Below are 53,651 nucleotides of genomic sequence, written 5' to 3'. Positions count from 1 at the left end.
TCATCACCGTGATGAAACGGTGGTATTTGAGGATCGTCTTGCCACGGGTGACAGAGATCATCACTGTGATGAAACAGCGATATTTGAAGATCGTTGTACCTCTGGTGATTGGCGTTATTACCGTCGGAATTGTTAGCCTATTGGGGGTAACTCGTCCAGATGTCGCATCCCCCACGGTTCTGGAGCAGGTAAAGAACGTGCGCGCCATAACGGCGCGTTATGGTTCAGCCACCCCAACCCTTGTGCTTTATGGAAAGGTCTTCGCCGGACAGCAGGCCGAAATGCGCGCTCATGTATCAGGCGAAATCGTAAAAGCTTGGCCCGCTTTTCAGGAAGGCGCAATCATCAGCAAAGGCGAGCCTTTGTTGCGCATTGACCCATTTGTTTATGAAAGTGCTCTCTCAGAAGCCAAAGCCAATTTTGCTGAGATGCAGGCTAAGGTTAGCGAGGTCCACCATCGCCGTGAGCAAGAAGGCAATGCTCTGACGCAAGTCGAAGAGCAGTTGGAGATTGCAAAGCGGGATTTAGCACGAGCGGTTGAATTATCGCAGCGGGGAACGGTATCAGAAAAATTGGTAGACGAAAGACGTCTCAGAGTCAGCCAACAACAACAAGCGTCTGACAGGCACCGTCACAATTTAGATATTGAAGATGCGCGTATTGAGCAACAAAAAGCCATCGCAGAGCGGCTAGCGGTTAGGGTTCGGCGCGCCGAGCGGGTCCTTGAAAATACTCTTCTTGTGGCACCTTTTAGCGGATTTCTCCAAGACTTAAGGGGGGCCGTGGGCCAACTTGTCAGCATCAATGACCGCCTTGCAATCATAACCGATGCCGACCGGCTGGAGGTGCGCTTCAGCTTATCGGATGCTCAATATGGACGACTTATTGCAGAAGGAAATACGTTGGTAGGAGAAAAAGCAGAGGTCGTCTGGCGAGCAAGCAGTCAACCTCTGCCCTATGAAGCCATTATAGATAGGGTGGCCGCCAGCATTACAGCCTCGACGGGAAGTGTGGATGTTTTTGCCACCCTGCAACAAATGTCTGCACAGACTCCTTTGCGTCCGGGAGCCTTTGTCGAGGTGTATATCAAAGACAAAATATATGAAGACGTGGTGCGCTTGCCGGAGAGCGCACTTTATGAGGGTAATGTGGTTTATGCCATTGTCAATGGTCGCCTTGAGCCGCGCCAAATAGAAATTGCCGGATATGATAATGACAGCATTCTCGTGCGTGGCACCGTTAAAGAAGGCGAGCGTATCTTAACCACTCATCTCACACAGGTGGGTGCAGGCGTTAAGGTTAAGATTTTATGATTTCTTTTTTTGTTCGTCATCACAATGCAGCCAATCTTCTCATGGGGCTTCTGATCGTCATGGGGCTGTATTCTATAACCCAGCTTAACATTCAGTTTTTTCCAACGGTAGACGTTCCCGTTATTACTGTATCCGTTGGATGGTCCGGAGCGGGCGCAGAAGACGTTGAGAGCAATATCGTTGAGGTCATTGAGCCGGAAATCCGTTTTGTTGATGGGATGAAAAGGCTCACGTCTGTCTCCAGAGAGGGTATCGCCAGTATGTCCCTTGAGTTTGAACCGGGCACAGATATGCAAAACGCTCTGTCTTCGGTTGAGTTAGCCCTAGAGAACATCCCCCCCTTGCCACTTGGGGCATCCACGCCAGTTGTTTCGCGTATTCTATTTTATGAGACGGTAGCCTCTCTTGCTATTTCGGGACCCTTTGATGAGTCGGCCCTGCGTAGCTACGCTAAGCAGATACGTGATGAATTGCTGGCCACCGGTGTTGACAAGGTATCCTTTGAGGGCTTGCGCGCTGAAGAGATATGGGTGGAGGTACCACCGGCTGAATTACAGCGCCTTAATTTAACCTTACAGGATATTGCTGGACGCATCGGGGCCGTGAGTCAGGATTTACCGTCTGGAACACTTGAGGGACAAGTAGAGCGTCGGCTACGCTCTCTAGGGCGGGTGGATACAGAAAGAACCATTGGCACCACTGAAATTCGTGCCCTTGATAGTGGCGAAAAAGTTATTTTGCGGGATATAGCCATCATTCGGAGGAACTTTAACAACCAGCAACCCACCAGCCATCAGGGAGACAAACCTGCCATTCGGCTTAATATCCAGCGTGCAGAGTCTTCAGATATTTTGCAGACCGCCGCCCGTGTGGACAGATGGCTGGAGAACTCTCTACCCCAACTGCCTGCCTCCCTTGAGGTGACTAAGTTTGATGTAAGCGCAGATTTAGCCGTGCAACGTATCAATCTTCTACTCACAAATGGCCTTCAAGGATTAGCCCTTGTACTAGTCACACTGTTTTTGTTTCTCAACATCCGTGCTGCAATTTGGGTTTCTGTGGGTATTCCAGTAGCGGCTATATTTTCATTTTTCGTTATGTACGTAACGGGGCAATCCATCAACATGATATCACTGTTTGCTATTATTTTGACCATCGGCATTCTTGTGGATGATGCCATCGTGGTAGGTGAACACGCCGTTACCCTACGAGGGCAAGGTTATGATTCCACCGGTGCTGCCGAGCGCGCTGCTTACCGCATGCTTCCACCAGTTGCCGCCGCCGTCATCACCACTATTGTTGCCTTTGCGCCTATTTTTCTGATTGGCGATGCGTTGGGGCAGATTATATCTGCCATGCCGCAAGTGGTCATTGCTATCTTGGTTGCCAGCATGATTGAATGTTTTCTCATTCTGCCGGGTCATCTCAAACATGGACTATCCCATATGAGCCCCCCCCGCCCGTGGCGACAAAAATTCAACAAGACGTTTGACAACATTTGTGATTGGTTCGCCGACCAGCTGGTGCGGCGTTGTTATGAATGGCGTTATACCGTTCTGGCAGTATCACTTTCGGCGCTGGTTATCACCATAAGTCTACTGTCTGTGGGCCGTGTCAAATTTGAGTTTTTCCCCTCTCCTGAGTCGGAAGTTGTAAACGCCAGTCTCATCATGACCCCAGGCACACCGCGAGCGCAAACCCAAACTGCTCTGGAAATTGCTGAGGCTGCCCTTCACCGCGCTGGGGCCAAATTGCTAGGAGAGAATGGCAAAAAAGGTGATCTTATAACGGTAGTATTCGGCACAGTGGGCATTGGCGAAGGAAAAAAGGGAGATAATTTTGGAAAAATTTTTGTAGAACTTATACCTGGCGAATTTCGCACCATACGTACAGCCACGTTAACTAAAGAATGGCAGAAAGAAATACCGCCCATTGCCGGTCTTGAGCGCTTTACCGTACGTGAGAGAAGTCTTGGCCCTCCAGGTCGTGATATTGATATTCTGCTACAAAATGCCCCACCTCATACCCTTAAACAAGCGGCTAATGATTTGCGGGAGATACTTTTGTCTTTTCCCGGTGTCTCCAATATTGAGGACAGCCTGCCCTACGGTAAGCAGGAAGTCATTATTGAAGTGACCCCTCGAGGGACTGCCCTTGGCTTTACAACTGAAAGCATTGGCCGTCAGTTACGCAATGCCTACCAAGGCACGGTCGCTAAGCGGTTTGTGCGAGGTGATGAAGAGGTTGCCATTCGAGTTCAGTTCCCCCGACAAACCGATGCAACCCGTAACTTGCGCACTCTCTACCTCAGAGCTTCTGATGGTTCGGATGTTCCACTAACAGAAGTTGTTTCTTTACGTGAAAGTACGGGCTTTTCCCGTATCAACCGCATTGATGGGCTAAGAACCGTATCCGTTGCAGGAGAAATTGACAGTAGCGTCATAAGCAGCGGCATATTGGTTGCCAAACTAGCACAACAAATTCTACCGGATCTTGCACGACGCCATGGTGTTGACTACACCTTTTCAGGACGCGCTGAAGAACAGGCAGAAGCCTTTTCTGATCTTCAGATCGGCAGCTTTCTTGCCCTCGCCATGATTTACATTATTTTGGCATGGGTGTTTTCCAGCTATATTCGTCCCATTGTGGTGATGAGTATTATTCCTTTTGGTCTTGTAGGCGCTATTCTCGGTCACCTTGTGATGGGTTTTTCTGTGACCATCCTGAGTCTTATTTCTCTGTTGGGATTGAGCGGTATTTTAATCAATGATTCCATCATTCTGGTCAGTCAGGTCGATCTGCGCATCATAGAAGGGTTAAGCAAAAAAGAAGCCGTTGTTCAAGGGGTTAAAGACCGGTTTAGAGCCGTAACATTAACCTCCTTTACAACGATAGTGGGCCTTCTGCCCCTGTTGTTTGAAACCAGCCTTCAGGCGCAATTCCTCTTGCCGATGGTGATTACCATAGCCGGAGGTCTTACCATCGCCACCGGCCTTGTTTTGATATTGGTTCCTGCCTTGTTTGGTATTCAAGATGATATCGGTGCGAAGCTATCTATCTGGCATCAGCAGTTGTCTGGTTGGTTTCGCCGGATCGTAGCACCCTCAGCACCTTAAGATCGCCATAAGACCGGTGTAAACAACACCAAAACCGTGAACACCTCCAAGCGTCCTACCAACATGGTAAACGCTAACACCCATTTTGCTCCATCAGGCAAATTGGCAAAAGACCCTTCCGGCCCCACCACAGGCCCCAACCCCGGGCCAACATTAGAAATCGCCGTAGCCGAAGATGACACCGCCGTTAGGCCATCCAACCCCATCAGACTCAAAATAACTGCCACTACGGCAAAGCATAAGATATAAAAGAGCAAAAAAATCATGACAGGAGCGATAATAGAATCCCCAAGGGGTTGCCCGTTGTAATGAGCCAGTAGAATCCTATTTGGATTAACGGCGCGTCGCGCATAAAGCCAAACGGATTTGGCAGCAATAGCCACACGAAATATCTTAACACCGCAAGAAGTTGACCCTGCACACCCTCCTATGAACATTAAGAAAAAAAACACCATAAGGCTAAATCCGCTCCACTCGTCATAAGACGTTGTAGCAAAGCCGGTTCCTGTCAGTATGGAAACCCCATTAAAGGCTGCATATTGCAGTGCAGGCCAGAACTCATTAAGTCCAACGGTATATTGATGCATCCACAACACCGCAACAACAAAGAGGACAAGCCCAAAAAACCAACGCACCTGAGTGTCATTTAACAAAGGGTTCCCGTGCCCCCGTAGCAGTTGCAGATAAAGCACAAACGGCAGACTACCTGCTATCATGAAGGTAACAGCAACAACATCAATCATTGGGTTTTTCCAGTAGGCAAAAGACTCATCACTGGTAGAAAACCCGCCTGTAGCAATTGTTGTCATAGCATGGGCGATACTATCAAAAGGTGTCATGCCCACAAGCCAATAGCTAGCAGCGCATAAGGATGTAAGGCCTACGTATAGGCCCGCAATGGAAGCTGCAATTTGGGTGAGGCGAGGTAATATCTTTTCTGACGTATCTGAAGACTCAGTGCGAAAGAGCTGCATACCTCCCACCCGCAACATAGGCAGGATAGCAATGGCCGTCACAATAATGCCTATACCTCCTATCCACTGCAAAAGTGCCCGCCACAATAAAATGCTCGGTGAAGATTCATCCAGATTGGTGAGAACAGTAGAGCCGGTAGTGGTAAGACCCGACATAGCCTCAAAAAACGCATTCGTATAAGAAAGTTGCACACTGGAAAACAAAAACGGAAGAGCGGCAAAAGCAACAAGAACCACCCACGATAGTGTTGTCAGCATAAAGGCATGACGGGCAGTTAGGTTATTCAATGGCCCCCAATGGGCTACAATAAGAACACCGGAAACAAACAGAGTAAACGCTGCACTGGCGATAAACACTCGCCAATCCGGCAGCCCAGATGTAGCCCCTAACAAGGCGGGAATAGTCATAGCCAAGCCCAAGGTGGCCAGCATTACGCCTGTTACCAACAATATTGGCCTGAGATTAGCCACCCCAAACACCCTTTGCCATCATCTCCACGATCCATCCGAGGTTAGAGGCTCAAGATAGCACATTAAGATCTGTTGAGAGCTTGCTCAAGATCGTCTATCAAATCTACCGTATCTTCCAACCCCACACACAAGCGCACAAGGCCTGAATCAATGCCAAGCTCAGCACGGGCTTCTTCAGAAAGGCGTTGATGGGTTGTGGTTTCCGGATGAGTAATCAGGCTTTTTACGTCTCCCAGATTGTTAGAAATACTGATGAGAGAAAGAGCGTTGAGAAACCGAAAAGCACTCTCTTTTCCCCCCTTGATGTAAAAACTGATGATATTGCCGCTCATTGCCATTTGAGTGCAGGCTAAATTATGTTGTGGGTGATGCTCAAGACCGGGATACACCACGCGCTGAATTTTATCACTCCGCTCTAGAAATATGGCTATGTCATGAGAACGACGACATTGCTCCCGCACCCGCACATCAAGAGTTTCAAGACCTTTAAGCATAACCCACGCATTAAAAGGGCTAAGAGAAGGACCTGTCTGACGAAGAAAATTGCCAAGATACTCAGCAATAAACTCTGCCGATGATAATACAATACCGCCCAGACAGCGCCCTTGACCATCAATATGTTTGGTGGCCGAATACACCACAACATCAGCCCCCAGACTCAAAGGATGCTGAAGTATAGGAGTGGCAAAAACATTGTCTACGATTAACCGCACCCCGTTCTCATGGGCGATATCTGCCACAGATTCGATATCAATAATCTCAAGAGTGGGATTCGTCGGTGTTTCCAGAAAAAAAACTTTTGTATTCAAACGAATAGCTTTGCGCCATTCGTCTGCCTGAACACCATCTACAAGTGTTACCCCAATACCAAAACGGGGCAACAATTCTTCTATGACATACCGACACGATCCAAATAAAGCCCGCGCAGAGACTACATGATCTCCAGCAGAGAGTTGACACAAAAGAGATGCTGTCACCGCTGCCATGCCTGTCGCTGTCGCACGGGCATCCTCTGCACCCTCCAACTCAATCATCCGCTCCTCAAACATACGCACAGTGGGGTTGCCAAATCGGCTATAGATAAAACCCTCCTCATCACCGCTAAACCGCCTTTGGGCCGATTCCGCCGTCTCATAGACATACCCCGATGTCAAAAATAGCGCCTCGCTTGTCTCCCCATAATCGCTGCGCACCGTCCCTCCATGCACCAACGTCGTGGCCATCCGCCAGTTCATCTTATTAGATTTCTGGGGGTTTTGATCCCCCTCCTCGCCTGTCTTGCCTTTGCTCCCGTTTATCAAGCCCTTGTCCATCAAGACCTCCATATGAGTTTTGGGTGATTACCTCAGAACGGCAATAAAAAAACCCGGTTTTACTAACCGGGCTCTTTATCCCCGGCCTTTTAGCGTGATATTTTATGTGGTCGCAAGCCAGCCGGCCCAAATCACCACAGGGGTTCACCTTCACACAAAAAAGACCACAGGTCAAGAACACGAAAAAGACAGCCACACTCATGACCACAGAAAACAAAGTCGGATTGCTACCCTCTCAATATATAAAAACGCTTATTGAGACAGGGATTGTCCATTCAGATGAGGCTGTAACACCTGCTCAGGTGCAGCCTGCTTCTCTGGATTTACGACTTGGAGTGCGGGCGTGGCGATTGCGCGCCAGCTTTTTGCCTGGGCCAGATATTCGTGTTGAAGAGCGTCTTAAAACTGTTGCTCTTCACGAGGTTGACTTAACAGGTGGATCGGTTTTAGAAACGGGATGTGTGTATCTAGCAGAGATTGCAGAAACTTTATCTCTTAGCCCTCATCTATCAGCTCTGGCTAACCCTAAAAGTTCAACAGGCCGCCTTGATGTTTTCACCCGTCTCATCACCGATTATGGTGTTCATTTTGACCAAATTAATGCCGGCTATGAAGGTAACCTTTATCTTGAGATAAGTCCGCGTACTTTTTCTATTTTGGTGCGCCCTGGCTCGCGGTTGTCGCAGTTGCGTTTTCGTCAGGGTAATACATCGCACTCTGACACCGCCTTACGCCTTCTTCATGAACATGAAGAGCTAGTTTCTGGCAATGTTGATATTAATGAGGGGGTAGCGTTACGAGTTAATCTAGAAGACCAGACAACCATCGCAGGTTATCGCGCTAAGCGTCATGCGGGCTTGATTGATGTTGACAGCCACGACGCATACGATCTACGGAACTTTTGGGAACCTCTTCATCTCCATGGATGCAATACTCTCATTCTAGACCCCGATGAGTTTTATATTTTATCGTCTCTGGAGACTGTGAACATCCCCCCCACCCATGCAGCTGAGATGATTCCCTACAACCCCCTTGTTGGAGAGTTTCGGGTTCACTATGCCGGGTTTTTTGACCCAGGCTTTGGCCATACCAAAGCAGGCGGTGGAAATAGTCGGGCTGTTTTAGAAGTACGCAGCCATGAAGTGCCGTTCATTTTAGAGCATGGGCAGATTATAGGGCGTTTGGTTTATGAGCCATTAATAGAGATACCCGATGTTCTTTACGGGGTTGATATAAAGTCAAACTATCAAAACCAAGGCTTGAAGTTGTCTCGTCATTTTAGATCCGCTCTCTCTTAATAAGCGGATTAAGCGCTTGCGATGCTCTGCACCCGGGCAGGGCAATAAGGACAAACCCAATCAGCAAGGCAAAAAACAGACTATCTCCCCAGCGTCCATAAAGTGTTGATTTTCTAGCCGGAGGCAAGGGCGCATCAATAATGTCTTGAGTGTTAAGGGGCAGATTTTCCAAAATCCGCCCCTCTGCATCAATAACAACAGAGATACCCGTATTGGCCGCCCGAATAACCGGAACACCTTGCTCTACGGCACGAAAGCGGGCTTGGTCTAGATGTTGCCACGGTCCGGTAGATGTTCCAAACCAACCATCGTTGGTGATATTGAGCAACCAACTGGCGCGGTCGGCTGTTGGGTGAATAGCCTCCGGGAAAATAATCTCGTAGCAAATCAAAGGGCGAAATGTCGGCACATTTGGGACATCTGGTGTAGGGGAAGAAAGGGTCATCAGAACATCCCCCTCGCCAGAGGCAAAATCACCACGTTGTTGGGCAAGAGCCTTCAGGCCGATAGCCTTAAATACATCACGAGCGGGCAAATATTCGCCAAAAGGTACCAGATGCCGTTTGTCATAACGTGCTATAATGCTCCCTCCATGATTTAGAACAAACAAGCTATTGTAATAATAACCCCCCTGACGATAAAGCGAACCAGTTAACAACACGCTTGTTTTTTGCAAACTAGCACCAAGAATGGATTGCAGAGCGGGGCGTTCTGACAGTAATCCGGTAATCGCTACCTCCGGCCAGATGATAACAGAAGGTATGACACCCTCAGGAAGTGCTGAGGACTGTTGGGTCATGGCTAGCAACCGCATCAGAAACTCTTCTTGCCGGTGGGCTTGCCATTTTTCCTCTTGCAGCACATTGGGTTGCACTATTCTCACCGTAAGGGGGTTCACCTCCGCCACTACAGACTGTCCAAGTCGGTCCGCACCCCACACCCCCCAACCAGCAAACAGCGCAAACCAGACCACCGGCCACCAAACTTTGCTACTAGGAGTAGATTCTAATGAATCCTCCTCCAAACGGGGGTCACATAGAGTAGAAGGCGAGGCGGCCAGTCCAAAAACCAGCAAACCTGCTCCATACACACCAACTACAGACAACATTTGCATCAGAACAACCTCACCCCCCAGAGTCTGCCCTGTCAGATTCCACGGGAACCCAAACGGCCCATAGCCACGCAACCACTCAAAAGCAGCCCACACCGCCGCCAAAGCCAATGTGCGACGCGGACCTACCACCCACAGAAAACACCGAGTAAGTGCACTGGCAAGGCCGGTAAAAACCGCCAACCATGACGGCAACAATACAACAGCAAAAGGCATGAGCCAGAAATAACGCTCTGCCTCCACCAAAAAAGAATGACCAACCCAATAAAGTCCCGCTAAAAAAAAACCAAAGCCAAACGCCCAACCTACGCCAAAGGACCGTGCCATCACCTGCCACTTTGATGACACACCCGTTTTACCCAATGTAACCCCATCCAGCATCCACACCAAAACCGGCACGGCAACAATCAACGCAACCCATAAATGAAAGGGAGCCATGGCGCATGATGCAAGAGCACCCACACCAACTGCTAGAACAAAAGACCGCCAGCCTTTAAGGGATGCAACGCACTGCGCCAGAAGAGATAGTGTAAACATATACCCCTGCGGCCTAGTCCGCTTCGCCTGCCAAACTCACTTCGCTAGCTTGTCGCAGGGTTGTCCGTGGGATATCTTTGCGCGGTAGATGAATATACAACCGCTTGACGCGTCGGGCATCTACGTCCGTTACCGCAATCTCAAAGCCCGCCGGATGACATACCAGTTCGCCCCGCTGCGGCACTCGTCCCGCCAGCGACACCACAAGACCACCTAAGGTATCAATATCCTCCTCACGATCTTCGGGAAGCAAAGACAAGCCCATCATAACTTCCAACTCCCCAATAGGAGTTCTAGCATCAGCGTATATCTCCCTACCATAACGCACGAGATGAGGTGGCACTTTATCGTCATGCTCATCTTCAATATCGCCTACAATTTGCTCTACCAAATCCTCAATAGAGACCAAGCCATCTGTGCCACCATATTCATCTACCACCAGCGTCAAATGAATACGCGCCGTTTGCATACGCACTAAAAGTTCCGCCGCTGGCATAGAGGGCGGCGCAAATAAAATACGGCGCACCAGCGTCTTCAAAGAAAAATTAGTAGAAATCGCTCCATCGTCTCCGTTTTCCGGAGCGTCCACCAAAAATTGAATGACGTCTTTTATATGCACCATACCCACCGGATCATCCAGCGTCTCGCTGTAAACCGGTAACCGAGAATGCCCCGCCTCCCAGAATATGGCCATCAAAGCATCAAGATTTGTGTTTTCCTCTACTGCGACAATATCAGCACGAGGAACCATGACATCATCAACACGGCATTCCCAAAAACTGGTGATGTTCATCAACATGTGCCGCTCACCTGCCACAACCGGATAACCCTGTTGCGCCTGTTCACCTAGAATCTGCTCCAAACGATGACGCAAACTAACAGGCTCAACATTAAAACCAAGCCCACGTCGTATGCGATTAACAAACTGTCGCCGCCAAGAGAGATGCTTTCTCATAGGATTGTTTTCCCACTAGGAGACGCCGTGTAGGGATCTGCAATGCCAAGGTGGTGCAAGATATGTTTTTCCATGCTTTCCATATGGGTCGCCGGACCCGCCTCATCATGATGAAAGCCCAGCAAATGCAAAAGCCCATGAACGGCCAGATGCACTACATGATCTTCTGTTTTTTTAGACCATGTTGAAGCTTCCCGCATGATGGTTTCCTGCGCTAGCACAATATCGCCAAGGTAGACACTCTCCTCCGCTCCTTCAGGGAAGCTCATGCCAGCGCCTATACCCGAGGGAAAAGACAACACATTGGTCGGTCCAGATTTGTTTCTATATCGACTGTTCAACTCCACTAACAGAGCATCATCTCCTGCCACTAGCGTTACCTCCGCCGTACCCTCAGAGGCAAGCGCCATGGCAAAGCCCAAACGCACAGAGTCTGATGCCCGCTTCATCCAATCATCCGGCCACCCTTGACAATGTTTTACAAGGTTCACCGTTAAGCTACTCTCAATATGGTCGCCCTTACAGATGTGGTGCTCTACAGTCATCATGTCCTATCTCACCCTATCATGAGATTCGTAAGCGCTGACAATACGGCTCACCAGAGCGTTACGCACCACATCTTGATATGAAAACCGCACAACAGAAATACCCTCTACGTCTTTTAAAATACCGGCAGTCTCTTCAAGGCCCGAACGAGCACCGCCGGGTAAATCAATCTGACTTGGATCGCCGGTTACAACCATAGAACTGCCCTCACCAAGACGCGTTAAAAACATCTTTATTTGTGCTGCTGTGCAATTTTGCGCTTCATCAAGAATAATAAATGCATTACTCAATGTGCGCCCTCGCATGAAAGCCAAGGGAGCCACCTCAATATCTCCAGCTGCCAAAGAGCGTGACACGTGACTGGACGGCAACACATCATGAAGAGCATCGTAAAGAGGCCTCAAATATGGGTCTACTTTCTCACGCATATCACCTGGCAAAAAACCAAGCCGCTCCCCAGCCTCCACCGCCGGACGAGATAATATAATGCGGTCCACCCGCCCCTCTCCCAGCAAAGCTGCCCCATGGGCTACCGCTAAATACGTTTTGCCACACCCCGCAGGCCCCAGCGCAAATACCAAATCATGGCCCCGCAAAGCGCCCACATAACAACCCTGAACTGCTGAGCGTGGTTGAATATGGCGACGCCGGGTGATGATTTTCAAATCCGCACTTTCTCTTCCCACAATCTCCTGCGGTGCGGACGTTTTATCATTATGGCACATAGAAGAAGAATAAGAGTCATTGCTCTCCCCTTCTGCCATCATACGCAAAATATCATCCACATCATAAGCACCAACATCCCGTCCATCTCTCACCCGATCATAGAGCGCCCGCAAGATGTGTTCTGCCTTTCGACAAGCATCTGGTGCGCCGGAGACTACCAACCGGTTACCTCGCAAGGCTGTATGAATGCCAAGGCGTTTTTCAAGATACGCCAAATGACTATCTCGCTCGCCAAACAGAGCGGACAAAAGCCGATTGTCATCAAAGTCGAGAACAAGAGCGCTGTCCCGTGGGGGACTCACGATGGGTTTGGATGTACTCATGGAGCGGGGCGACATCCTCCTACATGATCCGATGAGGTTAGCCTTCCCCGAAGACTATTCTCATAGGCCTCCTCAATAATCACCTCCGCTATACTGCCAACAAGGGTATCAGAGGCTGTGACGTGAACGGTCTGCAACCAAGGACTGCGTCCAGCAATCTGGTTGGTATGTTTACCATTACGGTCAAAAAGAACCGATATTGTCATGCCAAGACATGATTGATTAAACGCCCGTTTCTGGATACTGAGTAACTCTTGCAAGCGAGCTAACCGCTCTGCCTTTTCTGCTTCCGGCACTTGGTCATCTCGTTGAGCGGCAGGTGTACCCGGGCGCGGACTATAACGAAACGAATACGCTTGGGCATAGCCAATATCGCTTACAAGTTTCAAAGTTTCTTCAAAATCAGCAGCCGTTTCCCCTGGAAACCCCACGATAAAATCCGAAGACAACGCCATGTCAGGTCGTACGCGGCGAATATCATCAACCACCCGCCGATAGTCATCTGCACTATGGCGACGGTTCATAGCTGCCAACACTTTATCCGAGCCTGATTGCACCGGCAAATGTAAATAAGGCATAAGCTGCGGCACATCACGGTGCGCCTCAATAAGACTTGCGTTCATATCCTGCGGATGGCTTGTGGTGTACCTCAATCGCTTTAACTCCGGCAACTGAGCCATACACTGAATAAGACGTCCCAAGCCCCATTTCTCACCATCGGGGCCAGCACCCCGCCACGCATTCACATTCTGACCCAACAGCGTAATCTCACATACACCAGTTTCTAAAAGTGCCATAGCTTCCTCTAAAATCGGAGTTACTGCACGAGATTCCTCCGCCCCCCGCGTATAGGGCACCACACAAAAAGAGCAAAATTTGTTGCACCCCTCCTGAATCGTCAAAAAAGTGGAAGAACGGCGAGGCAAAGCTAACCGGCCCTCCCCTGCGCCTCCACGCCCAGACGCTGTCCCCCGGCGCGGCAAATAATTAAACTTACTCTCCTCTGGAAAAGACGTATCAACAAAACCTGCTCCACACCCGTCATCACTCAGCCATACTTTATCTAGCAGTTGCCCCAACCGGTGATACGTTTGAGGCCCAAACACCATATCAACCACCGGTGCACGACGAACAATCTCATGACCCTCTGCCTGAGCCACACATCCGGAGACGCCAATAGCCATACGTCTTCCATCACGGCGTTTTGCTTCTTTTAGACGGCTCAAGCGCCCTAACTCCGAATAAACTTTCTCCGCGGCCTTCTCCCGAATATGACACGTATTCAAAATAACGACGTCAGCCTCTTCAGCGCGACGCACCGACTCATAGCCATGAACACCCAAAACATCCGCCATACGATCACTGTCGTAGACGTTCATCTGGCATCCATAGGTCTTGATAAAAACGGTCCGGGTTATTTCAGGGACAGGCAAGAGCAGTCCTGTGTTGTTAAATAAAAACATCCGCTCCTCAGGCGGACAGCCAGTATAGCCCACCCTAGCTCGCAACGCCAAACAATGACACTTCCGGCTCAGGAGCAGTCACAGAAAGAACAAAAAAGCAACCTCAAAAAAATATCTCCAAATATCTATATCTGCTGAACACTTTTTAGTATTTTATCATACCATCTATAATTTACAGATTACGCTCCACCTCCGCTGGACCCCTTATCCTCATTGCCCGCCTATCTCAGCAAAATAGATACCTACGTGGATTACAATGACACAATAATTAAATGTGGCAATCTTTATGAAACTTCTCGGATTTTTAAGGCATCACCGGTTGAGTCTTGCGCCTATCAGTCGTAACGTATGGAATGCCGCGTTGCCCTTGAGGCTCGCGGTTTCGTTTTGAGCATCACCGAGGGAGAAAGCGAGCATGTCTGGGTCTGATTATCTTTTCACCAGCGAATCCGTATCTGAGGGACACCCTGACAAAATATGTGATCGTATATCTGATGCGGTAGTAGATGCATATCTAGTGCAAGATCCAGAAGCGCGGGTTGCTGTAGAAACTCTCGTAACAAAAAAACTTATTGTTCTAGCGGGTGAGACGCGCAGTCAAGGTAGCATGTCTGCTGAAACTTTGGAAAAGATTGCCCGCGAGGCGGTGCGGGATATTGGATACGAGCAGGATAATTTCCATTGGGACAAAGCCAAGGGTACTGGCGTTCGTGTTTATGTTCATGAGCAATCAGCAGATATTGCCCAAGGGGTGGATGCTTCTGGCAACAAGAGTGAAGGTGCTGGCGACCAAGGCATTATGTTTGGCTATGCTTGTAGGGAGACCAAGGCTCTTATGCCGGCACCCATTTATTATGCTCATCTTATTCTGCGTCTTTTGGCTGAGGCACGTAAGACGGGAGCCATCAAGGGATTGGGACCGGATTCTAAAAGTCAGGTAACTCTACGTTATAAGGATGGTAAGCCGGTAGGAGCCGATAAGATTGTCGTCTCCACCCAACATGATGATGATAATCTGGATGTTCGCGCTCTGGTGAGACCATTTGTAGAGGAAGCCCTGCCTAAGGGCTGGATGTGTGCGGAAGATGATTTCCTTGTGAATCCTACAGGACGGTTTGTCATTGGTGGGCCTGATGGCGATGCCGGACTTACGGGTCGGAAAATCATTGTAGATACGTATGGTGGGGCGGCACCCCATGGTGGTGGAGCTTTTTCTGGCAAAGACCCCACGAAAGTTGACCGATCTGCTACTTATGCCGCTCGCTATCTGGCCAAGAATGTGGTGGCAGCAGGCCTTGCCAATCAATGCACCATTCAGTTGTCTTATGCTATCGGCGTATCGGATCCCTTATCTGTTTATGTCAACCAGCATAATAGTGGTAGCGTTGATGATAGAACTCTGGAAAAAGCATTGCGAGTTGTTATGGACTTAAGTCCGCGTGGTATTCGTGAGCACCTTAAGTTGAATAGGCCTATTTATGCTCGTACGGCTGCTTATGGTCATTTTGGACGCGAAGCCGATATGGAGGGTGGTTTCTCTTGGGAGAAAACCGACCTTGTGGATGAGTTGCGCGCAGCCCTGCCTTCATCAGATCGATAATATAAAAGTGACCTGTTGCGGAAATGAAAGCAGACACGTCTGAGAGTACCCCTTATTCCAGCCGTCGCCTTTACGGACGCAGAAAGGGGCCTAAACTTAGCGCTCGAAAAACTAGCCTTCTTGAGACTCAGTTACCTCTGCTACGTCTGGCTGTGCCTGATGACGGAAGACGCCTTGCTCCCACCTCTTTTTTCAAGAATTCTATCCGAGAAGTATGGTTAGAAATAGGTTTCGGCGCAGGAGAGCACCTAAGTGCCCTAGCGCGAGGATTCCCTCATGTGGGTTTTATCGGCTGCGAGCCTTATATCAGTGGTATGGCCGCCCTTTTAGGGCTTGTTAATAAACAAGGGTTGGACAACATCCGTCTTTCTGATATCCACGGACAAGACATAATAGAGTCTCTGGAGACCGCCAGCATCACCCGAATGTTTGTACTGTTTCCTGATCCATGGCCTAAGACTCGTCATTGGCGGCGGCGATTCGTTAATCCAGCCATGATAAAAGAGGCGACACGCGTTCTGGTTGATGGGGGGTGGCTATACATGGCCAGTGACGAGCCCAGTTACGTGAAATGGGTGATGCAACACATGACAGCCCCTTCTCCGACACTGAGTGCTAACTTTGAATGGCGGGCGGAAAGCCCCGCCGACTGGCGGCAACGCTCTGACGATTGGCCGAAACTGCCTACCGGCATGAGTTATCCCCAGACTCGCTATGAAACCAAAGCCCGTCAAGCCGGACGATGCCCCACCTATCTCACCTTTCGCCGTTTTCCTCGCAATTAAACCGTTTTTTCTGCAAAGGGTTGACGGAGCGGGTTACTCTTCCTACATTTTTACTTCACTCAGCAAAAGGGCTGTAACAACAGGCCACAACAATAGGGGAGGCCGCTTTTATGACCATAACCCACGTAACTGATTCATCTTTTGACCAAGACGTTATAGATTCCGAAACCCCAGTTCTGGTGGATTTCTGGGCGGAATGGTGTGGTCCCTGCAAGCAGATAGCCCCCCATCTAGAGGAAATCGCGGGCGATATGACCACCCGCCTCAATGTTGCTAAAATCAACATTGATGAAAACCCGGGAACGCCCACAAAATATGGCGTCAGAGGGATTCCCACCTTGATGTTGTTTAAGGATGGACAAGTGGCCGCCACCAAAGTTGGTGCTCTGTCCAAAGGTAAAATCGTGGAGTGGATTGAAAGCTCTCTTTAAGCTTCACCCTCTTTACTCATTTTAAGAATATGACCTGCTAGCTTAAGCGACCCGCATATTAAAATACGGCAGGGGTTCTTTTCATTTTGAAAGATCGCGTCAAGCGCGGCCTGAACATTAGCTGCCGGATAGGCCTCAAGGCCTACCCCCCGCGCCATATCTGCTAAGTTTTCTGCCGACCACCCGCTACCGTCAGGCAGGGCAACCGTCTGCACTCCATGTGCAATATCTCCAAACACAGAAAAGAACGTCGCTGCATCTTTATTAGCCATCATGCCGGTGATTAAATAAAGTGGTAAAGGACGTGCTTGCGCCATAGATTTCATAGCATAAGATAACACGAGAGCAGCTCCCGGATTATGCCCTCCATCCAGCCATATTTCAGCATCTGGCCTTATAGGAATAGCAAGAGATAGGTTATTAGCCGTCAATGCTTGCAGACGGCCCGGCCACTCAACAGATCGCACACCTTTTTCTATTGCACTATCTGCAACTGATAAACCGCCAAAGCGCAAGGTAGCAATAGCGGCACCGGCATTATCAATCTGGTGTATACCACTAAGAGCAGGCAGAGATAAATCTAGCAAACCATGGGTGTCCTGATATACCATGCCGCCCCCTTCAGACCATGCTGTGAAATCTTGTCCCTGCTCATAAATCGGCGCGGCCTTATCCGCCGCATGGGCACGTAATACCGCAAGTGCCTCTTCCATCTGACAACCCACAATAACAGGGACACCGGTTTTAATGATGCCTGCCTTTTCTGCGGCAATAGCCGCTATGGTATCACCTAAAAAATCCCGATGGTCCAGCGAGATCGGCGTAATGATACTCGCCAAGGGGCGCGCTACAACATTGGTAGCATCCAGCCGCCCCCCCAAACCGGTCTCCAACAACATCACATCGGCGGGCACTCGTGAGCATGCTAACAAAGCTGCCGCTGTTATCACTTCAAAAACAGTAATAGGCTCTCCTTTGTTGACCTGCTCACATTCTTCCAATAATGCCATTAACTCACGCTCATCAATGACAGATCCCGCTAAGCGAATACGCTCCTCAAACCGCACCAGATGAGGAGAGGTATAAACATGGACCCTCAACCCCGCTTGTTCCAAAAAAGCATGCAAAAAGGCAATGACAGAGCCTTTGCCATTTGTACCGGCTACATGAATAACCGTCGGCAGATGAGTATGAGGGGAACCTAGAGCCTCAAGGAGACGCCCCATGCGGGTTAAGGATAAATCAATCTGCCTTGGATAAAGCGCCGATAAACGCTCCACGATGTGAGAAACCGACTCCGTCAAGATAGAGGAGATACCCTGGATGGTAGCGTCTCATATCCGCTGGGCCGATGGTTATTAGATATCAAAACACGCAACAAACGGCCCAGCGTTGATTTAAGCTCTTCGCGCGATACAACCATGTCAATCATACCATGGTCTTTCAAAAATTCAGATCTTTGAAAACCATCCGGCAATTGCTCCCGAATGGTCTGCTCAATCACCCGTGGCCCTGTAAAACAAATAAGGGCACCCGGCTCAGCAATATGAACATCTCCCAACATGGCATACGAGGCCGTAACCCCCCCACTGGTGGGGTCAGTCAGCACCACAATATAAGGCAACCCCTTGTCACGAAGCATCTGAATGGCTGCTATTGTGCGTGGCATCTGCATCAAAGACAAAATGCCCTCCTGCATTCGCGCACCACCGGAAGCTGTCACAACCACGTACGGAATGCCTAGCTCACATGCATTTTGAGCGCCTGTCAAAACAGCCTCCCCCGCCGCCATACCCAAAGATCCGCCCATAAAGGCAAAATCCTGCACGGCAATCACAACACGTTGTTGTTCAAGGGACCCTACGCCTAGAATAACAGCATCAACCTCACCAGTTTTCTCACGGGCTTGCTTCAAACGATCACTATAGCGTTGAGTATCACGAAAACGAAGAGGATCTTGAGGGGATTCGGCGACTGCCAAACTTTCGTAGCGGCCTTCATCAAACAGAGACTCAAGGCGATTTTTGCCCGGCAATTTCATGTGAAAATAACACTGTGGACAAACGTTAAGATTGGCTTCAAGATCGCGCTGAAAAATCATCTCGCTACACTCAGGACACTTAACCCAAAGCGTATCACTATTATCGCTACCCTTAAAAACACTGCGTATCTTAGGTCGAACGACATTGGTTATCCAGTTCATAGAACTACCCTTGTTCTCTTCATCCTCATTTATGCACCTGATGTATACTGTCAGCCAGCTCGCCGGTAAAGGACAGAACGCTTGAGAGAGTTTTTTCTCCCGCACGTCCTTTGTTATCAAGACTGCTCCGCAAAACCTCCACAATGGCCGAGCCTACCACAACACCATCCGCTACTCGTGCTACGGCGCACGCCTGCTCTGGCGTTTTGACACCAAACCCCACAGCAACCGGTAGATCCGTATGGTGGGTAAGGCTCGTTACAGCGGCCTCTATATCCTCAACAGAAGCCTCCATTGTGCCGGTAACACCAGACACCGCAACATAATAGATAAAACCACCTATCCCCCGAAGCACAACCTTTAAGCGTGCCTCATCGGTGGTGGGTGTCACCAAACGAATTAAATCTATGCCCACCGCTTGAATAATCCCGCGCCATTCTCCATCTTCCTCCGGTGGCAAATCAACAATAATTAATCCATCCACACCGGCATCCGCTGCATCACGAGCAAACCGATCAACCCCATAAGCATGAATGGGGTTGCAATAACCCATTAGTACAATCGGCGTTTTGTTATTACCTTTACGAAATGTGCGCACCATACCCAAAGTGCGCTCCATAGAAGCCCCCGCTGCTAGTGCCCGTTGTGAAGCCGCCTGAATGACAGGGCCGTCAGCCATGGGATCTGTAAAGGGCATACCCAGTTCAATGATATCAACACCAGCCTCCGGCAGGCCTTGAATAAGCGCCAGCGATGTTTCAAGGTCGGGGTCACCCGCCGTTACAAAGGAGATAAACGCTGCGTGGTGAGGTCGCAAGGCCTCAAAACAGGCAGATAACCGAACAGAGGTAGCGCTCACAATTTAACCCCCAGATAATCTGCTACGGAGAATACGTCCTTATCGCCCCGCCCACACATGTTCATCACTATCAGATGGTCTGAGGCGAGTTTTGGTGCAATACGTGCTACGTGAGCCAACGCATGAGAAGGCTCCAGAGCCGGTAATATACCTTCAAGGCGAGCGCAGAGCTGAAACGCCTCTAACGCTTCATTGTCGGTTGCGGTTGCGTAAGAAACACGGTCCAGATCGTGAAGCCAGGCATGTTCAGGGCCGATACCTGGATAATCCAGACCCGCAGAGATAGAATGACCTTCGATTATCTGACCATCGTCATCCTGTAACAAATACGTACGGTTACCATGTAAAATCCCGGGCCTTCCTCCACTTAAAGAGGCTGCATGGTCAGATCCGTCAAGACCATGCCCCCCAGCCTCAACACCAATCATGGCAACACCGACATCATCCAAAAACGGATAAAATAATCCCATAGCGTTAGAGCCGCCACCGATGCAAGCTACAAGGGTATCCGGCAAGCGGTTTTCACGCTCCATAATTTGCGCACGGGTCTCACGACCTATCACCGATTGGAAATCTCGTACCATGGCCGGATAAGGATGAGGTCCGGCCACCGTGCCAATAATGTAAAATGTATCGTGAACGTGAGCGACCCAATCTCTTAAAGCCTCGTTCATGGCATCTTTGAGTGTGCCCGCTCCGGCGGTTACAGGAACCACCTCAGCGCCCAGAAGTTTCATACGAAAAACATTAGGCTTCTGGCGCTCTATGTCTGTAGCACCCATATAAATAACGCACGGCGTATCATAACGCGCGGCAACCGTTGCTACTGCCACGCCATGTTGTCCTGCGCCAGTTTCAGCAATAATGCGCTTCTTGCCCATGCGTCGCGCTAGTTCCATTTGCCCCAGACAATTATTGATTTTATGGGAACCCGTATGATTGAGTTCGTCACGCTTGAAATAAATACGCGCACCGCCCAGATGCTCCGTTAATCGCTCGGCAAAATAAAGCGGACTGGGACGGCCCGCATAATGTGCCAACAGATCATCCAGCCGGTTTTGAAAGTCTTTATCTGCGCGGGCTTCTTCATAGGCTTTCTCAACGGCCAATATAAGAGGCATCAGAGTTTCAGCCACGTACCTCCCCCCATAAGGGCCGAAATGTCCAGCATCATCAGGACCCGCCATCAATGAATTAGCACCTCTCATGGCCATGACCTCTTATCTTACTCTTCCGTATCAGCTGCCCGTGCGGCCCGTATAAAGCGCTGAATAAGCGCGACACTTTTTTGACCGGGCGACTCTTCTACGCCGGAGGCAACATCAACTGCAGATGCCCCGGTAAGGCGTATAGCCTGATCTACATTATCTGGTGTTAAGCCGCCGGACAACACCCACGGAATTTGAGATACAAAGTCTGCGAGCAAGGCCCAGTCAAAAGCAAGGCCGTTACCCCCCGGGAGTGCAGATTCTTGTCTGGGAGGGCGTGCGTCAAATAACAACATATCAGCAATGCCCTCATAACAGGCAACAACCTCTAAGTCCTCGGCTGTTTCAACAGACAAACTCTTGATAACCGGCACAGAAAAACGTTGTTTAATATCCTGGATACGGGCCGGACTTTCACTCCCATGGGCTTGAACATAATCGGGTTTGAGACACTCAATGATTTGAGATAGTGTTTTATCGTTGGCATCCACACACACCGCAACAGTGCGCACAGATTTGGGTAACAGGTGTGCCAATTCTGAAGCCACCCTAGGAACTACATAGCGAGGACTTGATGGATAGAAATTAAACCCCACCATCTCCGCCCTTTCCTCAGCAATCGCTTGAACGGAGTGTGGTGTGGTTAGGCCACATATTTTAACGGCTACCGTCATGGTTCAGCACTTTCTTTACCGCTCTTGCAGCGTATTATGAGGTGCGCACTATAAAGCGCATGAGCAAGAAAAAGAACCCAGCACGCCGCAGAAGACAGAGCTATAAAAACAATAACCGCTAACGGAGATTGTTCTTGTTAAGTTTTTGACGTAGTTCTTTTCCCGTGCGGAAAAACGGTACGCGTTTTTCCATAACATCTACACGTTCACCAGTGCGGGGATTACGACCTACGCGAGAGGCACGCTCTTTTGTTCCAAAAGACCCAAAGCCGCGCAGTTCTACCCTATCACCACGAGCCAATGCTTCAATGATCTCTCCAAAAACCGTGTTGACCACAGATTCAACGTCATTGCGATATAGATGCGGATTAGCCTCTGCAATACGGGAGATAAGTTCGGATTTAATCATGACGCCGTTCTCCAACGTTTATTGTTCGCAATCATTCCTAGTTTCCACCCTGAGCTTGCCAAACATCTGCCACCCCGTCAAGGGAAGCGAAAGAGGCTAACTAACTTTGAACCGGTAATCCATGGATATGCAGTGAGTCTCCATAAGTCAGTAGCATTGTCTCTTGACCACCAATCCCATCAATTAACCTTATATCATCTGGCTATATGATCTAGCATCGGCAAAATACCCGCTACAATTAAGTATCATACCACCACAATCACAACGGCTAAAATATGCCGCAACGAAAGATGATGCTTTAATCAGCGGCATCTGTACTACTATCGGCTCCAAAACTCATGGGCTTTAACTCCCTTATCCGCTTAACGCCAACAGCCTATCAGGATTTCGTCGTATCCTCTTCTGAGGCCTCCTGATCGCCCCCCTCGCCATCACCACCACGCACCCGCTTAAGAGCGGCACCCAGAATACTCCCCAAAGAAGCACCCGAGTCAGATGAACCATATTGCTTCACCGCTTCTTTCTCCTCAACAATCTCAAGAGCCTTAATGGAAAGCCCAAGAGTGCGAGAGCTAGGATCAAACTGCGTGATTTGAGCGTCTATCTTATCACCACGAGCAAATCGCTCAGGGCGTTGTTCGGCTCGCATGCGTGATAAATCGCCACGCCGGATATAGGCTTGCATGCCATCCTCTCCGACTTCCACTTCAATGCCATTGTCTTGAACTTTGACCACCGTACAGGTGACAATGGCACCCTTTTTGAGCTCCCCCATGGGATCATCACTGAGTTGCTTAACCCCCAAAGAAATACGCTCTTTCTCAATATCAACGCCCAGTACAACCGCTTTTACGTTTTGGCTCTTTTCATATTCCGCCAGAGCTTCCTCGCCGGGTTTATTCCAGTCTAGGTCCGACATGTGAATCATACCATCTACATCACCATCCAGACCTATAAACATGCCAAAATCCGTAATGTTCTTGATGGGGCCTTCAACAAGGGTGCCTTTGGGGAACCGTTTGGAGAAATCTTCCCACGGATTAGCGCCGCATTGTTTAAGGCCCAGCGAAACACGCCTCTTGGCTGGATCTACCTCCAACACCATGACTTCCACCTCTTGACTAGTAGAGATAATTTTTCCGGGATGTACGTTCTTTTTCACCCAACTCATTTCGGAGACATGAACCAATCCTTCAATGCCCGGCTCTAGTTCAACAAAAGCTCCATAGTCAGTGATATTTGTGACCCGCCCCATAAACTTGGTATCCACGGGATAACGCTCAACAACGCTTTCCCATGGGTCAGACTCCAGCTGCTTCATACCTAAAGAGATACGCTGGGTTTCCTGATTTATACGGGTTACCTGCACTTTAACCGTCTGCCCTACGCTTAGTACATCTGAGGGATGATGAACCCTCTGCCAAGCAATATCCGTTACGTGCAACAAGCCATCAATACCACCTAAATCAACAAAGGCCCCATAGTCTGTGATATTCTTGACAACACCCTCCAGAACACTGCCCTCGGCGAGGTTTTGTACTAATTCGTTGCGTTGTTCGGCACGGGCCTCTTCCAGCACAGCACGGCGGGAGACAACAATATTGCCACGCCGGCGATCCATTTTAAGAATCTGGAAGTGCTCCTGTGTATTCATATAAGGCGCTATATCCCTCACCGGACGCACATCTACCTGACTGCCGGGCAGAAAAGCCGTAGCGCCCCCAAGGTCTACCGTGAAGCCACCCCGTACGCGACCAAAAATAACGCCATCAACCGGCGTGCCGGCCTCATGTGCCTCTTCCAAAAGCCTCAAAGATTCTTCACGCCGTGCTTTATCACGAGATAAAACTGCCTCGCCCACCGCATTCTCTACACGCTCCAGATAAACCTCCACTTCATCTCCAATGGAGATATCACCCACCACGCCGCCTATGGAAAACTCTTTGAGTGGAACCCGGCCCTCTGTCTTTAACCCTACATCAATGACGGCACAATCTTGTTCTATGGCGACAATTTTACCATGGGTCACGGTACCCTCTTGAGTATTGGTGTGTGTAAAACTGTCTTCAAGCATCGCAGCAAACTCTTCTCGGCTGGGCGCGGCCAGAGATTCAGTCGTGCTCCCGGTTGCGGTATCGGTCAATTCATAGCTCCTGGTGGTTACAAAACGGCACGGGCTACCGATGCGTCTACGGCCCTTGAACTAGGGCTCCTGATGCAAGAAAAAAGTCACCATCATGCTAAAGGACTATTGTCGTTTAAGCCTAGCGTCAATGATGTCAATGGCGGCCTCCCGCACCGCTTCTATACCTAATTTCGAGGTATCTAGCAAGTGTGCGTCTATAGCTGGCTTGAGAGGAGCTATAGAGCGGGTACGATCACGCTCATCGCGTTCTAAAATATCCCCCAAAACGGCCTCTTTTGTAACACCGGAGGTTTTTTCTCCCATTTCTTTCCAACGTCGGAATGCCCGCACTTCGGGGATGGCATTCACAAACAGTTTGACCGTAGCCTCAGGGCAGACCACCGTACCGATATCGCGTCCATCAAGCACCGCACCGGACGCCCCCCCGGGCGGAGAGGCTGCAAACCGCCGTTGTACGCCGAGGATTTCAGTACGCACCATCCGATGAGTTGCAACCAGAGCCGCTGCAGCCGATATATCAGGCGTGCGCAACACCTCATAGGCCACCCGGCCAGGATCCAGCGCTTCAGGGGAAAGTGACTGCACAACCGCCAGCGTCTGTGCTTCATCGGCAGGATCATGCCCCCCCTCCAATACCGCCCGTGCCACAAGACGATACAAAAGCCCCGTATCCATGTGGGCAAAATTATAGTGAGCCGCAATAGCCCGCGCCAACGTGCCTTTGCCCGCCGCCGCCGTACCATCTATAGCAATAACAGTCACGGTGTCTTAAAGCGGGCGCCAAGCGCCGTCATCACGGCAACATAATTGGGAAAGCTCGTAGCGATCATGCGCGTATCCTCAACTGCCACCGGCTGTTTTGCCCCCACCCCTAAAGTCAGTGCAGCCATGGCAATGCGATGATCCATGTGAGTGGCAACCACACCACCCCCTTGAGGTGGCACACCCTGCCCATGAACCGTCAGGTTATCACCCTTGAGGGTGTGTAATACACCATTTGCCTCCAGCAAAGCCGTCATAGCGGTGAGGCGATCTGTCTCTTTCACCCGCAACTCACCTAAGCCCTCCATGACTGTATCTCCTTGAGCATAAGCGGCAGCAACCATAAAGGCCGGATATTCATCAATCATGGAAGGCACACGGGAGGCTGCAACATGAACTCCTTGCAGGGGACCGGAAGCGACTTCAATATCTGCAACATCCTCACCACTTTCCTGGCGTTTATTCACCATCCGGATATGTGCGCCCATCTCCTGCAGCACCTCTATCAAGCCATTGCGTCCGGCGTTGAGCATTATATTCTCAATAACGATTGAGGCCTCGGGAACTATCAAAGCGGCCACCATAGGAAACGCCGCCGCTGACGGGTCACCCGGCACACTGAGAGATGCCGGATGCAATTCCGGTTGCCCTTCAAGACGGATAACAACGCCGCCTTCATCGCGGTTTGTTATAGAAAGTTGTGCGCCAAAGTAATTTAAGAGGCGTTCGGTATGGTCGCGGGTTAGAACAGGTTCTTCTATGGTTGTTACCCCCGGCGCATTGAGACCCGCTAGCAGGAGAGCTGATTTCACCTGAGCGGATGCTACCGTCAAAACATGAGAGATAGGTATGGCCGAGGCCGCCCCACGCACGATAACCGGCAAGAGACACGGCTCGCGTGCCTCAAACTGAGCACCAAAAGATTGCAGAGGAGACATGACCCTATCCATAGGCCGGGCGCTGAGAGAGGGATCTCCCGTTAAGACAGACGTAAATGGATGAGTTGCTAACACACCCATCATGAGGCGTACGCCGGTTCCGGAGTTACCGAAATCAAGAGGTTGGTCCGGTGCCCGTAGACCACCAATGCCTACGCCGGAAAGCATCCATTGTCCGGCTTCATGTTCTAATTTGGCTCCAAGGGCCTGAAGCACTTGGGCTGTGGCCATGACGTCGGCCCCCTCGCTGAGGCCTTCAATGGAGGTCCGGCCTACTGCCAGAGCACCCAGAATGAGCGCCCTGTGAGATATGGATTTATCCCCGGGCACCTGTATCCGTCCGGCTAATCGGGAGACCGGCTCAGATATAAGAGGGACCATTGCAGAGGGAGTCGGGGCTACACTCATCGCTTCCCCCAAAAAACTAGAGAAAAAATACCAAAAAAGAGGCTCGCTCGGCCTTCATCTGGGACATCAGGCACCTGCTCGGTAGATAAAATAGCCCGTAGGGTGCAAATAGTTTTTGACAGAGGCATTTTATCGTGGCAAGTGATTGCGCCAAATCGTGACATAAGATTTATGTTGCGATGTAACACGTTGATATTCGGTGATATTACGGAGTTGCGCAAATGAAGACGCCTGATTTGGGGCATAGACATATATGCCCACAGTGTAGCACAAAATTCTATGACCTAAACCGTGAGCCTGCCGCTTGTCCTAAATGTGGTCAGAAGGTAAAGAGGCCACATGTTGTGGCCTCTCGTTCTGCAGTGGCATCAAAGCCGCCAATGACTGAGGATGATGCTCTTGATAGAGCGTTGGATGATATTGATACGGACGATGACGCCGGTAGCGATGATGATGAGGCTGGCTAGGGTCACGATTTTTGCTTGATTAAGACCCCATGTGACCATAGTTTTGTCAGAAGGTTGTTGCTGTAGGGGCCATAGCTCAGTTGGGAGAGCGCTTGAATGGCATTCAAGAGGTCGGCGGTTCGATTCCGCCTGGCTCCACCATCTTCATTCGGTGGATTGTGTAAATTGACAATTAAAAATACAAAAAAGAATTACGGTTTGATCTCTATTCTGCTTCATTGGATTGTCGCATTTGGTTTTCTCGGTGCTTACGCAGCAGTGTACTACCGTCACTGGTTCAGTACAGGCGGCTTTAGCATGACAGAGCTGAACTCAAATATGATTTCTCTCTATCTGCACCTGTCTTTTGGTATCACGATTGCTGTATTTGTTGTGCTGCGGATTATCTGGAGGTTGATGAATAAAACACCTGATGATGTATCAGGTGGTAATAAATTAGAACATCTCGCCGCACATGGCATGCATTGGACGCTGTATGCGGTGATGATCATCATGCCTGTCACAGGTTATATGGGCACAAAGCTGGATACGAATTTTTTCTTCCTGTTTGATATTCCAAAATTTAATGATACGTGGCTTTACCCGCTGATTGTTGAGCAATGGCTAGAGACAGACTGGAAGAGTTTTGAATCTGTTATGGACGCCATTCACAAAAATGGCGGCGCGTATGTAGTGTGGGTACTCATTGCGCTCCATGCGGGAGCAGCTCTTTATCACCATTTTATTAGAAAAGATGCCGTATTAAAGCGGATGCTGACTGTTGATATTTAGTTTGCCTAGACGCTGAATAACTCTGACGCACTATCTAAAGGGAACTAAATACTAAAATACCCAAAGCCTCATTTACTGATGGCTTTGCTTGAGTTTTTCATCATCCCCTTATGAGTCCATTTTTCACAAAAAAAACGGCAATCCGAGCGTCTTGGATTGCCGTTTCATCGTTATAGCTACCGAGAATTATGAATGAGAAGTTTTAGGGTTTTCCTTCATATAGTCCCACTCCTTTTTGGGGGGAGCCTGCATGGTAGCCCGTGCAACACGCTCCGGCGTGTCCTTAATCGGGGGGATAACCCGTGGGGGTCTCCCTCTGTCTTTGCTTTTTTCGGCCATTACATTCACTCCTCACAAGATTAGGCCGCCACTGTCTCTAGGTTCTTGTTTGGGTAGAATCGATGTTCCCGTTACCGAAAACGGCTTGCTAGGCGACACACCCTTATCACATATCCCCACGAAACAAGACAAGCATAAATGAATACAGGGTTTTTAGAAGCACGGACGTTAATTACGTCAACAGCCCTGATAGTTTTTTCTTATGTACTCTTGTGCCAGAGCTAGTGCTTCTGCTATCTGCTTAGAGGTCATCTGTTGCTCTATACCCTCTCTTGATTTTTTTGCTTCTGTGTTGCCATTTGATGCGGCAATGTTAAACCACATGTAAGCGGGTACGTAGTCCTGCAGAACGCCGTCTCCGTTGGCATACATCAGGCCAAGATTGTTTTGCGCTGCTGCAATCCCCTGCTCTGCAGCAAGGTAATACCATTTCGCTGCATGTTCGTTATCTTGTAGAATACCCCTTCCAGTGCGATACATATTCCCTAGATTGTATTGTGCCTCCGCAAGGCCTTGTTCGGCAGCGCGGTGAAACCATGTTAGCGCCTGTTCGTCATCCTGCGGGATGCCTTCTCCTTTGTTATACATCACTCCCAGATTAAATTGTGCTTTTGTTATTTGCTCTGGGGTCATCATTTTCACAATGTCCTCTATCTCTTCTCTTGCTCTTTCGTGGTCATTTGATACGGCAATGTTAAACCACATGTAAGCGTGTTCGTCATCCTGCGGGATACCACGCCCCTCATTATACATCTCTCCCAGATTATATTGTGCCTTTGCATGGCCTTGTTCGGCGGCAAGGCGAAACCATGTCATCGCCTGTTTGTAATCTTGGGGAACGCCTTTTCCGTTGTAATAAGCTACCCCCAAATTATTTTGTGCACCTGCAATCCCCTGCTCTGCAGCAAGGAGGTACCATTTGACCGCCTGTTTATAATCCTGCGGAACACCATCTCCGCTGGCATACATCATTCCCAAGCTAAATTGAGCCTTTGCATCACCCTGTTCGGCGGCGCGGCGGTACCATGTTGCTGCCTGCTCGTAATCCTGCGGGACGCCGTTTCCCCTAGCATATCTCCGCCCCAAATTATATTGCGCCTTAGCGTTTCCTTGTTGGGCGGCGCGGCGATACCACTGGATTGCCAGAACTTCATCTTGTGACACGCCTTGCCCGGTTGCATACATTACGCCCAGAGCACATTGCGCCCTTGCATGGTCTTGTTCGGCGGCTAGGCGAAACCATTCTATCGCTTGTTTGTAATCTTGGGGAACACCTTCTCCTTTATGATAACTTGTTCCCAGATTGTATTGTCCTTCTGCATGATCTTGCTTAGCAGCAAGGCGATAGTATTTTACCGCCTGCTTGTAATCCTGCGGTACACCTCGTCCGGTTTTATATTTAACGCCCAGATTGATTTGTGCGCTTGCATAGCCTTGCTCGGCAGCAAGGCGATAGCATTTTACCGCCTGCTTGTAATCCTGCGGTACGCCTCTCCCAGCTTGAAACATCACCCCCAAACCATTTTGTGCCTTTGCGTTACCCTGCTCAGCAGCAAGGCGAAACCATGTAACGGCCTTATTGTAATCTTGCGGGGCACCGTCTCCCTCGGCACACCTCTTCCCCACAATAAATTGCGCTTCTGCATCGCCCTGCTCAGCAAGTTCTAGCCACTCTTGAAACGTTCTCATGAGGTTTTAACCTCCGGTGGTTGACATGGGGCACCGGATGAAAGGGGAGAAGGCGGCAAGGGTATCGGCACCGGTCTTGCGCTCCTTATGACGTTCAATGCCCCGCTTCCTACCTTCCGTAGAGACCGTCAGTTTTCTTTGGGGGCTTATATACTTAAGTAACGTTCTCATTTTTCCAATATTTTAGCCAAAAACACAAATTTCTACCTGTACTGCGCCTCGTTGAGCAGCCAGTAGGCTTTGGTGTTTTTGAGATATTCATTCTCCTTGGCGTAGTCAAATGGGGTAAAACCCTGTTTGCCCTGTTTGCATGTCATGCCACTGGCCGTTTCCCTAAGCTCTTCTTCCATCATTCTATTCATTGGAACATCTCCTTTAAGCATGCGGCTTGAGCAAGTCGAATATCATCAAGCGCCGCTTTTTCCTTTCATGTTACCAAGTGAAACAAGACTCTATTAAAAAAGTCACTTATCTCCACAAGAGTGAAATCTTCCACAAGTATAAACATGCCAGAAAAACAGATCGTCACAGCAATGCACATGTTATGCCAGAACGAATTCCAAAACGGCGACTTTATTTCATCAACACGAAGCCATAAATAAAAGAATAAGATTATGATTCCTAGAAACACTATAAGTCCAATCTCCATATTATCCCCTCACAGTATTGCTAGTTTTTTTAAGTTTATATGCCATGGTAACAATCTGTTTTTTCATGTTTTTTCACTCTACCTGTACTGTGCCTCGTTGAGCAGCCAGTAGGCTTTGGTGTCTTTCAGACTTTCATTCTCCTTGGCGAGTTCAAATGCTGTGCGACCGAATTCATCCTGCGCCGTTGCGTCTGCTCCCCCCCTGAGCAGTGTTTCCACGATAGCCGGATTGCTTGTGAGCCGTGCGGCAGTAAGCAAAGGCGTATGACCAAATGCACCGCCACGGATCTCCATATCTGCCCCACGGTTAAGCAAGAGTTCCAGCACTGCAGGACTTTTACTCCGTACCGCCGCCCAGAGCAGAGGTGTTGCGTTTTCAGGGTTATCCCGTACATTTATGTCCATGCCATGATCCAGCAATAACTCAATATTCTTTAAAACTATTGCTTCATCTATAGGAACGGCCATAAGCACATCGTCACGTACGGCGGCCCAGTGCAGAGCCGACCTTCCTTTTCCGTCACGCGCCTCAATGTCGGCGCCGTACTCTATAAGCAGTTTCAACACGTCCGGTCTTCCGTTAAAACCTACTGCCCCGAGAAAGGGCGTCGTTCCGTGCTTGTCACGTGCCTCTATATCAGCCCCTCTCTCCAGCAAGGCTTTTATGACTGCTGATTTATTCTTTTCTACAGCCCCATGTAGGGGCGTACTTCCCCACCTGTTCCGGGCCTCTATGTCGGCCCCGTGGTCAAGCAGCAGTTTGACTATTGCGGGCTCTTCGTTGTAGTCCGCTGCCCAATGAAGAGGAGTCTGGCCATAATCTGTCTTTGCGTCAATATGGACACCGTGTTCAATCAAGACCCGAACACTCTCCGGTGAATGGTTATAACGCACTGCATAATGAAGGGGTGTCCATCCATTATTACAGATTTGCGGCAAACAGTCTTCTTCGTGAAAGGTATCCTTTATATCAGAACCCCTCTCGATTTCAGCCTGCACATCGGCAGCAGTCGCATTTTTCCAGAAACCCCAGGACAGAAACACGTTCTCCTGCGCATGAAGTGTCACTGGTGTGAAAACCAGAAAAAACATACTACAAAGGATGGTAGATATTGTTTTCATGCCAGACTTCCAAAAAGCCATCAAAAACAGGTGAGCAAGATTTACGTTACTTAAGTATATAAGCCCCTTTCTTTGGCAATCAAATCCTTATAGGAAAGTCGCTTATCACTTAGTTCCGCGACAATGTTTCCCATTTGAATAAGGGTATCACTATCCCTGTCATTATATCTGCCGGAAAACTCGTTCACATAGCGCCCAAGGTGCTTATGGCTCATGTAATGATAGGTATCGTAATAGCCGCGAAAGTCAAGCTCCAAAACTGGAATTTGGGTATTTTAGTATATAGTTCCCCTTTCCATATTATGTACAATCACCGAAGGTGTTCTGTCAGGCATCACCCAACTTAGAGGGCCTTATACAGGTCTCTCTTGCTCTCCGGGGCTTCGAAATGCTTTGAATGCCACCGCTGACACCAAACTCTTCACTCTGACGGGCTTAAACATTAAGTATTGAAACTCCTAATCACTTTCATTGATTAAGGGTAAAATGCAGTATTTTGAGGATTAATGCATTGCATTGTGAATAGGATCAGAGGAGTCTATGCAGGTTTCATATTGTGGTGTTCTCACCTCCAATCAATAGAAAGGAATTGGGGTGAATAAACCGGTTTTAAAGGCAGGGCTTGCTGCGTTTATGTTCGCAAATGTAGCCTGTTCGGATGCAGATGATATAGGTACAAGGGCCGAAGCCACAATCATCGGTAATGATGGAGACACCATAGGCGAGGCCAGTTTTATCCAGGGCACCGAGGGTGTGGTCTTGGAAGTTAAGGTCAGGAATATATCTCCGGGCAAACACGGTCTTCACTTTCATCGTGTTGGCATTTGTCATGACGCGTATGACTTTCAGATGTCCGGGGGCCATATTGAGTCAGACACGGTTCCTCATGGACTACTCAATCCGGATGGCCCCCATGCAGGGGATATGCCCAATTTGATTGTTCACGAAGATGGCACAGCCCATGCAGAATTCTATAGCGAACTTGTGTCACTAAACGGTCGGTGGGGACAACCTGCCCTGTTAGATGACGATGGTTCTGCATTGGTCATTCATCTCTATGAAGACGACTATAAAAGCCAGCCCATAGGTGGCTCAGGTTCCCGCATTGGTTGTGGCCTTATCACTCCTGTAGGCGGCTAAGGTCGGCCACTTTTTTGTGCATTTACAATGGTGCATCACTATGGTGCCAGACGCTGGCTATTTAAGCAAAAACTGCTCAAATACCATAATGATTTGGTAGACCGGTTCCGGCAAATATAAATTTCTGAACCGGCCTACAGGCTAGAAAATCCCTTACTCTCCTTAGCAAGACGGGCCAACAAGGGGGACGGCGTAAACGCCTCACCAAACTCTACTTCAAACGCTTGCATCCGCGCCAACACTTTATCCAGGCCTACCGTGTCGCCATAAAACATCGGACCGCCCCGATAAACAGGCCAGCCGTACCCATTAACCCAGATAATATCAATGTCACCCGGGCGCAGAGCCATCCCCTCCTCCAAAATCTTCGCACCCTCGTTAATCATCGGATAAACGCAACGCTCAAGGATTTCTTCATCTGAGACCTCACGGCGCTTAATCTGTCGCGCCTCGGCATACTCTTGAATAATAGCCTCTACTTTCGGGTCAGGCGTAGCCTTACGGTTCTCATCATAAAGATAATAACCCGCACCCGACTTCTGCCCCAAACGCCCCGCCTCGCACAAAATATCCCGCAACGTCTCGCCCTTGGAGTCCTCCTTACTCCAGCCAATATCCAGTCCCGCTAAATCACTCATGGCAAACGGCCCCATAGGAAAGCCAAAGTCATACAACACCCTGTCAACATCCCACGGCAAAGCGCCCTCCAATATAAGGCGTTGAGCCTGCTCTTGTCGGCGGGCCAAAATACGATTGCCAACAAAACCCGGACACACACCAACAAGAACCGCAATCTTGCCTACCTTGCGACCTATATCCATAGCGGTGGCAATAGTAGCATGATCAGTTTTTTCAGCCCGTACCACCTCCAAAAGACGCATAACATTCGCCGGACTAAAAAAGTGCATCCCGATAACCGCTTCCGGACGCTTCGTTGCCGTGGCGATCTCGTTTATGTCTAACGCCGAGGTGTTTGTCGCCAAAACTGATCCGGGCTTCACGATGCTATCTAGCTTCGCAAAAATTTCCTTCTTGAGTGCCATGTTCTCAAACACCGCCTCAATAACCATGTCACAATCCGCTAAATCATCAAGAGACGTAGACGGCGTCAAGCGCCCCATGCGGGTCTCTACATCGTCCTGTGTGATGCGTCCCTTGCGAGCCGTGTTTTCATAATTCTTACGCACAACCCCCAAACCGCTTTCCAGACGCGCAGCCTCTGCCTCTACAATGGTGACAGGAATACCTGCATTGGCAAAGTTCATCGCAATACCGCCACCCATGGTACCGGCCCCAATAATGCCAACCTTCCTTACATCAACAAGGGGTGTCTCACGAGAAACATCCGGGATCTTGGCCACTTGCCGTTCTGCAAAAAATACATAACGCTGAGCCGCCGATTGAACACCACTTACCAACTCTCCAAACAGTTTGCTCTCTTTTTTCAACCCTTCGTCAAAAGGCAGATTAACGGCCGCCTCAATACACTGAATGTTATACTCCGGTGCCAGAAAGCCCCGCGTACGCCGCGCAATAGACTTACGGAACTCATCAAAAATCTCGGGCTTACCCTGCGCAGCCTGAACTTTGTCGTTGCGGTCGCGGATTTTTACCAACGGGCGCTTCTCCTCTACCACCCGGCGGGCAAAAGCGATTGCGCCATCCCGCAAACTCCCTTCCTCGGTCAATTCATCAAACAAGCCCATATCAAGAGCTGCCTTGGCCGGGACATGATTGCCGCCTGTGACCATTTCCAGCGCCTTTTCCACTCCCACCACACGGGGCAAGCGCTGTGTGCCTCCCGCTCCCGGCAACAAGCCCAGTTTCACTTCCGGCAATCCACACCGCGCCGAGGGAACTGCCACACGATAATGACATACCAACGCAACCTCAAAACCGCCCCCTAAGGCCGTTCCATGTATGGCGGCCACAACGGGTTTTGGGGCATCCTCTATGACGTTTTGCACATCCCTCAAAGATGGCCCCGATGGTGTTTTGCCAAACTCGCTAATATCCGCACCGGCAATAAACGTACGACCATCGCAAATCAACACAATAGCCCCGGCATCACTCGCAACGGCTTGCTTAACGCCCTCCAAAAGACCTTCTCGAACCACGGCCGATAATGCATTCACAGGTGGTGAGTTGAGGGTTAAAATGGCAACGCCGTTGTCTTGCTCCAAAGTGGTGACGTCGTTTATCTTGGTCATGGCGGTAATACCTCTTTCTGTCCCGTGTTGCAGTTCTTGTGGCCCCGGATGGTTGCTTTTTCCACTATTCTATTATCCTATAGGCCACTCCACAGGATGCAAGCATTGATGAAGAAAGTCGTATATTGACCATATTACCCATAACACCGGACAATTCTCCCGCGCACGATATCGAGGCCGTTCGCACGGGCCTCGCAGAAAGCGGTTATATCTGCGACGCACGGCTCGCAACAGCCGTTTATCTCTCCCGAACTCTGGCCAAACCCCTACTCGTAGAAGGCCCCCCGGGCGTCGGCAAGACCGAATTAGCTCACGCCGCCTCAGGCTTGTTTGAAAGACCTCTGATACGCCTTCAATGCTACGAGGGGCTTGATGAATCTCGCGCTCTTTATGAATGGAAATATGGCAAACAGCTGCTCTACACCCAGTTGCTTAAAGACAGACTCAACGACATGATAGGAGACACAAAAGATTTCAAGGCCTCTCTTGAGCGGATTCATTCGTTTGACGATATTTTTTTCAACGAATCCTTTCTGGAGCCGCGTCCTTTGTTGCGGGCTTTGAAGGAGCCGGACGGTGCTGTTTTGCTGGTAGACGAAATTGACAAAGCAGACGATGAGTTTGAGGCTTTTCTGCTGGAGATTTTATCGGCCTATCAGATATCCATTCCGGAGATTGGCACGGTGAAAGCCCAGACACCACCTTTGGTTTTCCTCACCAGCAACGGAACCCGCGATATTGGTGATGCGTTACGGCGTCGGTGTTTGCACTTGTACATTCCTTTTCCTGACGCAGATTTGGAGCGGCGGATTATTGAGGTGCGAGTACCGGGGGCTTCCGAAATATTGCGGTCTATGATCGTGGCGTTTGTGCAGACTTTACGGGAGCAGGATTTAAAAAAACCACCCTCTGTCTCTGAGACTCTGGACTGGGCACGGGCGCTGATTTTACTCAATGCGCCGGTTCTTGATGCTGATGTTGTAAGAAACACACTTAATGTATTGCTAAAAGTTCAAACCGACATGGAGCATATCGGCGGAGCAGTTGAAAAACTCACCCGTTTAGCCAAGGAGCAGGTAGCGAAAACCGCACCCTGACGTTTCATGCCGGCCATGCTAGCTGACTTTATCAAGGCCCTCAGGGCAGCAGATGTAAGGGTCTCGCCGGCAGAAAGCATTGAGGCCCAAAAGGTTCTGGAGATAGTAGGCATTTCAGACAGGGTATTATTTCATGACGCCCTCTCTCAATCACTGGCCAAGACGGCAGAAGAAAAAGCCGTATTCAGTGATGTGTTTGATCGTTTTTTTAGTTTTGATGCTTTCTCCGGGCCGACAGATACAGCAGATACGGACGAACACGGAGCGCCCATAGGCGGCCTAAATACCCAAACAGAGATACCTCAGGATAGCGGTTTAGCAGATCTTATTGCTTCCGGTGACCAGGCGGAGCTGGCTCGCCGTTTGGCAGTTGCAGCTCAAGCGGTAGACTTGAATCAAATCCGTCTTTTTACCCAGAGCGGTCTTTACACCCGCCGCATATTGGATGCTATGGGTGAGGGTAATTTGACCGAGGCCATTATTGCGGCTGAACGAGCAGACAATAATGAATTGCAACGCTCTCTTACAACATTGCGGGAGCGCGCCCGCAAGGAAACCTCCGACTATGTGCAGCGTCAAATGGCTCTACAGACGGCTAATGCGGGTCGTCTGGTGCGGACTGATATTTTATCGCGCATTAGTCTTTCTAATGTGGAGCATGGTGATTTTAAATTGATGCGTCAGTTAGTCAGAAAGATGGCAAAGAAACTGTCATCCCTTCATTCTCGCCGCAGACGTCGGGCGCGACGCGGACATTTAGATTTGCGCCATACCATTCGGCGTAATGTGCGCTATGACGGTGTCATCTTTGAGACTTTGTGGAAGAAAACACGCATTGATAGGCCCAAAGTGGTAGTAATCTGCGATGTGAGTGGCTCCGTAAGAGCCGTAGCACGATTTTTGCTTATGTTTCTTTATTCCTTGACGGAAGTGCTTCCGAAGGTACGCGCTTTTGCTTTTTCCGGAGACCTCGCTGAGGTAACGGATTTATTCTTGAAAGAAGATATAGAAACTGCCATCGCCGAGACCATGCGCCGCCATGGAGGGGGGGCGACAGATTATGGGGCTGCCATGGAGGGGCTTGAGTCGTTGATTCTTGATGATATTGATTTCCACACCACGGTGATTCTATTGGGGGATGCACGTTCTAATTATGGCGATCCCCGCACGGATATATTCAAAGTGATAAGCGCCCGCGCCCGCCGCTTGATTTGGCTTAACCCCGAACCTCGCACTCTGTGGGATACAGGCGATTCTGAAATGGGTCGCTTTGCCCCCTATTGCCATGAGGTGCGCACCGCTAACACATTGCGTCATCTGGAGCGCATTATAGATGGTCTTCTTAAGACGGCACGTTAGTGTGCATCGCCAGCGTGGGTAATTTGGCACAGAAAGAGTCTTGTGGGATGTGTGCCTGTCATTTTCGCACCATCTTGCAATGATACACCACACCTTATGTTTGGAAGAAAACCCCACGGTCAAACCCGTGTTCAACATACGTGAGGGTGGGGATGGGTTTTGCTTTGCTTTTTGCTCTTTGTGTTGCCATAGTCTGCCTGTGGGAGATGGTAGGGCTGTGGGCGGAGACAAGCCCTGTGGAAACGCAAATGAACACTGGTAATTTAGACGATTTAGCGCTCTCTTTGGATGACTTACGCCACCAGATTGATACTCTGGATGATGAGATTCACCAGCGTCTTATGCGGCGCACCGAAATTGTGCATCGGGTAGCCGGCCTCAAGGCACACGCAACGGGGGGCGAACGAGGTTTGGCGATGCGCATGGCACGTGAGGCTATGATTATGCGCCGTCTGGCAGCCCGGCATGAGGGGGCGTTACCCGTGCAGGTTATTTTTCACCTGTGGCGAACGTTGTTTGCAGCCAGCATTATCATAGAGAGTGGTTTTAGTGTTGGCATATATGGCGGTGGAGCTATGCCGCAAATGCGGGATTTAGCGTACCGGATTTATGGTGGCGCTATTACGCCTGTCTTTTATGACAGTGCCGGGGCGCTTATGGAGGCTCTCACTCAAGACTCACACATGATGGCGCTGTTTCCTTCTCCTGATTTGCGGGCAGAAAACAATGATTGGTGGTGTCATCTGGCAGATGTTGAAGAAAACAGCCCAAGAGTTGTTGCGCGCTTGCCTTTCTTAGTTCGGAAAAGTCTATCAGGTGAACCTTCTTTTCTGGCAGTTGCCCGTGCGCTCTATGAACCTTCAGGAGAGGATACGACTCTGATACGCATAGCAACACCAAAGCCCATAAAGACTCAGGAGAGTGAGGCGCTTTTTGAGTCTTGCGAATTAGCCGGACGTCTTATGGCTCAGGGCGTCCTCTCCGGTAGCAACAATGCGAACCTTGTAGCGCTGGATGGCTTTATCCCGCAAGATGACAAACGTCTTTTAGCCCTCGGCCGGCAGGGAAAAAAATTGAGTTGGTTAGGCGGATTTCCTAATCCTGTTATTGTGCCATGACAGACCCGTGTCCACGAGATGGTGTTTTGGCCATTCCTCCTTACGTGGGGGGACGCTCTGTTGTGGCGGGTGTAGCTAGCCCTGTTAAATTGTCTTCCAACGAAACTCCTCTTGGAGCCAGCCCTCGTGCTGTGACTGCCTTTCAAGAGGTTGGGGGACGGTTAGCACTTTATCCCGATGGTAGCACGGATGCCTTACGACAAGCTTTGGGTCACCATCATGGCCTTGATCCCGGACGTATTGTGTGTGGTGCAGGATCCGGCGAATTATTATCTCTGCTGGCACAGGCTTATCTCGGGATGGGTGATGAGGCCATTTTTTCATCTCATGGATTTTTACTCTATCGAATTGTCACTCTGGCAGCAGGGGCACAGCCTATACCCGTTCCGGAACAAAACCTGACAACGGATGTAGATGCCATACTGGCTGCCGTGACACCCCGCACGCGGGTTGTGTTTTTGGCTAACCCTAATAACCCCACCGGCAGCTATCTGCCGCAATCGGAGATTAAACGCCTGTGTGACGGGCTAAACAGCAATATTCTCCTGGTGTTAGATGCTGCCTATGCTGAATACGTACGGCGTAATGACTATGAAGCCGGTTTTGCGCTGGCTTGTGAGTATGACAATGTGGTTATCACCCGCACCTTCTCAAAGGTTTATGGGTTGGCAGCGTTGCGTCTTGGCTGGTGTTTTGGATCACCAATAGTAACGGATGCCCTCAATCGGTTGCGCAATCCGTTTAATGTCAGTGCAGCCGCTCAAGCGGCAGGCATAGCAGCGCTTGATGACAAAGCCTTTACGGAGGCTGCTATAGCCCATAACGAACAATGGTATTCATGGCTGGCAGAGAACATTACGGCCATAGGGTTAACCGTTCACCCCGGCGTTGGTAATTTCCTGTTGATTGATTTTTCTGAAGCTTCCGGCTTTACTGCTCAAGAAGTTTATGACTTTCTTGCACAGCAAGGTCTTATTCTGCGTACCCTTGATGCTTATGGTCTTCCCCATTGCTTGCGCTTAACAGTGGGTGATGAAGCAGCCAACCATGCCGTTGTTGCCGCCCTGAAAAAGTTTGTGGGGGAAAATACAAGTGGTTAAACCTTTGTTTCAACGCCTGGCTCTTATAGGGCTTGGATTGATCGGCTCCTCTATCGCTCATGCGGTGCAACGCAAGCAGCTGGCCGGGCACATCACAGGCTATGCCCCATCTGCTGAAACCCGTGCTCGTGCTAAAACATTGGGATTTTGTGACAGTCTTTATGATACACCTCAGGCCGCCGTTGAAGGTGCCGACTTGGTTATTTTATGCGCACCGGTTGGTGCGTTAGGCGACATCACCCGGACTCTTGCACCTGCCCTCGCATCCGGCGCGATTATAAGCGACGTAGGCTCTGTAAAAGCCTCTGTTATCCGCGATATGGCCCCCTTTATTCCTGAAGGCGTGCATTTTGTACCGGCCCATCCGGTTGCAGGCACAGAAGAGTCCGGGCCTGATGCAGGCTTTGCAGAATTATTCGACGGACGTTGGTGCATCCTCACCCCTACACCTACCAGTGACGTTGAGGCGGTTCAGCACCTTAAAACATTCTGGATAGAGTGTGGTGCCATGGTTGAGGTGATGGAACCGGACCACCATGATTTGGTTTTGGCCATTACCAGCCATGTACCCCATCTTATCGCATACAACATTGTAGGCACGGCGGCGCGTTTAGGGGTGGTTACTAATTCTGAAGTAACTAAATATGCAGCCGGTGGCTTTCGAGACTTCACCCGCATTGCCTCTTCAGACCCTGTAATGTGGCGAGACATTTTTCTCAACAACCGAACGGCGGTTCTGGATATGCTGGACAGGTTTCAAAACGATATGGATCATCTCAAACAAGCCATTGAGCGTTCTGATGGAAAAGCACTGCAAGATTTATTCACCAGCACACGCAACATACGCCAGCGCATCATAGAGGCAGGGCAAGAAAGCCCGGAGCCTGATTTTGCCCGCAAGAGTACTCACACAAAAACCACCACCGGCGACTCTTAAATCTGAAACCCCGTAACGGCCTCACAACCGGTAAAATCTGCTAAATGCTTTAGCGCATCCACAACCCGCGTTGAACGGATCTTTGTCATCTTCTCGCCCGCTTCAAGCCATAATCCCTTCACCTCAAGAATGCCCGCCTTGCGATTGGCTTTCAGATCAATGCGCCCGATAAAGCGGTCACCCTCCAGGACAGGGAGAACATAATAGCCATAACGCCGTTTAGCAACAGGCACAAAAACCTCAATGCGATAGTCAAAGCCGAACACTCGGCTCAAGCGTTGCCTGTCTCTCACCAAAGGATCAAACGGGCTAAGTAATCGTAGCCGCCGCTCCACAGGGGGTAAATTATGCAACCTGTCCTCAATGTCGCAAGGCACCACGACACGTTGAGGTGAATGGTTTAGGCGCGAGTCCACCATAATTTCTATAATTGTACGGCCTTTATTTATCTCAACCCAACGCCGCGCTTCATCAACAGAGACACCGTTCCAGAACGCCGCTAAATCTCGCGGTGTAGCAAACCCCAGGCGCTCAAGCGCCATACGGCAAAGCCAATCCACCGTCTCGGCCTGTTTCGGCTTTTGCGTATTATACTCAGACGGAATAACCCGCCGTGCCAGATCATAGCGTTTCTGAAACCCCTGCCGTCCGGCAATCGCCAATACGCCCGTATGCCACAGATATTCCAGTGCTGTCTTAGAAGGCCCCCACCCCCACCAGCCACCAACTCCTTTGTGCGCATCGTCAAAATCTCGCACCATTAAGGGGCCTTCTTTTGTAATGCGACGACGCACATGAGCAATAACCCGTTCTGGCTCAGGTCCAAGGCGGTTCTCCCACCGCCGGGTTAAGCGCCTACGGGAGGCCGCAAACCGGTGCTGCCAATGAGGATAAAACTCGCACGGAATAACAGAGGCATCATGAGTCCAGTGTTCAAACAAAGACCTCTCTTTTTCCAGGAGATGTGTAAGATCTTCCCGCCGGTAAGCATGATTTCTGGAGAACAAAATCAGATGGTGGGCACGCTCTACAGTGTTGATACTGTCCAGTTGTACAAAGCCTAGCTGATGGATTGTTTTTTTCAGAACCTTCGTGCCACCGACCCGTCCCACCGGCGAACATGAAAGACCGGAAAGATGTATCAACCACCGCCGCGCTTGTCTGTTGGTCACTATCAGGGGAGAAGACATGTGCTCTTATCATCCTATGCGTTTTGAGTTTCCTCTAACAAGCGTTCATTTTCGGTCTCTATGCGCTGTTCCAATTGTGCCATAAACTCTCGTCTTTTAAGGCCCGGTGGTATCGGCTCGCCAAAGGAGACAACATAAACACCGGGCTTGCGGATAAATGAACGCCGTGGCCAGAACACACCCAGATTCGTTGATACCGGCACACAGGGCATATTGAGGTTTGTATAAAGCGCTGCAACGCCGGGTTTATAGTCTGCCCGAACACCGGGCTGTGTGCGGGTTCCGGTGGGAAAAATAACAATAGAGCGCTGCTGTTCAACCATACTCCGGGATTGCCTGATCAAACTCTTAAGAGCTGTAGCTCCCATGGATCGGTTAATACTCACGCTATTCATATTCATAATCATCCGTCCGAACAACGGGATGTATGTCAGTTCTTTTTTGAGTACAATAGAGGGCTTGCTCACAAACAAAGGCCAATACAAGGTATCCCACGCCGATTGATGGGCTGACGCAAATATCACCGGGCCGTCGGGAATGTTTTCATAACCGCGCACTTCACTTTTTATTCCAACGACCACCCGCATGGCGGTTGTAATCCGCCCAAGCCAGCGTTCTTGATAGCGCTGTACGCCCTCAGGGGTTGAGGGAGACCACACGATAAAACGTATGGCACTGGCTACAACAAGACTGTAAAAACACACCGCAAATATCAATGACCGCACACAAAGGATAATCATTTTCTACCCTCCCATAGGCCTATAGGCTAGCTCTGAATCCAACTCCCAAAGCCAGCAGATATTTGGTGTACTCCGTCGCCAGACGCCACACAATTGGTGGATCAAGCCACCAATACGGGCGGAAGATAGAGGCTCCGGAAACCGGATAAGGAACAAGACTCACACCCGGCATACGGCGCTCCATCTCCACTAACACCCGGGGCATGTGGTCGGCACTGGTGACAATCATCAGAGAGGTATATTTGTGTTCTTTCACCCATTGGGCTGTCTCTACGGCATTACCCGCCGTGTTTGTGGAATACCTGTCCATATCCACACAGCACTCAAAAAGAGCACTATTGCTACCCGTAAGTTTTATGATCGTATCGCGGCGAACTGAAGGATCAACACCAGAAATCAAAAGTCGCTCGCCCCGATTTGATATCAACAAATCTATAGCAACGTCTAGTCTATCAGAAGCGCCTGTCAGCACAACAATAGCCTCTGTAGCCACTTCCGGCATAAGAGGTTTGGTCTCAACGGCTCTGGAAAAGGTAATGAAGCCTGCCCCATAAACCAATACCACCATAATGGATACCCCCCCTAACCCTCTCCACACCATTATATACTTGCTCCAGGATTTACTCATGTTCCACATCTTCGTGGGGGGAATATATCACTATTTTAGATATAGCGGTTGAGGTGTTTTCGGATCAAACGCCGTGCTACGACAGTCACAAACCCCATCTCTGCAACCGGAACAATCATCAGTGGTGTAAGCCAAACCAGGGGACCCTCCCTAACAAAAGGAAAGGCCAGCAAAGACCATGGCGTAGAAATACCTGTCACCCACGGCAGATAGGTCAACAATGCCAGAGCAACCCCCAGCAAAGCCGCCAATAGAACCGGCAAAGTAAATCGCCTCAGCAACCGGCGCATGATAAACCACAACCCGGCCCCCATAAAATGAAGCGTATCTATCACGTCTTGTTGGGAATAAAGTGCAACACGCACGACAAATGCTGTTACTGCCAGTACAGCGACAAACAGTAGCAAAGCCAAAAGGCCCAAAATCAGCGAAAGAGTCGTCTCCATAGGCACACTTTTTGCGCTTGTCTCTGTATGGTATTCAATACTCACACCTTGAATCTGGCTGTTAAGTTGCGCCACAAGAGTGCTACGTGTAGGGGCTTTGTCTGGTTCTAAGGTTAATTCAATTAAATATGGTAGGGGTAAGTTTTCCGGAACGGGAGCATCGTTTAACCAGGGCTGAATGAGATCTATAACGCCTCTTCTGTTGATAGGACGCACCGAAAGCACACCGGGAGTTGTCTCCAGAATCGATAAAATAGATCTTTCAACGGCGGCCATATCGCGCTCTTGCGCATAAGGGATTTCAACGGTTGCATTATGCGCTGATCCGGTTCTACCGGTTATGACTTCATAAAGCCCTCCCAAAAATAAAATTAACGCCAAACCAACAAGATAATTCATCACCACCAACCCCATCATGGCAGAGCGCCAATAAGCCGGTTGAGGCGCAAGAGGCAACCGCCCTGCTCTATGGTGAGCCACGATGCCCCTCTTTCACACCTGCAAGCACACCGCTTTGTAGATGATAGTGCCGATGCGCGACCTTATGGGCAATCACATCCGGCACTGTTTGGCCTGACAAAGTCATCACAATGGTCATGCCATAGCGATTGAGGGTTGTAAGCAGACTTAAAATTCGTTTTGTAGCGGTCTTGTCACTATCCGCTAACAGATCATCTGCTACCAACAAAGGAGGTCGAGTTACAACGGCACGTGCTAGCGCTAGATCACGTTGTTCACTAGGAGAAAGAGAGGTGGGACATTGATTCTCTCTGCCCTCCAAACCAAACCAGCTGAGCAATTCAAGGATGTTGTGATGATAACGACTTTGCTCCTCACCTGCAATTTCCAGGGGCAGAGCTATATTTTCGTAAAGGGTAAGGTAATCCATCAGGCGAGGTTTTTGAAAAAAGATCCCGATGCGCCGCCGAAGGGATTGAGCCTGATTCGACGTCAAAGTTGAAACATTATAGCCGCAAAATGTGAACACACCCCTAGAGGGAGGACGCACAAGGGCCAGACGTTCAAAAAGCGCCGTCTTACCTGAACCGGATGCTCCCGTTAGCAGATAAAACCCGCCAGGTTCAATATGCAAATTGACATGCTCTAGAATAATATTTTCTGACTTGTCACTTACACTGACATCCTCAAGATGCAACATGACCTTGGACTCACTCTATATTTTTATGGCTCAAGCCAGTCCGGCATGGTGTCCATCGCCAAAAGCTCTTCGAGGCTTTGGCGGGGTCGGATGATGGCCATATCCCTTCCCTGCACCATCACCTCCGGCACAAGGGGGCGGCTGTTGTAGGTTGACGCCTGGACTGCCCCATAAGCACCGGTATCCATGAGGGCAATTAAATCGCCTGCCCGACAGGGGGGCAGAGGATAGTATCGTGCCATCACGTCACTGGTTTCGCAAATGGGGCCAACCACGTCATAAAATTGCACCAGTGTGTCTTGAGATACCTCACGAACCGGCAAAATAGTGTGGCGAGCATTATAAAGCGCGGGACGGATTAAATCATTCATGGCAGCGTCAATGATCAGGAGAGAATTATGTTCTCCTTCTTTTTCATACACGACGGAGGCTACCAGCGCCCCTGCCTGAGCGGCAAGAAAACGTCCAGGCTCCAGAATATGACAGCACCCAAGGGAACCCAACGTTTTTTCTATCATATCGGCGTATTCTGTCAGAGAAAACGTGAGTCCTCCCCCCGGTTCATACGGCACACCCAGGCCACCACCAAGGTCTAAGCGGGAGACTTCATGACCGTCAGCACGTACAGCGGTAACCAGAGAGGCTAAAAGCTGGAAAGCTTCTTCAAAAGGAGTCAATGTTGTAATCTGGCTGCCTATGTGAAGACCAATGCCAATCATGTGGACACCGGCCATAGCCACTCCGCGCCCATAGAGGGCTTGCGCCGTGCGCCAATCAATACCGAACTTATTGTCAGACCGACCCGTTGTTATTTTCTCGTGAGTCTGCGCGTCAATATCGGGGTTGATGCGCAAAGCAACCGGAGCCTCACACTGACGCTCGCAAGCCAGAGCATTGAGGCGCTCCAGTTCTGGTTCTGACTCTACGTTGAATTGAGCAATACCGGCCTCCAATCCCGCAATGAGTTCGCGGTCTGTTTTGCCCACGCCGGAGAACACAATACAGTCTGATGGAATACCCGCCGCCAGCGCCCGGCGCAGTTCACCTTCTGAAACCACATCAGCCCCTGCCCCCGCTGCAGCTAAAGTTGCAACAACCGCAAGGTTAGAGTTTGCCTTGACGGAATAGCAAATATCCACGCCGCCCTTATTGGCAAATTCCTCCTCAAGAGCCTGATAGGAATGCAGCAAGGCGGCGCTGGAATAACAATAAAAAGGTGTACCTACACGAGCAGCGATATCAGACAGTGGTACTTTTTCAGCGTTTAGTACGCCGTTGTTGTACGTAAAAAAGCTCATGGAGATTACTCGCTGATTGGCGACGCCTCATCAGAGGGTGTAGCAGAAGGAAGTTCCAGATCTCCCTTTTTACCACATGCCGAAACACCGATCGCTAGCGCAAGTACCAATAACCCATAGAACACATACCGCATCAGTGCCCCTCCTCTTCAAGACGTCTCCGCCAAACCGAAATAGCTGCCCGGACATTATCAGGCGCTGTTCCGCCATAGCTCGTACGGCTGGTCACAGAGGCCTCTGGAGTTAAAACGGAATAAACCTCTGCCGTGATGCGGGGCTCAACAGAGCACATATCGTCAAGAGACAGGTCTGACAAGTCAACGTTACGCTTTTCAGCTAAAGCTACAAGAGCACCGGCAACATGATGCGCCTTCCGAAAAGGCAACCCCGCTACTCTGGTAAGCCAGTCGGCCAAATCTGTCGCTGTTGCAAAGGCCTGTCCGGCAGCTGACACCATAGCATCCCGGTTGGCGGTCATAGCACCGGTCATGGCCGTCATGGCGGCAAGACACAGGCTCAAAGAATCAAGAGCATCAAATGCGGGCTCCTTGTCTTCTTGCATATCCTTTGAATACGCAAGGGGCAGAGCTTTCATAACGACCAGAAGAGTATTGAGCGCTCCAACAATACGTCCGGTCTTGGCACGAACCAGTTCGGCTGCATCCGGATTGCGCTTCTGAGGCATAATGGACGAGCCGGTAGTATGAGCTTCTGACAGTTGAATAAAGCCAAAGTGCGGCGACATCCACAACACCATCTCTTCAGCAAGACGCGATAAATGCACGGCTGTAATGCTGGCACACGCTAACATCTCCATAACAAAATCCCTGTCCGAGACAGCATCCAAAGAATTGGCGCAAGGCCGGTCAAAGCCCAAAGCCTCCGCCGTCATGTTGCGGTCTATGGGGTAGGATGTCCCCGCCAGCGCCGCACTACCAAGAGGACACTCGTTCATACGTCTGCGAGCATCATTAAAGCGACTCCGGTCACGTGCTATCATTTCTACGTATGCTAGCAGGTGATGGGCAAACGTAATCGGTTGGGCTACCTGTAAGTGAGTCATACCTGGCATTACGGTCTCTGTATGGCTTTCCGCCAACGTCAAAAGAGTATTCTGAAAAGCTGCGCATTGCCCATTCAGGGCATCGGCGGCCTCTCTCATGTATAACCGGAAGTCTGTAGCCACTTGGTCATTACGAGACCGCGCCGTATGGAGACGGCCAGCGGCTTCTCCGATTAAGTCAGCAAGGCGTCCCTCAATGTTCATGTGAATATCTTCCAATGTCTCATCAAAGGGAAACCTGTCTTCTCTAATCTCTACCTCTATAGTCTCAAGACCCTGTTGAATGGCCACACCATCCTCGGCACCGATGATGCCGCAAGCGGCCAACATCGCCGCATGCGCTTTTGAACCGGCAATGTCCTGGGCGAACAACCGCCGGTCGAAGCCAATGGATCCATTGATGCGTGTCAGTATGCCATCGGGGCTGGTTTCAAAGCGCCCACCCCACATTTTGTGACTCATTTTTTAGCCCTTTTAGCCATAGTTCATTTTGTTCGTGATATAATAGCAGGAATATATGTTGGAACGTGGAAGGTCTTTTTTATCCTTCCGACTACTCGTGCCATAATAACAAGGATATATGACGGAACGCGAAAGGAACGTCTAGCGGTGATTACACAACGTTGGATTTTAGCTCTGGTGGGCATAGGGCTTGTTGTTGCATTTTTGGGAGTTTGGTTGATGCAATCACCCTCTGATCGGCAGGAAGAATCGAAAGGGAACGCAGGTAATCTAGGGAGTTATGCCCATGGGGCGATGGCTAATTTTGTACCGGTAGAGGAGGATGTTAAACCTGCCGTTGCTCCCTTTGTTGGGGGGGATGGCGAGACTTTGACACTGGCGGATTTTAAGGGGCAAGTTGTTCTGGTTAATTTGTGGGCTACGTGGTGTGCGCCTTGTCGGGAGGAGATGCCGTCTCTCGACCGCCTTCAGCAGCATCTGGATAGTGAGGATTTCTCTGTAGTGGCGATAGCCAGCGACCGGGGTGGTGTGGAGGCAGCTCGTACTTTTTTAGCAGAGATTGACGCTAACACTTTGGGGGTTTATGTAGACTCAACTGCTCGGATAGGTCCGGCTTTAGGGTCGTTTGGATTACCTGCCAGCTTATTGTTGGGACGTGATGGTCGTGAGTTAGGCCGTCTGGCTGGTCCTGCTGAATGGGATAGTGATGAAGCGATTGCTCTTATTCGCGCGGCGTTAGCGCTTCGTTAGATGGCTTTATTTTTTGATCAGAGTTGGTTTGACGAAAAACTGCAGGCGCATCATTTGACGCGGGATGATGTTGCACGTGCTTTAGGGTTATCTCCTACCGAGATTGAAGAAATGTGGAAAGACCAACGCGAACTTATGACCAGAGAGGTTTCTGTATTAGCAGCTTTGTTGAATGTGCCCCCGGAAGACGTAGCAGACAGGGCCGGCATTGCAACGCCTGTTCCGGTAGTTGGTGGCAGCGCAGGTGATACGGCGGAGCTGGCCCAAAGCCTCGATGACATAAGAAGGCGTCTTGGACGGTTAGAGTATAATCTTGAGGAAATTAAGTCACTGCTTCAAGACAACCCCCCCTCACCCCGCTAGTAATTATCCTTACGGTGGCGAATCTCAGCAAACACTGCTACCACATCATCACCCCTCATGCCCAACATATCCTGAATAGCCGTGCTGTCAGGACGTAAAAAAGGATTGGTCGCCTTCTCAAGCGCTAACGTTGTCGGTACTGTCGGGCGATTTTCACTCCGTAACACATCAATCTCCTGTGCCCGCATCCGCAATGCTTCATTTTGAGGATCCACCGTTAAAGCAAATCGCGCATTGGCTTGCGTATACTCATGAGCACAATAAATAACCGTCTCATCAGGTAATGCCATCAGCTTCTGTAAAGACGTCCACATCTGGGCAGGCGTACCCTCAAACAATCGCCCACACCCCAATGCAAACAGAGTGTCCCCCACGAAAGCTACACCACTCTCGGAAAAATAATACGCAATATGCCCACGAGTATGACCTGGTACGTCAAAAACCTGCGCCTGCGCACTCCCAAACTCAACCCCATCACCATCACCAACCCCATGGTCAATAGCTGGAATACGTCCCTCATCGGCACGCGGGCCAACAATCACACAACCTGTAGCCTCCTTGAGCGCTAAATTACCGCCCGTATGATCGCCATGGTGATGGGTGTTCAGAATATGAGTAAGAGACCATCCTTTTTTGTCCAGTTCAGCCATAATGACATTAGCGTCGGGCGTATCAATCGCTGCTGTTACGCCACTCGTTCCCTCATGTACAAGATAACCGTAATTGTCATCGAGACAGGGAAACTGATGAATATCTAATTGAGCCATAAGCCTTACTCCTTTGATATAACACCCCACCATAACCCATCTCACCGCCCAAGAGCCAGAGATTATGTATATAATCAACGCACTATGATAGTTGAAGCCGCAACATTGCGGGATTTTTACGCAAGCCCTCAAGGGCAGGAAACCCAACGCCTCATCGGTGTGCGTATAATCAACCTCTGGCCACCAACCCCGAAACTCTCCATGGCAGGCATTGGCTATGCTCTCCCGTGGCTTGAGGATTATACCTCAACGGTCACCCACACCCTGGCCCTTATGCCGGCCAAACAAGGTGCTCTTATATGGCCACCCTCAGGACAACGCCGCACAAGCCTTATCACTGACATGCAACTCCCCCTGCCGGACGAATGTTTAGACAGAATACTCATCATCCATGCTCTTGAAGTAAGCCAGGACGCACCCGTTCTCTTACGTCAAATATGGCGCACCCTCAAACCTGGCGGCAAGGCTTTAGTGATTGTTCCCAACCGCCGGGGACTATGGGGGCATCTATCCTCCACACCGTTTTCTGCCGGATACACTTTTTCACATAATGAACTGGCAAACCTGTTAATCAACGCCATGCTCACCCCCGAAGTATGGGATACGGCTCTCCACGTGCCACCGGCCCTATCATGGCGGATGCCGAGCCGCATGACACAGAGATGGGAGTGGTGCGGCAGACACATAACCCCGGGCCTTGCGGGTGTCTTTATTGTAGAAGCCAGCAAGCAACTCTATGCACCTCTCAAGCTTCATCTAAAACCTGTTTCCGCCCATACCTCTCCCCAGAAAGCAGCAGCGCTTCGGCTTATACCCGCTCCAGAACAAACAACGCTTGCGGTGCCAGCATATTAGCCCATCCCCCTACAGGACCCGCCCGTGAGCCATCGCTCTTCAACGCAAGCGCTTGTGTAATGTGCCATCTCTGGTCCTCACAAAGAGCCGTAAAATCTCGAATGGTACAAAAATGAATGTTAGCCGTTGTATGCCAACTATCCGGCAATGATCTCGTTACAGGCATCCGCCCGGCGTACATTAAATATAAACGCACCCGCCAATGCCCAAAATTGGGAAAAGATACAATCGCCCGCTTGCCAATACGCAACATCTGCTGCAAAACCTCCGCTGGACGATGAGTCGCCTGTATGGTCTGGCTTAAAATCACATAATCAAACGTATCATCAGGATAATTCACAAGGTCATGATCAGCATCCCCCTGAATAACCGAAAGACCCCTCGCAACACACGCGTTCACCCCCGCCTGACTAATCTCTAACCCGCGACCGTCAACGCCTCGCCTCTTCGCGAGCAAATCTAATAACAGCCCGTCTCCACAACCAATATCCAACACCCGTGAAGATGACTCAACAATGCCCGCAATTAACTCAAGGTCACCACGAGAAGGCATCACTGTCACTTTGACACCTCTCCCTGAAAATCACGCTCTTGAAGACCGCGACGATGAGCAGCAGCAGCAATAAAACCCCTCAAGGTGGTGAACATTTCGGGCTCATCAAGAAGAAATGCATCATGCCCCTTGTCGCTTTCAATTTCTACGAAACTAACATTAGATCCCACTGCATTAAGGGCTTGCACAATCTGACGGCTGTCTCCTGTAGGAAATAACCAGTCACTCGTAAACGATACAACACAAAAACGCGTCTCAGTACCACGAAAAGCCGTCGCCAGAACATTATTATGGTCGGCAGGCAGGTCAAAGTAATCCATAGCGCGAGTGATATACAAATAGCTGTTAGCATCAAAGCGGTCCACAAATCTGGATCCTTGATGACGTAGATAGCTTTCTATCTGAAAATCAGCATCAAAGCCGTACGTTATCTCTTTGCGATCCTGAAGGTCGCGTCCAAACTTGTTATGGAGAGCCGGCTCACTCAAATATGTAATGTGAGCTGCCATACGCGCTACGGCCAAGCCCTTAGCAGGATGTGTATTATCCTCAAGATAATTACCCTGCCGCCAATCAGGATCAGCCATAATGGCCTGACGACCAACCTCATGGAAAGCAATGTTCTGGGCCGAATGACGCGCACTCGTCGCAATCGGTATAGCTGAAAAAACCCGCTCTGGATAGTTCGCCGCCCATTGCAACACCTGCATACCACCCATAGAGCCACCGATCACGCAAAATAACGACTGTATATTTAGATGATCAATCAGCATCGCCTGAGCACGCACCATATCGCGGATGGTAATCACGGGAAAGGAAAGACCATAAGCCTTACCTGTTTCCGGATTAATGCTGGTAGGGCCAGTGGTGCCCATACACCCCCCCAAAACATTAGCGCAGATGACAAAAAAACGATCCGTATCAACCGGAAGATCTGGCCCTACCACAAAACGCCACCAACCGGGGTTACCGGTTATAGGATGAGGGGCGGCAGCATATTGGTCACCGGTGAGCGCATGACAGATGAGGACAGCATTGGAGCGGTCTTTGTTCAGCGAGCCATACGTCTGATAAGCAATGGTGAAAGGGTGAAGACTCACCCCACAATCCAGCGCCAGAGGCTCTGATGCTTCAAATACAGCCTCTTGCCCAAACTTCTGGCCAGATTGTTGTATTGCCTCCTGCGCCATAGCGCATCCTTTCATGTTAGATTACGTTATCGGTTTTTTTATCATTCTTGGTGAAATTCGACACAGTGGTGGAGCCGGACGGGATCGAACCGACGACCTCCGGCTTGCAAAGCCGGCGCTCTCCCAACTGAGCTACGGCCCCTCAGCGCTACAACGCAGTCTACGACAGGCAAAGCACAATCACAAACCCAACCTAATCTTATTGAAAACACAAATTAGGTATTTTCAAAGTGGCTTGGGACGCAAAATAATTAGGGGGCAAATGTAGTTGTCTTTGGCCTCTGAACAGTCTCGGGCAACTGCTCTGAGGGCAAAACCCGATTGCGATTATCGGCAACCTGCAAACGACACGTCTCACCGGCCTGCACAATCCTGTCTCCTTCCAGAAACTCCTGTGTAAAAGTAATCTCCTGACCATTGTCAGTCAGTATGGAATACTCCAATCCCTTACGCGTTCCTCTAGCCTTGCCAACAGCCTCACCTACAAGTGCACCGCCAAGAACTCCTGCTATCGCGCTTCCCGTCGATGCAATATCCTGACCCGAGCCGCTACCGACAGAGCGGCCAGCGACACTTCCTAAGATGCCACCGGCAAGCCCTCCGAGCGCCTGACCCTCCTTTTCAGCATTATCATCGCGGATGAAAATCTCACGTACTTCAAGTACACGGCATCGCTGCACCGCTTTGGCGACACCCACCTCACCTGACCTATAGAGGGATTCACCTATCTCCGGACCACCGCCGCAAGCGGCAACAAAAAAGAGCAGGGCACTCAATAAAACAAAAACGCTTGGGTTAAACGCCATAATCGCAACACTCCATCTCACAGGCAAAAATACCAAACCATCATACCTGCATATTGATGAAAAATCAACCAATCCTCTCACCCTGCACAAAGCAGATGGGCGGGTTTATTCATAACAGAGAAGAGAGTCAAAAAGAGAAAAATGTGAGGTGAGTGGTAGGGCGGGGCGGACTCGAACCGCCGACCTCAGCCTTATCAGGGCTGCGCTCTAACCAGCTGAGCTACCGCCCTTCATTACAATGCAGGCGCAACATAACATAAGTATGTAAAAGCACCGCGTACGTAACATATCACCTGATATAGAGCGCGGTAGATCACATAAGAAAATCATATAACCCATAAATGAAGAGAAACGAAGACGGCGGCATTCGGCTTGATAGGTATGCTTGAGCAGAGATGAAATCTGTTGCTCAAACACTTTTGTTCCAATGATTATGGAAGACAGGATTACTCCATGTCTTCGCATCCTTAGAAAGGAGGTGATCCAGCCGCAGGTTCCCCTACGGCTACCTTGTTACGACTTCACCCCAGTCGCTGACCTTACCGTGGCCGGCTGCCTCCCTTGCGGGTTAGCGCACCGTCTTCGGGTAAAACCAACTCCCATGGTGTGACGGGCGGTGTGTACAAGGCCCGGGAACGTATTCACCGCAGCATGATGTTCTGCGATTACTAGCGATTCCGACTTCATGCACTCGAGTTGCAGAGTACAATCCGAACTGAGACGGCTTTTGGGGATTAGCTGACCCTCGCGGGATTGCAACCCTCTGTCGCCGCCATTGTAGCACGTGTGTAGCCCAGCCCATAAGGGCCATGAG

Annotated in this window: 50 protein-coding genes, 3 tRNA genes, 1 rRNA gene and 1 riboswitch; of the genes, 18 read left to right on the top strand and 36 right to left on the bottom strand. The window is 50.0% G+C overall.

All coding sequences use genetic code 11. The features are described from left to right. Positions 1-1,313 (top strand): efflux RND transporter periplasmic adaptor subunit (locus tag V6Z81_04150; GenBank protein MEG9861678.1); only part of this gene is annotated, 1,313 nt, incomplete at its 5' end. After that, complete coding sequence (locus V6Z81_04145; GenBank protein ID MEG9861677.1) at positions 1,310-4,429, top strand: efflux RND transporter permease subunit; 3,120 nt, start codon at positions 1,310-1,312, stop codon at positions 4,427-4,429. The genes V6Z81_04150 and V6Z81_04145, both read left to right, overlap by 4 nt. Here the strand turns inward: V6Z81_04145 and V6Z81_04140 are convergent. Next, on the bottom strand, positions 4,426-5,874 hold the full coding sequence (locus tag V6Z81_04140) for a TrkH family potassium uptake protein (protein MEG9861676.1): 1,449 nt from the start codon (positions 5,872-5,874) through the stop codon (positions 4,426-4,428). The genes V6Z81_04145 and V6Z81_04140 overlap by 4 nt on opposite strands. Positions 5,875-5,936: 62 nt before the next feature. Continuing rightward, on the bottom strand, positions 5,937-7,187 hold the full coding sequence (gene metZ / locus V6Z81_04135) for an O-succinylhomoserine sulfhydrylase (GenBank protein ID MEG9861675.1): 1,251 nt from the start codon (positions 7,185-7,187) through the stop codon (positions 5,937-5,939). A 69-nt stretch (positions 7,188-7,256) separates the two neighbouring features. Beyond that, a riboswitch (SAM riboswitch) is annotated at positions 7,257-7,335 on the bottom strand. A gap of 52 nt (positions 7,336-7,387) precedes the next feature. On the opposite strand from metZ, the gene V6Z81_04130 reads away from it, so the two are divergent. Beyond that, a complete protein-coding gene (locus V6Z81_04130) occupies positions 7,388-8,485 on the top strand; it encodes a 2'-deoxycytidine 5'-triphosphate deaminase (GenBank protein ID MEG9861674.1) in 1,098 nt (365 codons plus the stop codon). On the opposite strand, the gene lnt is transcribed toward V6Z81_04130, so the two are convergent. Genes lnt through miaB form a run of 5 tightly spaced genes read right to left on the bottom strand, consistent with a single transcriptional unit; the run spans position 8,466 to position 14,146 of the window. Beyond that, positions 8,466-10,133, bottom strand: coding sequence for an apolipoprotein N-acyltransferase (lnt, locus tag V6Z81_04125; GenBank protein MEG9861673.1), 1,668 nt, complete (start codon positions 10,131-10,133; stop codon positions 8,466-8,468). The two genes, V6Z81_04130 and lnt, sit on opposite strands and share 20 nt — an antisense overlap. A gap of 13 nt (positions 10,134-10,146) precedes the next feature. Continuing rightward, entirely contained in the window at positions 10,147-11,088 is a 942-nt protein-coding gene (locus V6Z81_04120) for a hemolysin family protein (protein MEG9861672.1), read from the bottom strand. Beyond that, a complete protein-coding gene (gene ybeY / locus V6Z81_04115) occupies positions 11,085-11,636 on the bottom strand; it encodes an rRNA maturation RNase YbeY (GenBank protein ID MEG9861671.1) in 552 nt (183 codons plus the stop codon). Before ybeY ends, V6Z81_04120 begins: the two co-directional genes overlap by 4 nt. A gap of 3 nt (positions 11,637-11,639) precedes the next feature. Beyond that, positions 11,640-12,683 (bottom strand): PhoH family protein, encoded by a 1,044-nt coding sequence (locus tag V6Z81_04110; GenBank protein ID MEG9861670.1) that lies wholly within the window; start codon positions 12,681-12,683, stop codon positions 11,640-11,642. Beyond that, complete coding sequence (gene miaB, locus V6Z81_04105; GenBank protein MEG9861669.1) at positions 12,680-14,146, bottom strand: tRNA (N6-isopentenyl adenosine(37)-C2)-methylthiotransferase MiaB; 1,467 nt, start codon at positions 14,144-14,146, stop codon at positions 12,680-12,682. Before miaB ends, V6Z81_04110 begins: the two co-directional genes overlap by 4 nt. A 415-nt stretch (positions 14,147-14,561) precedes the next feature. Here miaB and metK point away from each other — a divergent pair, with 415 nt between their 5' ends. The 3 genes from metK (at position 14,562) to trxA (ending at position 16,962) form a co-directional block, all read left to right on the top strand. Continuing rightward, the gene (gene metK, locus V6Z81_04100; protein ID MEG9861668.1) at positions 14,562-15,746 is read left to right on the top strand and encodes a methionine adenosyltransferase; all 1,185 of its coding nucleotides are present in this window, start codon (positions 14,562-14,564) and stop codon (positions 15,744-15,746) included. 23 nt (positions 15,747-15,769) lie between these two features. Further along, complete coding sequence (locus tag V6Z81_04095) at positions 15,770-16,531, top strand: tRNA (guanine(46)-N(7))-methyltransferase TrmB (protein MEG9861667.1); 762 nt, start codon at positions 15,770-15,772, stop codon at positions 16,529-16,531. A gap of 110 nt (positions 16,532-16,641) precedes the next feature. Then, complete coding sequence (gene trxA, locus V6Z81_04090) at positions 16,642-16,962, top strand: thioredoxin TrxA (protein MEG9861666.1); 321 nt, start codon at positions 16,642-16,644, stop codon at positions 16,960-16,962. Here trxA and V6Z81_04085 read toward each other — a convergent pair. The 9 genes from V6Z81_04085 to aroA form a co-directional block, all read right to left on the bottom strand. Further along, positions 16,959-18,242: a folylpolyglutamate synthase/dihydrofolate synthase family protein gene (locus V6Z81_04085; protein ID MEG9861665.1), complete on the bottom strand. Its 1,284-nt coding sequence runs from the start codon at positions 18,240-18,242 to the stop codon at positions 16,959-16,961. The two genes, trxA and V6Z81_04085, sit on opposite strands and share 4 nt — an antisense overlap. Before the next feature lie 20 nt (positions 18,243-18,262). After that, the gene (gene accD / locus V6Z81_04080; GenBank protein ID MEG9861664.1) at positions 18,263-19,165 is read right to left on the bottom strand and encodes an acetyl-CoA carboxylase, carboxyltransferase subunit beta; all 903 of its coding nucleotides are present in this window, start codon (positions 19,163-19,165) and stop codon (positions 18,263-18,265) included. 25 nt (positions 19,166-19,190) lie between these two features. Continuing rightward, on the bottom strand, positions 19,191-20,024 hold the full coding sequence (gene trpA, locus V6Z81_04075) for a tryptophan synthase subunit alpha (GenBank protein ID MEG9861663.1): 834 nt from the start codon (positions 20,022-20,024) through the stop codon (positions 19,191-19,193). Beyond that, positions 20,021-21,238, bottom strand: a complete 1,218-nt coding sequence (gene trpB, locus V6Z81_04070; GenBank protein MEG9861662.1) for a tryptophan synthase subunit beta — start codon at positions 21,236-21,238, stop codon at positions 20,021-20,023. The genes trpA and trpB overlap by 4 nt, the downstream gene beginning before the upstream one ends. Positions 21,239-21,249: 11 nt before the next feature. Next, positions 21,250-21,906 carry a phosphoribosylanthranilate isomerase gene (locus V6Z81_04065; protein MEG9861661.1) on the bottom strand — a complete coding sequence of 219 codons (657 nt, stop codon included), beginning with the start codon at positions 21,904-21,906 and terminating at the stop codon, positions 21,250-21,252. A 118-nt stretch (positions 21,907-22,024) separates the two neighbouring features. Continuing rightward, complete coding sequence (gene ihfB, locus V6Z81_04060) at positions 22,025-22,315, bottom strand: integration host factor subunit beta (protein MEG9861660.1); 291 nt, start codon at positions 22,313-22,315, stop codon at positions 22,025-22,027. Positions 22,316-22,694: 379 nt separating this feature from the next. After that, complete coding sequence (rpsA, locus tag V6Z81_04055; GenBank protein ID MEG9861659.1) at positions 22,695-24,458, bottom strand: 30S ribosomal protein S1; 1,764 nt, start codon at positions 24,456-24,458, stop codon at positions 22,695-22,697. A gap of 105 nt (positions 24,459-24,563) precedes the next feature. Then, complete coding sequence (gene cmk / locus V6Z81_04050) at positions 24,564-25,223, bottom strand: (d)CMP kinase (GenBank protein ID MEG9861658.1); 660 nt, start codon at positions 25,221-25,223, stop codon at positions 24,564-24,566. After that, positions 25,220-26,569, bottom strand: coding sequence for a 3-phosphoshikimate 1-carboxyvinyltransferase (aroA, locus tag V6Z81_04045; protein ID MEG9861657.1), 1,350 nt, complete (start codon positions 26,567-26,569; stop codon positions 25,220-25,222). The genes cmk and aroA overlap by 4 nt, the downstream gene beginning before the upstream one ends. Before the next feature lie 221 nt (positions 26,570-26,790). Here aroA and V6Z81_04040 point away from each other — a divergent pair, with 221 nt between their 5' ends. From V6Z81_04040 to V6Z81_04030, 3 genes are all read left to right on the top strand, one after another. Then, positions 26,791-27,036, top strand: coding sequence for a TIGR02300 family protein (locus tag V6Z81_04040; GenBank protein ID MEG9861656.1), 246 nt, complete (start codon positions 26,791-26,793; stop codon positions 27,034-27,036). A gap of 65 nt (positions 27,037-27,101) precedes the next feature. Continuing rightward, a tRNA-Ala gene (locus V6Z81_04035) sits at positions 27,102-27,177 on the top strand. 24 nt (positions 27,178-27,201) lie between these two features. Then, on the top strand, positions 27,202-27,807 hold the full coding sequence (locus V6Z81_04030) for a cytochrome b (protein MEG9861655.1): 606 nt from the start codon (positions 27,202-27,204) through the stop codon (positions 27,805-27,807). Between the two features lie 186 nt (positions 27,808-27,993). Here V6Z81_04030 and V6Z81_04025 read toward each other — a convergent pair whose 3' ends face one another. From V6Z81_04025 to V6Z81_04010, 4 genes are all read right to left on the bottom strand, one after another. Then, entirely contained in the window at positions 27,994-28,146 is a 153-nt protein-coding gene (locus V6Z81_04025) for a hypothetical protein (protein ID MEG9861654.1), read from the bottom strand. A gap of 177 nt (positions 28,147-28,323) precedes the next feature. Further along, entirely contained in the window at positions 28,324-29,835 is a 1,512-nt protein-coding gene (locus V6Z81_04020; protein ID MEG9861653.1) for an SEL1-like repeat protein, read from the bottom strand. 203 nt (positions 29,836-30,038) lie between these two features. Beyond that, the gene (locus V6Z81_04015) at positions 30,039-30,197 is read right to left on the bottom strand and encodes a hypothetical protein (protein ID MEG9861652.1); all 159 of its coding nucleotides are present in this window, start codon (positions 30,195-30,197) and stop codon (positions 30,039-30,041) included. A gap of 365 nt (positions 30,198-30,562) precedes the next feature. Continuing rightward, positions 30,563-31,606 carry an ankyrin repeat domain-containing protein gene (locus tag V6Z81_04010; GenBank protein MEG9861651.1) on the bottom strand — a complete coding sequence of 348 codons (1,044 nt, stop codon included), beginning with the start codon at positions 31,604-31,606 and terminating at the stop codon, positions 30,563-30,565. Between the two features lie 594 nt (positions 31,607-32,200). Between V6Z81_04010 and V6Z81_04005 the strand changes: the two genes are divergently transcribed. Continuing rightward, complete coding sequence (locus V6Z81_04005) at positions 32,201-32,746, top strand: superoxide dismutase family protein (GenBank protein ID MEG9861650.1); 546 nt, start codon at positions 32,201-32,203, stop codon at positions 32,744-32,746. 134 nt (positions 32,747-32,880) lie between these two features. Here V6Z81_04005 and V6Z81_04000 read toward each other — a convergent pair whose 3' ends face one another. Continuing rightward, the gene (locus tag V6Z81_04000) at positions 32,881-34,956 is read right to left on the bottom strand and encodes a 3-hydroxyacyl-CoA dehydrogenase NAD-binding domain-containing protein (protein MEG9861649.1); all 2,076 of its coding nucleotides are present in this window, start codon (positions 34,954-34,956) and stop codon (positions 32,881-32,883) included. A 125-nt stretch (positions 34,957-35,081) separates the two neighbouring features. On the opposite strand from V6Z81_04000, the gene V6Z81_03995 reads away from it, so the two are divergent. The 5 genes from V6Z81_03995 (at position 35,082) to V6Z81_03975 (ending at position 40,567) form a co-directional block, all read left to right on the top strand. Beyond that, positions 35,082-36,053 carry a MoxR family ATPase gene (locus V6Z81_03995; GenBank protein MEG9861648.1) on the top strand — a complete coding sequence of 324 codons (972 nt, stop codon included), beginning with the start codon at positions 35,082-35,084 and terminating at the stop codon, positions 36,051-36,053. Between the two features lie 6 nt (positions 36,054-36,059). Beyond that, positions 36,060-37,412: a VWA domain-containing protein gene (locus V6Z81_03990; protein ID MEG9861647.1), complete on the top strand. Its 1,353-nt coding sequence runs from the start codon at positions 36,060-36,062 to the stop codon at positions 37,410-37,412. 152 nt (positions 37,413-37,564) lie between these two features. Beyond that, entirely contained in the window at positions 37,565-38,530 is a 966-nt protein-coding gene (locus V6Z81_03985) for a chorismate mutase (GenBank protein ID MEG9861646.1), read from the top strand. Then, positions 38,527-39,630 carry a histidinol-phosphate transaminase gene (hisC, locus tag V6Z81_03980; GenBank protein ID MEG9861645.1) on the top strand — a complete coding sequence of 368 codons (1,104 nt, stop codon included), beginning with the start codon at positions 38,527-38,529 and terminating at the stop codon, positions 39,628-39,630. Before V6Z81_03985 ends, hisC begins: the two co-directional genes overlap by 4 nt. Beyond that, positions 39,623-40,567, top strand: a complete 945-nt coding sequence (locus tag V6Z81_03975) for a prephenate/arogenate dehydrogenase family protein (GenBank protein MEG9861644.1) — start codon at positions 39,623-39,625, stop codon at positions 40,565-40,567. The genes hisC and V6Z81_03975 overlap by 8 nt, the downstream gene beginning before the upstream one ends. Here V6Z81_03975 and V6Z81_03970 read toward each other — a convergent pair. From V6Z81_03970 to argH, 8 genes are read right to left on the bottom strand one after another with little or no spacing between them, the layout of a single operon-like run. Beyond that, positions 40,564-41,757 carry a crosslink repair DNA glycosylase YcaQ family protein gene (locus tag V6Z81_03970; protein ID MEG9861643.1) on the bottom strand — a complete coding sequence of 398 codons (1,194 nt, stop codon included), beginning with the start codon at positions 41,755-41,757 and terminating at the stop codon, positions 40,564-40,566. The genes V6Z81_03975 and V6Z81_03970 overlap by 4 nt on opposite strands. Before the next feature lie 14 nt (positions 41,758-41,771). Continuing rightward, complete coding sequence (locus V6Z81_03965) at positions 41,772-42,497, bottom strand: lysophospholipid acyltransferase family protein (GenBank protein MEG9861642.1); 726 nt, start codon at positions 42,495-42,497, stop codon at positions 41,772-41,774. A 19-nt stretch (positions 42,498-42,516) separates the two neighbouring features. After that, positions 42,517-43,125: a YdcF family protein gene (locus V6Z81_03960; GenBank protein ID MEG9861641.1), complete on the bottom strand. Its 609-nt coding sequence runs from the start codon at positions 43,123-43,125 to the stop codon at positions 42,517-42,519. 35 nt (positions 43,126-43,160) lie between these two features. Beyond that, positions 43,161-44,051, bottom strand: a complete 891-nt coding sequence (locus tag V6Z81_03955) for a hypothetical protein (GenBank protein MEG9861640.1) — start codon at positions 44,049-44,051, stop codon at positions 43,161-43,163. Further along, complete coding sequence (locus V6Z81_03950; GenBank protein ID MEG9861639.1) at positions 44,038-44,730, bottom strand: ATP-binding cassette domain-containing protein; 693 nt, start codon at positions 44,728-44,730, stop codon at positions 44,038-44,040. The genes V6Z81_03955 and V6Z81_03950 overlap by 14 nt, the downstream gene beginning before the upstream one ends. A 23-nt stretch (positions 44,731-44,753) precedes the next feature. Continuing rightward, the gene (lysA, locus tag V6Z81_03945; GenBank protein MEG9861638.1) at positions 44,754-46,028 is read right to left on the bottom strand and encodes a diaminopimelate decarboxylase; all 1,275 of its coding nucleotides are present in this window, start codon (positions 46,026-46,028) and stop codon (positions 44,754-44,756) included. Positions 46,029-46,033: 5 nt separating this feature from the next. After that, positions 46,034-46,162, bottom strand: coding sequence for a lipoprotein (locus V6Z81_03940; GenBank protein ID MEG9861637.1), 129 nt, complete (start codon positions 46,160-46,162; stop codon positions 46,034-46,036). Then, the gene (argH, locus tag V6Z81_03935; GenBank protein ID MEG9861636.1) at positions 46,162-47,553 is read right to left on the bottom strand and encodes an argininosuccinate lyase; all 1,392 of its coding nucleotides are present in this window, start codon (positions 47,551-47,553) and stop codon (positions 46,162-46,164) included. Before argH ends, V6Z81_03940 begins: the two co-directional genes overlap by 1 nt. 147 nt (positions 47,554-47,700) lie before the next feature. Between argH and V6Z81_03930 the strand changes: the two genes are divergently transcribed. Continuing rightward, entirely contained in the window at positions 47,701-48,303 is a 603-nt protein-coding gene (locus V6Z81_03930; GenBank protein MEG9861635.1) for a TlpA disulfide reductase family protein, read from the top strand. Further along, on the top strand, positions 48,304-48,666 hold the full coding sequence (locus tag V6Z81_03925; protein ID MEG9861634.1) for a helix-turn-helix transcriptional regulator: 363 nt from the start codon (positions 48,304-48,306) through the stop codon (positions 48,664-48,666). It abuts the gene before it with no gap. Here the strand turns inward: V6Z81_03925 and gloB are convergent. Next, entirely contained in the window at positions 48,663-49,433 is a 771-nt protein-coding gene (gene gloB, locus V6Z81_03920; GenBank protein MEG9861633.1) for a hydroxyacylglutathione hydrolase, read from the bottom strand. The genes V6Z81_03925 and gloB overlap by 4 nt on opposite strands. Positions 49,434-49,517: 84 nt before the next feature. On the opposite strand from gloB, the gene V6Z81_03915 reads away from it, so the two are divergent. Next, positions 49,518-50,288, top strand: coding sequence for a methyltransferase domain-containing protein (locus V6Z81_03915; protein MEG9861632.1), 771 nt, complete (start codon positions 49,518-49,520; stop codon positions 50,286-50,288). Here the strand turns inward: V6Z81_03915 and metW are convergent. From metW to V6Z81_03885, 6 genes are all read right to left on the bottom strand, one after another. Further along, positions 50,242-50,841 carry a methionine biosynthesis protein MetW gene (gene metW, locus V6Z81_03910; protein ID MEG9861631.1) on the bottom strand — a complete coding sequence of 200 codons (600 nt, stop codon included), beginning with the start codon at positions 50,839-50,841 and terminating at the stop codon, positions 50,242-50,244. The two genes, V6Z81_03915 and metW, sit on opposite strands and share 47 nt — an antisense overlap. A 5-nt stretch (positions 50,842-50,846) precedes the next feature. After that, positions 50,847-52,031: a homoserine O-acetyltransferase gene (locus V6Z81_03905; GenBank protein ID MEG9861630.1), complete on the bottom strand. Its 1,185-nt coding sequence runs from the start codon at positions 52,029-52,031 to the stop codon at positions 50,847-50,849. A gap of 66 nt (positions 52,032-52,097) precedes the next feature. Then, positions 52,098-52,173: transfer RNA gene (locus V6Z81_03900), tRNA-Ala, on the bottom strand. Positions 52,174-52,282: 109 nt separating this feature from the next. Beyond that, a complete protein-coding gene (locus V6Z81_03895) occupies positions 52,283-52,837 on the bottom strand; it encodes a hypothetical protein (protein ID MEG9861629.1) in 555 nt (184 codons plus the stop codon). A 153-nt stretch (positions 52,838-52,990) separates the two neighbouring features. Next, positions 52,991-53,067 (bottom strand) — tRNA-Ile (locus V6Z81_03890). Between the two features lie 241 nt (positions 53,068-53,308). Continuing rightward, positions 53,309-53,651 (bottom strand): 16S ribosomal RNA (locus V6Z81_03885); the annotation flags it as partial.

The sequence above is a fragment of the Parvularculales bacterium genome (genome assembly GCA_036881865.1).
Lineage (GTDB): Bacteria > Pseudomonadota > Alphaproteobacteria > JAPOUT01 > JBAJNM01 > JBAJNM01.
Note: the sequence above shows the minus strand (reverse complement) of the source record. Positions and strands in the feature narration are given on the sequence as shown.

Coding starts and splice junctions, on each gene's coding strand:
- lysA (MEG9861638.1), bottom strand. CDS start 46,028: ATGAGCTTTTTTACGTACAACAACGGCGTACTAAACGCTGAAAAAGTA.
- hisC (MEG9861645.1), top strand. CDS start 38,527: ATGACAGACCCGTGTCCACGAGATGGTGTTTTGGCCATTCCTCCTTAC.
- metZ (MEG9861675.1), bottom strand. CDS start 7,187: ATGGACAAGGGCTTGATAAACGGGAGCAAAGGCAAGACAGGCGAGGAG.
- V6Z81_04095 (MEG9861667.1), top strand. CDS start 15,770: ATGAAAGCAGACACGTCTGAGAGTACCCCTTATTCCAGCCGTCGCCTT.
- V6Z81_03925 (MEG9861634.1), top strand. CDS start 48,304: ATGGCTTTATTTTTTGATCAGAGTTGGTTTGACGAAAAACTGCAGGCG.
- V6Z81_03950 (MEG9861639.1), bottom strand. CDS start 44,730: ATGTTGCATCTTGAGGATGTCAGTGTAAGTGACAAGTCAGAAAATATT.
- aroA (MEG9861657.1), bottom strand. CDS start 26,569: ATGAGTGTAGCCCCGACTCCCTCTGCAATGGTCCCTCTTATATCTGAG.
- accD (MEG9861664.1), bottom strand. CDS start 19,165: ATGAACTGGATAACCAATGTCGTTCGACCTAAGATACGCAGTGTTTTT.
- metK (MEG9861668.1), top strand. CDS start 14,562: ATGTCTGGGTCTGATTATCTTTTCACCAGCGAATCCGTATCTGAGGGA.
- V6Z81_04120 (MEG9861672.1), bottom strand. CDS start 11,088: ATGAGAAAGCATCTCTCTTGGCGGCGACAGTTTGTTAATCGCATACGA.
- V6Z81_04015 (MEG9861652.1), bottom strand. CDS start 30,197: ATGAATAGAATGATGGAAGAAGAGCTTAGGGAAACGGCCAGTGGCATG.
- trxA (MEG9861666.1), top strand. CDS start 16,642: ATGACCATAACCCACGTAACTGATTCATCTTTTGACCAAGACGTTATA.
- V6Z81_03960 (MEG9861641.1), bottom strand. CDS start 43,125: ATGAGTAAATCCTGGAGCAAGTATATAATGGTGTGGAGAGGGTTAGGG.
- V6Z81_04145 (MEG9861677.1), top strand. CDS start 1,310: ATGATTTCTTTTTTTGTTCGTCATCACAATGCAGCCAATCTTCTCATG.
- lnt (MEG9861673.1), bottom strand. CDS start 10,133: ATGTTTACACTATCTCTTCTGGCGCAGTGCGTTGCATCCCTTAAAGGC.
- argH (MEG9861636.1), bottom strand. CDS start 47,553: ATGAGTCACAAAATGTGGGGTGGGCGCTTTGAAACCAGCCCCGATGGC.
- V6Z81_03990 (MEG9861647.1), top strand. CDS start 36,060: ATGCCGGCCATGCTAGCTGACTTTATCAAGGCCCTCAGGGCAGCAGAT.
- metW (MEG9861631.1), bottom strand. CDS start 50,841: ATGCCTTCTCGTGGTGACCTTGAGTTAATTGCGGGCATTGTTGAGTCA.
- V6Z81_03985 (MEG9861646.1), top strand. CDS start 37,565: ATGGGTTTTGCTTTGCTTTTTGCTCTTTGTGTTGCCATAGTCTGCCTG.
- V6Z81_04010 (MEG9861651.1), bottom strand. CDS start 31,606: ATGAAAACAATATCTACCATCCTTTGTAGTATGTTTTTTCTGGTTTTC.
- V6Z81_03965 (MEG9861642.1), bottom strand. CDS start 42,497: ATGATTATCCTTTGTGTGCGGTCATTGATATTTGCGGTGTGTTTTTAC.
- V6Z81_04065 (MEG9861661.1), bottom strand. CDS start 21,906: ATGACGGTAGCCGTTAAAATATGTGGCCTAACCACACCACACTCCGTT.
- V6Z81_03970 (MEG9861643.1), bottom strand. CDS start 41,757: ATGTCTTCTCCCCTGATAGTGACCAACAGACAAGCGCGGCGGTGGTTG.
- V6Z81_04130 (MEG9861674.1), top strand. CDS start 7,388: ATGACCACAGAAAACAAAGTCGGATTGCTACCCTCTCAATATATAAAA.
- V6Z81_04040 (MEG9861656.1), top strand. CDS start 26,791: ATGAAGACGCCTGATTTGGGGCATAGACATATATGCCCACAGTGTAGC.
- V6Z81_04110 (MEG9861670.1), bottom strand. CDS start 12,683: ATGAGTACATCCAAACCCATCGTGAGTCCCCCACGGGACAGCGCTCTT.
- V6Z81_03940 (MEG9861637.1), bottom strand. CDS start 46,162: ATGCGGTATGTGTTCTATGGGTTATTGGTACTTGCGCTAGCGATCGGT.
- gloB (MEG9861633.1), bottom strand. CDS start 49,433: ATGGCTCAATTAGATATTCATCAGTTTCCCTGTCTCGATGACAATTAC.
- V6Z81_04020 (MEG9861653.1), bottom strand. CDS start 29,835: ATGAGAACGTTTCAAGAGTGGCTAGAACTTGCTGAGCAGGGCGATGCA.
- ihfB (MEG9861660.1), bottom strand. CDS start 22,315: ATGATTAAATCCGAACTTATCTCCCGTATTGCAGAGGCTAATCCGCAT.
- V6Z81_03915 (MEG9861632.1), top strand. CDS start 49,518: ATGATAGTTGAAGCCGCAACATTGCGGGATTTTTACGCAAGCCCTCAA.
- V6Z81_04000 (MEG9861649.1), bottom strand. CDS start 34,956: ATGACCAAGATAAACGACGTCACCACTTTGGAGCAAGACAACGGCGTT.
- V6Z81_03905 (MEG9861630.1), bottom strand. CDS start 52,031: ATGGCGCAGGAGGCAATACAACAATCTGGCCAGAAGTTTGGGCAAGAG.
- miaB (MEG9861669.1), bottom strand. CDS start 14,146: ATGTTTTTATTTAACAACACAGGACTGCTCTTGCCTGTCCCTGAAATA.
- trpB (MEG9861662.1), bottom strand. CDS start 21,238: ATGGCCATGAGAGGTGCTAATTCATTGATGGCGGGTCCTGATGATGCT.
- V6Z81_04025 (MEG9861654.1), bottom strand. CDS start 28,146: ATGGCCGAAAAAAGCAAAGACAGAGGGAGACCCCCACGGGTTATCCCC.
- V6Z81_03895 (MEG9861629.1), bottom strand. CDS start 52,837: ATGGCGTTTAACCCAAGCGTTTTTGTTTTATTGAGTGCCCTGCTCTTT.
- ybeY (MEG9861671.1), bottom strand. CDS start 11,636: ATGATGACTGTAGAGCACCACATCTGTAAGGGCGACCATATTGAGAGT.